Origin of the sequence: Streptomyces sp. NPDC005551, assembly GCF_042871785.1 — a bacterium.
Taxonomy (GTDB): domain Bacteria; phylum Actinomycetota; class Actinomycetes; order Streptomycetales; family Streptomycetaceae; genus Streptomyces.
On sequence record NZ_JBIAJE010000002.1, the window covers coordinates 113,641 to 169,623 of the forward strand.

The following is a 55,983-nucleotide window of genomic DNA, read 5'->3' on the forward strand; positions in this document are numbered from 1 at the left end:
GTGGTGGCGTACGCGGGGCTCGGCTGGGCGTACGCCGTGGACCTGCTGACGTTCGCCGTGTCGGTGGCGCTGGTCGCCGGGCTCGCGGCCTCTCCCGCCGCCCACGAGGCCGCGAGGCCGTCCCTGCGGTCGATCGCCGAGGGGGCCCGGTACGCCTGGAGCCGCAAGGAGCTGCTCGGCACCTACGCCGTCGACCTCGCCGCGATGTTCTTCGCGATGCCGCTCGCCCTGCTGCCGTTCCTGGCCGACGAGCTGGACGCCGAGTGGTCGCTCGGGCTGATGTACGCGGCGCTGCCGGCCGGCGCGCTGCTAGTGACCCTCACCAGCGGGTGGACCTCGCGCGTCCACCGGCACGGCCGGATGGTGGTACTCGCGGCGGCCTGCTGGGGGCTCGCCATGGCGGCGGCGGGCGCCGCGCACGACGTCTGGCCGGTGCTGGCGTTCCTCGTCCTCGGCGGCTGCTTCGACATGGTCAGCGGGATCTTCCGCGCGGCGATGTGGAACCAGACGATCCCGGACGAGCTGCGCGGCCGGCTGGCCGGGATCGAGCTGCTGTACTACTCCGCCGGGCCCCAGCTCGGGCAGGTCCGCGCGGGCGGCATGGCCGCGTGGACGAGTGTCCGGACGTCCATCTGGGCCGGCGGGGTCCTCTGTGCGGGCGCGGTGGGGCTCCTGGCGCTGTGCCTGCCGAAGCTGATGACGTACGACGTACGCACGAACGAGCACGCGCTGCGGCAGCGGGCCCTGCGGGAGGCGGGGGCGACGGCCTCCGCGCCGGACGCCGTGTGAGCCCCGAGAACGCGACGGGACCGCCCCCTCGCCGCGCTGACAGCCGGCCGGGACGAACCCCGGCCGGGACGGGTGCCGCAGCCGGGATCCGGCGCGAGGTCCGGCCCGGCCCTGCGGCCCACCCGCCATATGACAGCCGGCCGGAAACCTACGTCGCTGCCGTGACGGTCACCGCCGCCGTCATCCGGCGTCGCGGGCACGGCCGTTCCCGCGGCCGGGATCGGCTTCGCGGGCCGGGCAGCAGTCGTGGTGGTGGCCGGCCCCGGCCGTCAGGCCTCGTCCGGGCCCTTCGGGGTGGGGTCGTGCCACTTGGGGTCGTTCTCCCACTCGAGGTTCCGCTCCCGGGCGGTCTCCATCGCCTGCTCGGCTTCCTTACGGGAGGCGTAGGGACCGAACCGGTCCTTGGCGGGGCAATCGGGGCCCTCCTCGACCTTCTTGTGCTCCAGGCAGTAGTACCACTCACCGGGCTTGCCGGCGGTCCGCTTCTTGAACAGGGCCATGACCAGCTCCTTTCGCCAGGGACATGTTCCCCCATGGCCGCTGGTTAGACTCGCTTGCATGTCTGGCCAGTCGCTGCTCGTACCAGGGGAGCTCTCTCCCACCCGTTCCGTTCCCGGAAACATCAGGCGTCCCGAGTACGTGGGCAAGCCCGCGCCGAAGCCGTACACCGGCCCCGAGGTGCAGACCCCGGAGACCGTCGAGGCGATGCGCGCCGCCGGGCGCATCGCGGCGCGGGCGATGGCCGAGGCCGCGAAGCTGATCGCCCCCGGTGTCACGACGGACGAACTGGACCGGGTCGCACACGAGTACATGTGCGACCACGGTGCCTACCCGTCGACGCTCGGCTACCGCGGTTTCCCCAAGTCGCTGTGCACCTCCGTCAACGAGGTGATCTGCCACGGCATCCCGGACAGCACCGTCCTGCGGGACGGCGACATCGTCAACCTCGACGTGACGGCGTACATCGGCGGCGTGCACGGCGACAACAACGCCACCTACCTCGTCGGGGACGTCGACGAGGAGAGCAGGCTGCTCGTCGAGCGGACCCGCGAGTCCCTCGACCGCGCCATCAAGGCGGTCAGGCCCGGCCGCCAGATCAACGTCATCGGGCGGGTCATCGAGTCGTACGCCAAGCGGTTCGGGTACGGGGTGGTCCGTGACTTCACGGGCCACGGGATCAACTCGTCGTTCCACTCCGGGCTGATCGTCCCGCACTACGACAGCCCGCACGCGACCACCGTCATCCAGCCCGGGATGACCTTCACCATCGAGCCCATGCTCACGCTCGGGACCCACGAGTACGACATGTGGGACGACGGCTGGACGGTCGTCACGAAGGACCGCAGGCGGACGGCCCAGTTCGAGCACACGCTGGTCGTCACCGACAGCGGCGCCGAGATCCTCACCCTGCCGTAGCCGTCGCCGGGAGCGGCCGGTCCGTGGCCGGCCCCTTCGTCCGGCCGGCGCCACGGCCGATACGGCGGGGTCAGCCGCGCAGCAGCCGCACCCGGCCCCCCACTTCGACCCATCCCCGCGGCTGCGGCGCGGTGAGGATCTGGGAGCCCGCCCCCTGGACGATGTTCAGCGCCCGGCCGAGGCGGGCGGTGAGCAGCAGCGCCGCCGCTCCCGTGGCCTCGTCCTCCCGGATGCCGTCGTCGCGGCCGGGGAAGGCGCGGGCGCGGACCCGGCCGGCGGCTTCGTCCTCCCAGGCCCAGGCGTAGATCCACTCGCCGGGCGGCGGGACGGGGAGGGCGTCGACCTCGTGGGCGGAGGCGTACTGCCGCAGCGTGCGCGGCGGGGCCCACTCCGGGCGCGCCTCGATCCAGCTGAACTCGCCGTCGAGGCGGGTGCCCACCACCCCGGCGGGCGTGACCAGTTCGGGCACGTCGAGGAGCCAGGCCGCGCCGACGCAGGGGTGCCCGGCGAAGGGCAGCCGCAGGGTGGGGGTGTAGATGTCGATGACTCCGCGCTCGGGATCGTCGACGAACACGGTCTCGCTGTACCCGAGTTTCGCGGCGAAGTCCTGCCGCTCCCCACGGTCCGGCAGCACCGATCCCTCGCGGACGACGCCGAGTTCGTTGCCGTGGCCGCCGCCGGGTCCGCAGAAGACGCGCAGTACGTCGAAGTCAGTCACCCGCGCATTCAAACACCCCTCACGCGGTGGGTCGGGGCCGCGCGGATCCCGTACCGGCGGTCGCGCGCCCGTTCGCGCCTCCGTGCGCCCGCCGTGTCCCGGCAACGCTCTCCTGGGATCCGGGGTGCGGGCAACAGGCCTCTTTACCTCCGCTTGACCTGCCCTTGGGGGCGACTTTTGGCCATCGTGATCAGGCCGTGTCCATGAGCTTCCCGTGAGAGCTGAATCACCGGACGGGTGGGTACCAGTGAGGCAAGCCTCAGATAAGTTAGGCCAGCCTCACTCTCCCGCGCGGGTCGCCCCGCGCGGTTCGTCCGTCCTTTCACCTGGAGCCTTCATGCGAGCCGTCCGACTCTCAGTCGTCACCGCAGCCGCCACCGCGGCCGCTCTGACCGCCGTCACGGGCTGCACGGAGAAGAGCGACGCCAAGGGCGGCAGCGGCACGATCGAGGTGACCGCCGCGGACACCGAGTGCGACACCTCGTCGAAGTCGGTCCCGGCCGGCCAGGTCACCCTGAAGATCGAGAACAAGGGCTCCAAGGCCACCGAGGTCGAGATCGTCTTCCCCGACGACCGGATCGTCTCCGAGAAGGAGAACATCGGCCCGGGCACCAAGTACACGCTGACCGCCGAGGTCAAGGCCGGTTCGTACGAGATCGCCTGCCGTCCGGGCATGAAGGGCCACGGCGTCCGCCAGAAGCTCACGGTCACCGGCGGCAGCAAGGTCGCCAAGCGCGACCCCCGCCTCGACAAGGCCGTCGCCGCCTACCGCGAGTACGCGCAGGAGCAGGCCGACGAGACGCTGCCGAAGGCCAAGGCGTTCGCCGAGGCCGTCAAGGACGGCGACATCGCCGCCGCGAAGAAGGAGTACGCGCCCTCGCGTCTCGGCTGGGAGCGCACCGAGCCCGTCGCCGAGTCCTTCGGTGACATCGACCCGCTGGTCGACGTCCGCGAGGACGGCCTGGAGGAGGGCCAGGACCTGGAGAAGGACTGGACGGGCTGGCACCGCCTGGAGAAGTCCCTGTGGCAGGACAAGAAGATCGGCGCGACCGAGAAGAAGCTCGCCGACCGGCTGGTCGCGGACCTGACCGACTGGCAGAAGCGCGTCGGCAAGGCCGTGATCACCCCGACCTCCATGGCCAACGGTGCCAAGGAGCTGCTCGACGAGGTCGCCACCGGCAAGGTCACCGGCGAGGAGGAGCGCTACTCGCACACCGACCTCGTCGACTTCAAGGGCAACGTCGAGGGTGCCGAGAAGGCGTACGAGCTGCTGAAGCCGGTCGCCGGGGAGAACGACGCGGCGCTGACCAAGGAGCTGGACAAGCAGTTCACGGCGCTGAACACGCTGCTCGACAAGTACCGCACGGACAAGACCTCGTACGACTTCGTCTCGTACGACAAGCTCGGCAAGTCCGACGTCAAGGACCTCCAGGACGCCGTCAACGCACTCGCCGAGCCGCTGTCCAAGCTCGCCGCAGCCGTCGTGAAGTGAGCGAGGGGACCCCCATGACGGACACCACCGGGACCACGTCCGGCACTGCCTCCGCGGACGGCGCGCAGACGCCGTCCCGGCGTTCCCTGATCGGCTGGGGCGGGGCCGGGCTCGCGCTGGGCGCCGTCGCCGCGGGCGGCGCGGTGGCGATGAGCCGCGCCGGCGACGACGTGGAGCCGGCCGGCGCCGCGACGGGGGCCGCGGTCCCCTTCCACGGCGCGCACCAGGCCGGCATCGCGACCGCGGTCCAGGACAGGCTGCACTTCGCCGCGTTCGACGTGAAGACGGACGACCGCGACGCCTTCGTGCAGCTGCTGAAGGACTGGACGCAGGCCGCCGCGCGGATGACCGCGGGACACGCGGTCGGCGAGGGCGCGTACGGCGGTCTCGCCGAGGCGCCGCCGGACGACACCGGTGAGGCGCTGGGCCTCAAGCCGTCGCGGCTGACGCTGACGATCGGGTTCGGCCCCTCGTTCTTCGAGAAGTTCGGGCTGCGGGACCGGCGTCCCGAGGCCCTGGTGGACCTGCCGAGGTTCCCGGGCGACAACCTGGACAAGGCCCGCAGCGGCGGCGACCTGTGCATCCAGGCGTGCGCGGACGACCCGCAGGTCGCGGTGCACGCGATCCGCAACCTCGCCCGGATCGGTTTCGGCAAGGTCGCCGTCCGCTGGTCCCAGCTGGGCTTCGGCAAGACGTCGTCGACGACGCCGGACGCGCAGACCCCGCGCAACCTGATGGGCTTCAAGGACGGCACCCGCAACATCGCGGGCACCGAGACCGACCGGCTGAGGAAGTTCGTGTGGGTGGGCGGGGAGGGTCCCGGCTGGATGACCGGCGGCTCGTACCTGGTGGCCCGCCGCATCCGGATGAACATCGAGACGTGGGACCGCACCTCGCTCGTGGAGCAGGAGGACGTCTTCGGCCGCGACAAGGGCGAGGGCGCTCCCGTCGGCAAGGCGAAGGAGCGTGACGAGCCGTTCCTGAAGGCGATGAAGCCCGACGCGCACGTCCGGCTCGCCCACCCCGACTCCAACGACGGGGCGACGATCCTGCGCCGGGGCTACTCCTTCACCGACGGCACGGACGGCCTCGGCCGCCTGGACGCGGGGCTGTTCTTCCTCGCGTACCAGCGCGACGTCCGCAAGGGCTTCATCCCGGTGCAGCGGAACCTGTCGCGCACCGACGCGCTCAACGAGTACATCCAGCACGTGGGTTCGGCGATCTTCGCGGTTCCCCCCGGCGTCCGGGACAAGGACGACTGGTGGGGCCGGGCGCTGTTCTCCGAGGAGGCGTAGCCGTGTTCGGCAACTATCTGATCGGCCTGCGCGAGGGGCTGGAAGCCAGTCTCGTCGTCTGCATCCTGATCGCCTACCTGGTGAAGACCGGCCGCCGGGACGCCCTGCGGCCCATCTGGGCCGGCATCGGGGTCGCCGTGGTCCTGGCGCTGGGCTTCGGCTGCGCGCTGGAGTTCGGCTCGCAGGAGCTGACGTTCCAGGCACAGGAGGCGCTGGGCGGCTCGCTGTCGATCGTGGCGGTGTGCCTGGTGACGTGGATGGTCTTCTGGATGCGGCGCACCGCCCGGCACCTGAGGGCGGAGCTGCACGGCAGGCTGGACGCGGCGCTGGCGATGGGCACGGGCGCGCTGGTCGCCACCGCGTTCCTCGCGGTCGGCCGGGAGGGCCTGGAGACGGCGCTGTTCGTGTGGGCGTCGGTGCACGCCGCGAGCGACGGGACACCGCGTCCGCTGATCGGCGTCGCCCTGGGCCTCGCCACCGCGATCCTGCTCGGCTGGCTCTTCTACCGCGGCGCCCTGAGGATCAACCTCGCCAAGTTCTTCACCTGGACCGGCGGCATGCTGGTCGTGGTCGCCGCGGGCGTGCTCGCGTACGGCGTCCACGACCTCCAGGAGGCCGACTGGATCCCCGGTCTGACCAACCTGGCGTTCGACATCAGCGGCACCATCGAGCCGACCAGCTGGTACGGCACGCTGCTGAAGGGTGTCTTCAACTTCCAGCCCGACCCGACCGTCCTCCAGGTCACCGTGTGGGCGCTGTACCTGGTCCCGACGCTGCTCGTCTTCCTGTGGCCGCTGGGCTTCGGCACGGGGAGGACCGCGCCGGCCCCCGCGCAGCCGCAGCCCGCGTCCGACGGTGCGGTGGCCGACCGGAGCTGAACCGGCCGGGCGACCTCGCCGGGCCGGGCCGGTCCGGTGCCGGAGGTCACGACGGGGGCCCGATTGCGGCTCCCCGCGCCGGGGCCCGTTCGTTCCCCGGTAGGGTTCGGGCCCGGGACTGGGGAAGGCGAAGGGACCCGATGAGCAGGCTTGGAAGGCTGAGGCGGTCCGTGCCGGCGGTGGCGGCGGGGATCGCGCTGTCCGTCGCGGCGAGCGGATGCGTGGTGGTGCACGGGGAGCGCGAGGTGCTTCCCGGGGCGAAGAAGTCCGAAGCCGCCCGCGCTCTCCGGGACTTCCTGTCCGCCTACAACAAGGCCGACCGGGCGTACGACCCGGCCCTGGACGCGAACCGGGTCGCCGGGCCGCTCGCCGACATCGACGGCGCGAAGCTGCGGGCCGGCCACACCAACAACCCGTCGGGCAACCCGGCCCACCGGCCGCTGAAGCTGACCGACGCGAAGTTCGCCATCCCGAAGAAGGCGGGCTGGCCCCGCTGGTTCCTCGCCGACACCAAGGCCAACAAGGGTGCCGCCGACTCCCGTTGGCTGCTGGTCTTCACCCGGGGCGACGCCGACGACGTGTGGCAGGTCTCGTATCTGACCGTGGTGTCCGCCGACGACGTACCGGCCTTCGCGAAGGACAAGGACGGCTGGGCCGAGCCCGTCGCCGCCGATGACACGCGACTGGCCGTCAGCCCGGCGAAGTTGAGCCGGTCGTACGCGACGTACCTGAAGAGCGGCGGCGACGACTTCGCGCCGGGTGCCCACACGTCCGGCTGGCGGACGCTGCGCAGGAAGAACGCGAGCAAGCCCGGCCTCGCCCGGCAGTACGTGGACGAGGCGCTGTCGGCAGGCGACTACGCCCCGGCCGGGCTGCGCACCGCGGACGGCGGCGCGCTGGTGTTCTTCGGCACGCGCCACTTCGAGAAGCAGACCGCCGCGCAGGGCGTCGACCTCAACGTCACCGACCCGAACATCAAGGCCCTGATGAAGGGCGAGGTCAAGCAGTCCCTCACCCTGGAGTTCGTCTCCAACCAGGCGGTCCTGGACCCGGCGAGGACGGCCGCGGACCCGAAGGTGGAGTTCGTCAGCCGCGTCCAGGGGCTGACGGCGGCGCACGGCGAGTAGCCGGTGCGGCGGGGGGTCAGCCCCCGTGCGGCCAGGCGGCGAGCTGGTCCGACCCGTCACCCACGGAGCGTGCGGACTCGTCGGTCAGGATCTCGATGAGGCCGAGCGGTTCGGGCAGCGCGTGCTCGGGACCGCGCACCCAGTCGACCGACAGGCCGCCCGGCAGCTGCGCCGGGGGCACGAGGACGTACGAGCCGCGGCAGTGCCACCGCAGGCCGGGATGCTCGTCCATGGTCTCGGGGTGGCAGTCCAGCTCGCAGGGCCACCACTCGTCCTCGTCCTCGGGCGTACCGCGGGTGAGGGTGAAGAAGAGCATCCGTCCGTCGCCCGTCTCGGCGACGGGACCCACCTCGACGCCGGCGGCGAGCAGCCGCTGCAGCGCCGCGCGCCCGGCGTCGAGCGGCACGTCGAGGACGTCGTGCACCATGCCGGTCGCGGTGATGAAGTTGGCCTGCGGCTCGTGGCGGGCCCACTGCTCGATCTGGTCGCGGTCGGTCGTGGACTGCGTCTGCCAGGCGAAGGAGACGGGGTGCCGGGCCGGGGTGGGACAGCCGACGCGGTCGCAGGAGCACCGGTAGCCGGCGGGGTGAGCGGCCGGGGCGAGGGGCAGCCCGGCTCCGGCGGCGGCGAGCAGCAGGGTCTCACGGTCGCCCGCGTCGGCGGTCTCCTTAGGGCGACGGCCACGCAGCCACTGGGAGATCCTGCCCTGCCGGCCGGAACGGCCGCCGAACTCCGCGCTCATCTATCCCCTCGCCTTGCTGTGGTGCGGACAGCACTGCTTCATGGTCCCACCATCCTGCGCCCCGGGTGGCCGGAGCCGGTATCCGGGGTGCGGGGGGCGGTCGGCCTGAGGCCCGGATCGAGTGTCATTACATAGTTTAATGGGATTTACACCCCTACCCTCGTCGTCATGGTCACACGGACTGCGCTCACGGGTATCGCCGGTCTCACCTCGCTGGCCCTCGCCGTGCAGGGCGGCACCCTGGCCCCGCTGGAGTGGGGCGGCCACCCCCTGACCGTGGACGCGCTCCCCCGCGTCGTGCACGTCGCCCACCGCGGCGGCGCCCGGGAGGTCCCGGAGAACAGCATGTCGGGCCTGATGGCGGCGTACGAACGCGGGACGGCCCAGGTGCTCGACTTCGACACCCGGATGCTGCGCGACGGGCACATGGTCGTCATCCACGACCGGACCCTGAACCGCACGACCTACCTGGGCGGCCCGGTGCGGAACCTGGACCTCCGGGACTGGCAGGGCGTGCGGCTGCGGCCGAAGGACGTGCTGCCGGGCAGCTGGCGCTCGGAGCGGCCACCGACGGTCGCCGAGGTGCTGGACCGCTTCGGCGGGCGCATCGTGCTGATGCTGGAGGCCAAGGACCCGGAGAGCCTGCGCGCGCTGGCCGGGCTGCTGCGCGACCGCGGGCTGACCCGCTCGGTGTTCGTCAACTCCAACCGGCCCGAGGTGGCCCGGCGCGCCCATCGCATGGGCCTGGTCGCGCAGCTGTGGCGCTCGGCGGACCAGATGCGCCGCGACCGGCCCGAGCGCTGGGTACCGTTCGTGGATCTGCTCGACGTGGACCACCGGGCCCGGGACGGGGACCTCCTGCGGGCGGCGAGGTCGGGCATCCCCCGGGTGTGGGCGCACACCGTCGTGACCCCGGCCCAGCGCGACCGGGTCCTCGCGCTGGGCTGCAACGGGGTCATCACGGACGCGCCGGGGCGGCTGGCCCGCCGCCCGCCGGGACCCACGCCGGCGGCGAGGGCCGCGCGGACCCTGCGGGCACTCAGGGCGCGGCACGCCGTAAGGGCACTGCGGGCACTGCGGGCGGCTCAGCGCGGCGCGATGCCGTAGAGGGCGTAGTCGACGAGGGTGTCCGTGTACGCGTAGGTGATCGGGCCGGTGCGCTGGAGCCAGCGCTGGGCGAGCGGGGAGACGAACAGTTCGAGGGCGACGCGCGGGTCGACGTCGGCGCGCACGGCACCCTGGTCCTGCGCCGAGCGCAGTCGCCGCACGTAGAGCTGGAGCTGTGGTTCCAGGAGCCTGCTCACGAAGACGGCTCCGAGCTGCTCGTCGACGAGGCCCTCGGCGGCCAGCGCCCGGGAGGGGACCTCGAACCGGGGGTCGAGCAGCTCGTCCACGGTGGCCCGCAGGACGAGCTTGAGGTCGGCGGCGAGATCGCCGGTGTCCGGGATCGCGTACGGCTGCCGCGGGTCCTGGCCCGGTTGGGCCGCGGCCCGGGCGGCCTGCTCGCTCAGGTCGAGGAATGCCTCCAGCAGGACGTCGGCCTTCGAGGACCACCAGCGGTAGATCGTCTGCTTGCCAACTCCGGCGCGGGCGGCGATCCCCTCGATGGTCGTCCTCGGGTAGCCGATCTCTCCGACGAGGGCGAGGGCGGCGTCGTAGATCGCGCGGCGCGATCTCTCGCTGCGGCGGGTGGCGTCGGGAACGGGCTTCTGGACCATGGGTCGAATGTAACAGGTTGACAAGACGGTGCGTCTCGCTGGACAGTGATGCGAGACGGACGCGAGACGAAACGTCTCGTATTGATGAAGTGCGGTGAGAGGAGCCGGTGATGGCGCGAGGCGGAGACGGAAACATGCTGGGCGTGGGCGGGACGCGGCGGAAGCTCGGCCGGACGGCCCTGCGCGGTGGCGGCCGCGGCGGCCGGATCGGCGGCGGGCTGGACCCGCAGGCGCAGAAGCGGGAGTTGCTGCGCAAGCTGCGGGAGGGACGCGGGGAGGCCGCGCGGGACGGCCACGGGGAGCCGACGGGACAGGGACCGACGGGACAGGGACCGACGGGACAGGGGCGTACGGCGGAGGCGGAAGGGGGGCCGGGGGCGTCGTGAGCGGTGCCGGGTGGCCGCGGGTGGGGGGAGCGCCCGCGGGCTCATCCATTCCCCGGGGGGCGCAAGGCGCGGCTTCCCGTACGTGCCTCAGTGCCCATGCCGGAGGAGGCGCCGGTGAAGAAGGCGACCTGGCCGGTGAAGCCGTAGGTGGGGTTCATCGGGGAACTCACGTGGGATCTCGACGCCGCGGTGTGACGGTGACGCCGCTGGTTCAGGTGGTCTGGCCCCCGTCGACGACGAGGGCGGTGCCGGTGGCGAAGGCGGCGTCGTCGGAGCACAGCCAGAGCACGGCGGAGGCGATCTCCTCGGGCTTGCCGAGGCGGCCGACGGGTTCGTCGGCGATGAGCCCTTCACGTCCGCCGGGGCGGGCGTCGCCGAAGCGGCGAATCATCTCGGTGTCGATAATCCCGGGGCAGACGGCGTTGACGCGGATGCCCTGCGCGGCGTGATCCAGAGCGGCGGAGCGGGTGAAGCCGATGACCCCGTGCTTGGCGGCGGCGTAGGCGGCCTGGCCCTGGAAACCCTTGACCCCGGCCCCGGAGGAGACGTTGACAATGGCGCCGCCGCCGTCCTGCCGGAGCATCTGCCGGAGCTGGGCGCGGGTGCACAGGAACACTCCGGTGAGGCTGACTCCGAGGATGCGGTCCCAGTCGGCCTTGGCGGTGTCGGCGGCCGGCTGGACGGGTTGTTCGACGCCGGCGTTGTTGAAGGCCGCGTCCAGGCTTCCGAAGCGTTCGACGGTCCGGTCGACCGCGGCCTGGACGTCTTCCTCGCTGGTGACATCGCACGCGAGGGTGAGGACTTCGCCACCACCGCCGGCGGCGATCAGGCGGGCGGTCTCTCGCAGGCCGTCGGCGGACAGGTCGGCGAGCGCCACGCGTGCGCCCGCGCGGGCGAAGGCGAGGGCGGTGGCACGACCGATGCCGCTGGCGGCGCCGGTGACGAACGCGGTCTTGTCGTGGAAGTCGTAGGTGATGTTCACGCGGGTTCTCCCATCGAGAGGCGGGCCGGGGACGACGGATCAGGGGGCGGCTTCGACGGTGATGCGCTCGGCTCGGCCGAGCCGGGCGGCGCCGACATCGAGGTGGCCGAGGACGAGCAGGTCGGCGGAGGCGGCGAGCCCGTCCTGGTAGAAGAGGGCCAGATTGCCCCAGGGGGCGTAGTAGGCGACGTCGCCGATCTTGGCCGCGGCCGGCTTGGGGGCGCCGGAGGTGTCCAGCTCGCGCGGCAGGCCGGCCACCCGCTCCGTGCCGTGGAAGTCCTCCAGGTCAAGGGTGAGCGGGAGCAGCTCGGCGAAGTCGCGGGCGGCGGGGCTGTCGTTCAGGGCGGCGTCGACGGGGCGGCCGTCGAGGGTGACCCGGATGTCCATGGGAGTGCTCCTCTCGGAGGTGGGCGGCAGGGTGGAGGCCGGTGTCTCCCGCTGCCCCGGGGAGGCGGAAGACGCGGAGCCCGGCGTGGCTTCCGGCGCGTCGCCGGAGCAGGCGCTCACGGCCGGAAGCAGGGCGGCTGCCGCGGCGAAGTGGACCAGCGCGCGGCGGACGGCGGGGTGCATGAGGGAAAGTCCCGGGGGTGTCATGCGGGCAGTGGCACGGTGTAGTGCCGGAACCCGCCGCGCTCGGTCTTGACGGCGTGGCGCTCGTCTGTGGCCCGCTCGCCCTCGCCGGCCGGCTTCAGGAAAGGAGGGTGAGGTCGGGGCATGGCCCGGGTCCGAGGGTGAGGTCGGGGCATGGCCCGGGTCAGCCGGTGGCCGGGGCTGTGGCGTACTCCTCGTCGGTGACGGGGTTCAGCCAGTGCACGACGTCGTGGTTGTCGTCGCCCTCGTTGATGGCAAGGTGGACCATCAGCCGGTTCGGGGCAGCGCCGTGCCAGTGCTCCTCGTCGGCCTCGAACAGGACGCGGTCGCCGGGCCGGATGAATTCCACCGGCCCGCCGCGGCGCTGGCACAGACCGACTCCTTCGGTGACGAAGACTGTCTGGCCCAGCGGGTGACGGTGCCAGTGGGTGCGCGCGCCGGGCATGAAGTGCACCAGGTTCGCGGTGACCCGGGACGGGGCCGGGGCCGCGGCGACGGCGTCGATGTAGACGTCGCCGGTGAACCAGTCGGCCGGACCTCTGGCGGTGTCGATCGAGCTGCGGGTGATCTGCACGGGTGCTCCTTGGGGGGGGTCGGCGGGTCAGGGGGTGAGGAGGGCCTTGACGGCGCGGCGCTCGTCCATCGCCCGGTAGCCCTCGGCGGCCTGCTCCAGGGGCAGGGTGAGGTCGAAGACCTTGCCCGGGTCGATCCGGCCGGAAAGGACGCGGCTGATCAGGTCGGGGAGGTAGCGGCGTACGGGGGCGGGGCCGCCGCGCAGGCCGACGTGGGAGAAGAACAGCTCCTGCCCGTCGACCGCCATCTCGTGGGGGACACCGACAAAGCCGACGTTGCCGCCGGGCCGGGCAGAGTGCAGGGCCTGCTGCATGGCCTCGGCGGTGCCGACGCACTCCAGGACGCTGTCGGCGCCGATCCCCCCGGTCATCTCCTTGATCCGGGCCACGCCCTCCTCACCGCGCTCCGTGACGATGTCGGTGGCACCGAACTCGCGCGCGAGCTTCTGCCGGGGCTCGTGCCGCGACATGGCGATGATCCGCTCCGCGCCCATCTCCTTCGCCGCGATCACACCGCACAGGCCGACCGCGCCGTCGCCGACGACCACGGCCGTCGAACCGGGCTCGACCTCGGCGGCGTCGGCGGCCCACCAGCCGGTGCCCAGCACGTCGGACACGGCCAGCAGGCCGGGCCAGAACTTCTCGTCCGGCACCTCGTCGGTGGCGACCAGGGTGCCCTCGGCGTTGGGGATGCGCACGTACTCGGCCTGACAGGTGGACATGAACTCGCGGTTCAGGCAGTTCGACTGGAACCCGTTCTTGCAGTTCACGCAGGTGTTGTCCGAGGTGGCGAACGAACCGACGACGAACTGGCCCGGCCTGACAGAGGTGACCGCGCTGCCGACCTCCTCGACGAAGCCGACGTACTCGTGGCCCATCGGGTGCGGGTCGCCGATCGGCTCCGCGCCCCGGTAGGGCCAGAGGTCGGAGCCGCAGACGCAGGTGACGGCCGTACGGATGACCGCGTCGGTGGGCCGCAGGATCCTCGCGTCGTCCACCGTCTCGAAACGCACATCGCCGGGGGCGTAGATCATTGCTCCACGCATTAGGAGTTCCTTACGTGTGAGGGGGCCGGACCGCCTGGGACGGCCCGCGTTCGGCGTTCCCGGGAGCAGGAACGCCACGAGCCGTGGCGTCCCCTGCCTGCCGACGGGACGGCGGGAAAACGCCACGTCATCCAGGTAACCCCCGCTTCGCGGGTGCAGCGAGTCACTGACAAGGGGTGTACCAGCAGTACATCCCTCCCTTGCCCGGGCAGGTCGTACCGTCGAGGTGTGGACAACCGAGCAGAGGTCCGCGAGTTCCTCACCTCGCGGCGAGCCAGGATCACCCCCGAGAGGGCCGGGTTGCCCGCCGGTCCTCGGCGCCGCGTCCCGGGCCTGCGCAGGAGTGAGGTCGCGGCACTGGCCGACGTCAGCGTGGAGTACTACGCCAAGCTGGAGCGCGGCAACCTCGCCGGTGTCTCACCGGCCGTCCTCGAAGTCGTCGCCCGCGCCCTCCAGCTCGACGACGCCGAACGCGCCCACCTGATGAACCTGGCCCGAGCCGCCGACGGCTCCGATGCGCTCACCCGGCCCCGCCGACGACGCGCCAAGGACCAGTGGAAGGCGCACCGGAGTCTGCAGTGGACCCTGGATGCCGTCACCGCCGGCCCGGCCTTCGTGCGCAACGGCCGCATGGACCTGCTCGCCGCCAACCAGCTCGCCCGCGCCTTCTACGCCGAGGTCTACGCCAATCCGCAGAACCAGGCGAACCTGGCCCGCTTCAACTTCCTCGACCCCGCTTCCCGGCGTTTCTACCCCGACTGGGACCTCGCCGCCGACGTCGCAGTGGCCATCCTGCGCACCGAGGCCGGCCGCAACCCCCACGACAAGGACCTGCACGACCTCGTCGGCGAACTGTCCACCCGCAGCGAGGAATTCCGCATTCGCTGGGGCGCCCACAACGTCCGGCACCACGGCACCGGCACCAAACGCTTCCACCACCAGGCCGTCGGCGACCTCACCCTCGCCTACGAGGGCCTGGAGATGGCTGCCGAACGCGGGCTCACCCTCACCATCTACACCGCCGAACCCGGATCGGCGTCCGAAGAGAGCCTGCGCCTGCTCGCCTCCTGGGCCGCCATGCCCCGGAACCCCGCGCCCCAGCCCCGGGACTGACGATCCGCGCCGACCTCCCGAGATGTTCCGCCCGGTGCGCGGCACCGGGCACATCCTCGGCGTGCTCGACCGACCCGGGCGCGGATCAGTCGAATGACCGGCCCGACGGGTCCTGGCCGGCCGGCGGCCAGGCGTCTCCCCAGTCCGCGTCGCGGGCCGCGCGGTAGAGGGCGCCGTGGCGCTTGGTCACGGTCTCGCGGTGCAGGGACTCGTCCGGCCCGCACAGGTCGAGGAGTACCTGGCCCTTGCGGATCTGCGGCCTGCGCACGACGCGGGAGGGGGCCGGTTCCGCCGGCAGACGGGTGGCGGCGACGTAGCTGAACTTCTCGTCCTCGTAGGCCAGGGAGCCGCCCTTGACCTGGCGGTGCAGGGAGGACCGGCTGACCCGGGCGGAGAAGTGGCACCAGTCCTCGCCCGGGACGAGGGGGCAGGCGGCGCTGTGCGGGCAGGGTGCCGCGATCCTGAACCCGGCGCCGGTCAGACGGTCACGGGCCTCGATGACGCGGGCGTATCCGTCGGGCGTGCCCGGCTCGACGATCACGACGGTTCGGGCGGCGGTCGCGGCGGCGTCCACGACGGACGCGCGGTCGGCCTCGGTGAGTTCGCCGAGGACGTAGGAGACGGTGACGAGGTCGGTGGCCTCGAGGGTGAGCGCCGATCCGATGCGGGAGCGGTGCCACTCGGCGGACTTCAGCGCCGGGTTCGCGGCGGCGATGTCGCGGCCGAGGGCGAGCGCCGGTTCGGCCCAGTCGAGGACCGTCACCGGGCGGTCGCCCTCCCAGGTCGCGCTGACCGCCCAGGTCGCCGCGCCGGTGCCGCCGCCGACGTCCACGTGACTGGCCGGCGTCCACCCGGGCACGGCGTCCGCGAACGCGTCCAGTGCGGCGCGGACCGCCTCGAACGTCGCGGGCATCCGGTACGCGGCGTACGCCGTCACGTCCGCGCGGTCGCGCAGGACCGGGGTGTGGGTCGGGGTGCTGCCCCGGTAGTTCGCGATCAGTCGCTCGACCGACTGTGCGGCTGCCTTGGGGGGCAGGCCGTCGAGGAGCCCGGCGAGGGCGGTGCGCAGGGTCTCGGCGGGGGCGGCGGGGGCGTTCACCCGGCGATTCTACGGTCGCGTCCGACCGGCCGGGGGTCCGGCGGTGCCGCGGGGGGCGGTGGGCCGCGGTTCCCCTGCCCCTTGCGGGTCATCACGCGCGTTGCGGCTCACGCCGGGGGTCCGTGGGCGGGCCCGGCGTCGGCGGGGTGCCGTGAGGACAGTCCCCTCCCCCGGGCAGGCGCCCCGCGTTGCGGCTCACGCCGGGGCAGGACGGCGGGCCCGGCGTCGGCGGGGTGCCACGCTGTGCCCACCCGTGCCGCCCCGAGCGGCACGCATGCCCACAGCCACGCCGACCCGGACGGCACCCCGCGCCCCCGCGCCCCTCGCCCCGGGGCCGGGGAGACGTTACGGCGCCGTTCCTCCGCTGGGGCCTCTCACCGCGTGTGCGAGGCGGGTCGCCGCCGCTGCTCGCGGGGTGTTGTCCGGGGGGCGGCGGCGGGGGTGGACCGTGTTCGCCAGGAGGACGAGGAAGGTGTCCGTCGCCGGGTCGAGGACGAGCGACGTGCCCGTGAAGCCCGTGTGGCCGACCGCGCCGCGCCGCGCCAGCTCCCCCATGAAGGACGGCTGGCCGACGGCGAAACCGAGGCCGGGCGGGGTCAGCATCAGTTCCACGAAGTCGGGGCCGAGAATGCGGGCCGGGCCGTAGGAGCCGCCCGCGAGGAGGGCGCGGCAGAAGACGGCGAGGTCGCGTCCCGTCGAGAAGAGGCCCGCGTGGCCGGCCACCCCGCCGAGCGCCCACGCGTTCTCGTCGTGGACCACACCCCGCAGCATCCCCCGGTCCGCCTTCCCCCACGGCCGCCGCTGGTCCTCGGTGGCGGCGGCGCCGGGGCGGGGTCCGAAACCGGTGGCCGTCATGCCGAGGGGACGGGTGATGCCGTCGTGGATGAGGACGTCGAGCCCGCGCCCGGTGATGCGCTCCAGGACGTACTGGAGGAGCAGCGGGTTGAGGTCGGAGTAGCGGTACGCGGCGCCGGGCCGCGTCACCGGCGCCTCCGCCCGCAGCAGATCGAGGCGGGCCGCGTCGGACGGGCAGTCGTACAGCGGGAGTTCGGGCCGCAGACCGGAGGTGTGGGTGAGCAGCTGGCGCACGGTGATGCCGTGCTCCGCGACACCCCGGAAGTCGGGCAGGTACGCGGCGACCCGCGCGTCGATGCCCAGCGTGCCGCGCTCCAGCTGCTGGACGGCTGCGACCGCCGTGAACAGTTTGGTCAGCGACGCCAGGTCGAAGGCCGTGTCCACGGTCATCGGCACCCGCTCCCCGGGCGCCTGCTCGATCCCCACGTCCTTCTTCTCGTCGTACGACGCGTAGCGCACCGCCCACCCGGCCGCCTCCTCGACGGCGATCACGGGGCCGCGCCCGGCGACCACGACGGTGCCCGCCGCCCAGGGGCGCTCCCCCGTCGTGAGGGTGCGCACCTCCCGTACGAGGTGCCGCAGTTCGCCGGAGTCGAGCCCGGCCCGCTCCGGTGTGTCAACGCGCAGTCTCGGTGCGCTCAGTTCCCTGCCGCCTTTCCCAGTGCTGTCCGGCCGTCCCCGCGCTCGCGGTCTGCGGCGAGCGCCGGGGATCCCGGTTCCCAGGGACGGCACAGTGCCACGAAGCAGGCGATCGCCACCAGTGCCGCGGCGAGTTGGACGACGGCCATCGGTACGGCGGTGTGCTCGCCGGCGACTCCGACGAGGGGCGAGGCGATCGCGCCGACGAGGAAGGACGTGGTGCCGAGGAGGGCCGATGCCGAGCCGGCGGCGTGCCGGGTGCGCATCAGGGCGAGGGCCTGGGCGTTGGGGAGGGTGATGCCCATGGCGCTCATCAGGACGAAGAGCGCGGTCGCGACGGGCAGCAGGCCGACCTCGCCGAGCGCGCCGGCGGACATGAGGAGCAGGGCGGTCGCGGAGAGGGTGACGACGGCGAGACCGGTGGCGAGCGTCTTGTCGAGGCTGACCCGGCCGACCAGGAGCTTGCCGTTGATCTGGCCCGCGGCCACCAGGCCCACCGAGTTCACGCCGAACAGCAGACTGAAGGTCTGCGGGGAGGCGCCGTAGATCTCCTGGATCACGAAGGGCGAGGCGGCTATGTACGCGAAGAGCGCGGCGAAGGCGAAGCCGCCCGCGAGCATGTAACCGGCGAAGGCGCGGTCGGCGAGCAGTCCGCGCATCGAGCGCAGCGCCTCGCCGACGCCGCCGCTGTGCCGTTCCCCGGGGGCGAGGGTCTCGGGCAGCCGGAACCAGACGAGCGCCGTCAGCGCGATGCCGACGGCGGTGAGGACGACGAAGACGCCCCGCCAGTCGGTGACCCGCAGGATCTGCCCGCCGATGAGCGGGGCGACGACCGGGGCGACCCCCGAGACGAGCATCAGGGTGGAGAAGTACCGGGCCATGGCCACGCCGTCGTACAGGTCGCGGACGACGGCCCGCGCGATGACGATCCCGGCGGCGCCCGCGAGTCCCTGGGCGAGCCGGAGGACGACGAGGAGTTCGACGGTCGGGGCGACGGCGCACAGCGCGGTGGCCAGGATGTAGACGAGGAGGCCGGCCAGCAGGGGCCTGCGGCGGCCCAGCTTGTCGCTCAGCGGTCCGACGACCAGCTGCCCGAACGCCATGCCCGCGAGGCACGCGGTGAGCGTGAGCTGCACGGTCGCGGCGGGCGCGTCGAGGGACCTGGTGACCTCCGGCAGCGACGGGAGGTACATGTCCATGGCCAGCGGGGGCGTGGCGGTGAGGCCGCCGAGGACGAGGATCACGAGGAGTCCGGTCCCGCGGGGTGCCGCCGGGCCGGGCAGCGCCGGGGATGCCGCGGCCGGTGCCTGCTCGGTGACCGCCGCCCCCGTCACGTGCCCGTGGATGTCGTCCTCGCCGCTCGCCGTGCGGCCGGCCTCCGGCATGTGCCCCTCCCTCTCCGTTCGGTCCGCCACCTATGCTCTCAGCTCGTACGGAGTGTTCGGGGTCACAGGGCGAGAGGCCGGGAATGACGGGCGAGAGCGTGCGGTGGGGAATTCTGGCGACCGGAGGGATCGCGGCGGCGTTCGCGGCGGATCTGGTGGATCTGCCGGACGCGGAGGTCGTCGCGGTGGCGTCGCGCAGCCAGGAGTCGGCGAAGGCGTTCGCGGAGCGGTTCGCGATACCCCGGGCGTACGGCGACTGGGCGTCGCTCGCCGCGGACGAGGACGTCGACGTGGTGTACGTGGCCACTCCGCACTCGGCGCACCGGGTGGCCGCGGGCCTGTGCCTGGAGGCCGGGCGGAACGTGCTGTGCGAGAAGGCGTTCACGCTGAACGCGCGGGAGGCCGAGGAGCTGGTGGCGCTCGCCCGGGAGCGAGGCAGCTTCCTGATGGAGGCCATGTGGATGTACTGCAATCCGCTGATCCGGCGGCTCAAGGCGCTGGTGGACGACGGCGCGATCGGTGACGTGCGCACGTTGCAGGCCGACTTCGGGCTGGCCGGGCCCTTCCCGCCGTCGCACCGGCTGCGGGATCCCGCGCAGGGCGGCGGCGCGCTTCTCGACCTCGGCGTCTATCCGGTGTCGTTCGCGCAGCTGCTGCTCGGGGAGCCCTCGGACGTCACCGCGCGGGCCGTGCTCTCCGACGAGGGCGTCGATCTCCAGACGGGTGCGCTGCTGTCCTTCGAGAGCGGCGCCCTCGCCTCGGTGCACTGTTCCATCAGCGGCGGCACCCCGGTGTCCGCGTCGGTCACCGGCTCCGCGGGCCGTATCGACATCCCGGACGGGTTCTTCTTCCCGGAGCACTTCGTCCTGCACCGCGACGGCCGCGACCCGGAGAAGTTCATGGCCGACCCGGCGAGCGGCCCCCGCAGCAGCCTCAGGCACGAGGCCGCCGAGGTGATGCGGGCCCTGCGCGCCGGTGAGACCGAGTCGCCGCTGGTCCCGCTGGACGGCACCCTCGCGGTGATGCGGACGCTCGACGCGATACGGGACCGCATCGGCGTCCGCTACCCCGGGGAGGCCGGCTGACGCCCGTGCGCCGGCCCGGGCCGGGCCGGCGCACGGCTCGCCGTCGGCTCAGGCGGGCTCGAGGCCCTGGTCGCCCACCTCCGTCACGAAGGACGCGGCCGTGGTGATCGGCGCCCCCGGCGTCGTCACCGCCGGCACCGTCTTGAAGTCGGCCCGCGCCTCCTGGCGCCCCAGCTCGACGGTCACGTAGCCGCGCCGTCCGTTGTAGAACTTCAGGTGCGGGTTGGCCTTCGTGTACGTGGCCCAGTTGGCGGGCCGCTCGGCGCCGTCCTTGCCGCTGGCGATGGACGTCGCGACGATCTCCGTGCCGAGCGTCGCCGACGCCGGGTCGTCGAAGTCGTCCTTGATGTCGAAGGCGTACCCGACGTGGACGTCGCCGGTGAGCACCATCAGATTCTCGATCCCGGCGGACTTCGCCCCGGCGAGGACCCGTTGGCGCGAGGCGCGGTAGCCGTCCCAGGCGTCCATCGACACCTTGGCGACCGGGTTCAGGTCCAGTTTCCGCTGGGAGAAGGTGACCTGCTGCGGGACCACGTTCCACAGCGCCCGCGACTTGTGCCACCCGTCGAGCAGCCAGCGCTCCTGCGTCGCCCCGGTGATGGTGCGCGCCGGGTCGTCCGACTCGGGGCCGGGGACGTGCGAGCCGTCGCCGTACGCCTGGTTGGAGCGGTACTGGCGGGTGTCGAGGATGTCGAACTGGGCGAGGCGGCCCCACCGCAGCCGCCGGTAGAGGCGCGCGTCGGGCCCGTCCGGGAGCTGGGGCCGGCGCAGCGGCTGGTTCTCCCAGTAGGCGCGGTAGGCGGCGGCGCGGCGCAGCAGGAACTCCTCCGGCGGGTTGCCGTTCTCGTCGATGTCGCCCGCGTAGTTGTTCTCGGTCTCGTGGTCGTCCCAGGTGACGACGAAGGGGTGGGCGGCGTGGGCGGCCCGCAGGTCGGGGTCGGACTTGTAGAGGGCGTACCGCAGGCGGTAGTCCTCCAGGGTCACGGTCTCGTGGTTGAAGAGGTCGGGCAGGGTGCGGTCGGTGTACTTGCGGGCGCCGCCGACGGAGTTGACGGCGTACTCGTAGAGGTAGTCCCCGAGGTGGAAGACGACGTCGACGTCGTCCTCGGCGAGGTGTCCGTACGCGGTGAAGTAGCCGTCGTGGTACGCCTGGCAGGAGACCGCGGCGAGAGTGAGCGCGGAGGTGCGGCTGCGGGTGGCGGGCGCGGTGCGGGTGCGGCCCGTCTCGCTGACCCAACTGCCGGTGCGGAAGCGGTAGTAGAAGATCCGGTCGGCGTCGAGGTGACCGACCTCCACGTGCACGGTGTGGTGGAACTCGGGGTGCGCGACGGTGGTGCCGCGTCTGACGACGCGGCTGAAGCGCTCGTCGTGGGCCAGTTCCCAGTGCACGGTGACGCGTTTGCGGGGCAGTCCGCCGTCGGCCTGGTACGGCGCCGGCGCGAGCCGGGTCCACAGCAGGACGGAGTCGGGGAGCGGGTCGCCCGAGGCCACGCCGAGCGTGAAGGGGTCGTCGGTGATCCTCGCCGCGTCGAGTTCTGCGGCGCTCGCCACGCCCGCGGCGGGCAGGTCGACGGCGAAGGCGAGCGCGGCGGCGGCGCCCGTGACGGTGAGGAAGCGGCGGCGTCCGATGTGGCGGGCGGCGGCGCGCAGTTCGGCGCCGTGCTGCGAGCTGTGCGATGGCTGATGGGCTGCGGGTGTCATCTGGCCCTCCCCTGACGGTGGTGGTACGAGGCATTGGAGTGGCCAGGGTCGACGTTGGGCTGTCGCGTACACAACAGCAAGATGGCGGATGGATGAGTTCCGGACGGTGGACCCTCCCGTACGCTGCGGGGCCATGAATGCCATGCAAACGAAGACCGCGGTGGTGACCGGGGCGGGCTCCGGCATCGGCCGCGCGGTCGCCGCGGAACTGCTGCGCGCGGGCTGGTCGGTGGCGCTGGCGGGCCGCAGGACCGAGACCCTGGAGGAGACGGCCGCCCTGGTTCCCGGGGCCCCCTCCCTGGCCGTACGCACGGACGTCTCGGACCCCGACGACGTGGCCGCCCTCCTCACGGCCGTACGCGACCGCTTCGGACGCCTGGACCTGCTGTTCAACAACGCGGGCACGTTCGGTCCCGGGGGCGTCCCGGTCGAGGAACTGCCGTACGACGCCTGGCGGCACGTGGTGGACACCAACCTCAACGGCGCGTTCCTGTGCGCGCAGGCGGCGTACCGGCAGATGAAGGAGCAGGACCCGCAGGGCGGTCGGATCATCAACAACGGCTCGATCTCGGCGCACACGCCCCGCCCGCGGTCGGTCGCGTACACGGCGACCAAGCACGCGCTGACCGGGCTGACCAAGGCGCTCTCCCTGGACGGGCGGCCGTACCGGATCGCGGTGGGCCAGATCGACATCGGCAACGCGGCCACCGAGATGACCGAGGGGATGCGGACGGGAACGTTGCAGGCGAACGGCGAACTGGCCGTCGAACCCGTGATGGACGTGGCGGACGTGGCCCGCACCGTGCGGCACATGGCCGAACTGCCGCTGGAGGCGAACGTGCAGTTCGCGACGGTACTGGCGACGGCGATGCCGTACGTGGGCCGCGGCTGAGGCCGGGCGGGGCGGTCGGGGCGATCGACGGCGGACCGGGTCGTGCGGGCTTCCTTGTCAGCGAACTTGATCGCGATCCGGCCCGATGCCGTTGATCCTGGCCGGAGTTCCCTCCGGGTCGAACGAGTGGTGAAAGGTGAAGGCGTGCGGCGCGGAGCCGTGGTCGTGAAGGTGTTCCAGCCTGGAAACCCCGTCCTGCCAGGTGGGTGGCACGCCGTCGGAAACCCACCAGAACACGTAGTTCGGGTGTTCTGCCCTCTCGAACCAGTCGTAACGCCTGTTCAGCGCCTCCCGGTGCGAACCGGTGTAGAGGGCGTCGAAGGCGGGGCGCAGGCCGGTCCAGAGTGAGAGGGTCGCGGCCAGGGCGGTGGTCTCCGCCGTGCGGCTCTTGCCGTACCAGGGCGGTACGGCGAACTCTCCCCAGGCACCCCAGTCCGCCTCGAAGAGCGCGCCCCGCTCAGCGTCTGCCGCTTCGGCGTGAGCGAGGTACCCGGGGTGCTGACTGATCTGCCGGTAGACGGCCTCACCGATGTCGTAGAACTCGGACGTGAGAGGGGCGGGATCGGCGAGGGGTGTCTTCAGGACACCGAATGTGTACAGCGCAAGTCGGGGCATGCGTCTCTCCCTGGTTGAGGGGTGCAGGAGGGCGAGGCTTCGCGGGGCGTGACCGACTCAGCCCCCGTCGCGGGGTGGCTCAGGGTGAAGGAACTCCTGTGCGACCGTGAGCGATCGCCGAGGACCAGGTGAAGGTAGCTGCCTCCGCGGGCCCTGTCTAAGTTGCGTTTTCCCTGCCCAAGTGGCCTCCCGCATCGCTCATTTCGGGGCCCGGGGCGCTGACTAGCGGGACAGACACCGTGTGCCGCCGGCGTGGCCGGTGCGCCCCGGCGGGTCTGTCCGGGGCCTCCGGGGCGGGCGCAAGACCCGGGCGGGGTCGGGGGCGGGGCCCGGGAGGACCACTCCCGGCGTTCACCCCCGGTGGGTCTCTTCCGCCGCGGCCCCGCCGTCGCCGCCGCCCCGCCCGCTTCTGCGGCGGCGCCACGCGAACGCGCCGCCCGCCGCCAGCGCGAGCGCTCCGGCCGCCCCGGCGGCCGGTCCCCAGGGCGAGGTGCCCGCACCGGAGGAGGCGGGAGCGCCGGCGGCACCCCCGGCGGGCTTCCTGGTCGCCGTCGCCTTCGCCCCGCCCTCGCTGATCGGATCGACCAGGACACCCACCGGCTCGGCGCTCCCCGCGTGCGCGAAGCCCCAGTCGAGCAGGGCGGCCGTCTCCTCGTAGACGCCGTTCCCCGCGCGCTTGGGGTGCATCAGGGTGGCCAGGAGCGTACGGCCGCCGCGGGTGGCCGCCCCGGTGAAGGTGTTGCCCGCGTGGCTGGTGTAGCCGTTCTTCACCCCGATCAGGCCCTGGTACGTCTCCATGCCCCAGGCCCCCGTCAGCAGACGGTCGGTGTTCTGGATCTGGAAGGTCTTCTTGCCGCCGGCCGGGAAGTCCGCGGTCGGCGTCGCGCAGTAGGCGCGGAAGTCCGCGTTGTGCAGGCCGTGCCGGGCGAAGAGCGTGAGGTCGTACGCGGAGGAGAGCTGACCCCTGTGGTCGAAGCCGTCGGGGCTCACCACGTGCGTGTCCAGGGCCTGCAGGTCCGCGGCCTTGACCTGCATCTGGCCGACGGTCTCGTCGACCCCGCCGTTCAGGTGACTGAGCACGTGCACCGCGTCGTTGCCCGACCGCAGGAAGACGCCGAGCCACAACTGCTCGACGGTGTAGGTGATTCCGGGACGGATACCGACCAGGCTGGAGCCGGCCGGGATCCCGGCGAGGTCCGCGTCGGTCACCGTGTGCCGCTCGGTCCGCCCGAACTTGTGCAGCAGCGTGTCCGCGAACAGCATCTTCAGGGTGGACGCGGGCGCCAGGCGCCGGTGCGCGTCGTACGAGGCGAGCACCCGCCCGCTTTCGTGGTCGGCGATCAGCCAGGCCCGGGCGGTGAGCCGGGGCAGGCCCGAGGCGCCGCGCACCTGGACTCCCGCGCGCCCCAGCCGCTCACCGCCGATCGTGGTGGCGGCGGAGGCGGGGCCGGCGACGGTGGACGGAACGGCGGCGGCGGCGAGGCCGAGAGCGGCACGGCGGGTGAGCCGAGAGGAATCACGCATCCCGGGACCGTACAAAGCGGCCTCGCGGCGCCGTGCGGCGGGGTCATAAAGGGAGGGCATGCCGCTGCCAAAGGGACGGCAAAGGCACCGGGACGGGGCCCGGACAGGCCCCGGGCAGGCCCCGGACGGGTGACCGGGAATTGTGACGGAAAGGCTCACCTGCCCCCAGTCAACAGGGCTTTCCTGGCCGTACACCCTCTTCCGCACAGGAATCAGCTGTCTTACCGGATTCTGATTCCGAACGCTGCATTCTCAGCCCGCGCACACCCTTTACTCAGCCCGCCTCAAAACTTTCTCCATAGCTTGTGGCCGCGCCCACAGCGGGCGCCGAGAACCTTTGAGGAACGGGATGTTTGGCATCTATCTCAAGCGTGAGCTGAGCCGGCGCAAGAAGGCGGCCCTGGTGATCGCCATGGGTCTGGCGCTCGGTATCGCGCTGGTCATCACCGTCAACTCGGTGTCGGCCGGCATGCAGCAGGCGCAGGACAAGGTCCTGAAGTCGCTGTACGGGCTCGGCACCGACATGACGGTCACCAAGGCCGTGGCGGCGCCCTCCGCGAACGCGACGGGCAGACCGAAGTTCGACTTCGACGCCGAGTCGGACAGCGACACGACGCAGAGTTCGGACCGGGTGATGACCCAGGGCGGCCAGTCCCTGAAGTCCTCGCTCGTCGACGAGGTGGCCGCGCAGCAGGGCGTGGCGAGCGCGGTCGGCGCGCTGAGCCTGAACGTCACCAAGGTCGACGGCTCCTTCACCCAGGGCAAGGCGAAGTCCTCGACGACCGAGCAGCAGGGCGGCCCCGGCGCCGCACAGGGCGGCGGGAGCGGCCGGCCGCAGGTGCAGGGCGGCGGCGCCTCCTTCGATGTCAACTCGTACTCCGTCGCGGGGATCGACGTCACCGAGCAGGACCTCGGCCCGCTCGCCACGTCGAAGATCACCAAGGGGAGGACCTTCACGGCGTCCCAGTCCGCAGCGAAAGCCGCCGTGGTCAGCAAGTCGTACGCGAAGGAGAACTCGTACACGGTCGGCGAGAAGCTCAAGATCTCGGGCACGGCGTACGAGATCATCGGCATCGCGACACCGGACAGCAGTGAGACGACCACCGACGTCTACCTGCCGCTGAAGCAGGCGCAGACGCTCGGCGACGCGAAGAACAAGGTCACCACGATCTACGTCAAGGCGACCGACTCGAAGCAGATCGACACGGTCAAGGCGGCCATCCGGAAGAACATCCCGGGCACGACGGTCACGACCTCCGCCGACCTCGCCGACACCGTCTCCGGCTCCCTGTCGACGGCCTCGAACCTGGCGGCCAGTGTCGGCAAGTGGCTGTCCGTCGCGGTCCTGATCGCCGCCTTCCTGGTGGCCGCGCTGCTCACCTCGTCGGCGGTCAGCCGCCGGGTGCGCGAGTTCGGCACGCTGAAGGCGCTCGGCTGGCCCTCCCGCAAGGTCACCCGGCAGGTCGTCGGCGAGTCGATCGTGAACGGCCTGCTCGGCGGCGCGCTCGGCATCGCCCTCGGTCTCGGCGCGGCGTACACGGTGACCGCGATCAGCCCGAAGCTGACCGCGGAACTCGCCTCCGGCGGCGGCGCGGGCGGCGGCCCGGGCGGCGGCGGGCCGGGCCGGCAGGCGGCCTCGAAGACCGTGGAGATCGCGTTGTCCGCGCCGGTCTCGGTGACCACCATCGCGCTCGCGGCGGGCCTCGCCATCGCGGGCGGTCTGATCGCCGGTGCCATGGGGGGTTGGCGTGCCTCCCGCATGCGGCCCGCGGACGCCCTGCGCAGCGTCTCCTGACCCCCCTGCCCCCGACCGGGAGACGACCGTGCCCCGGGCGACCCTCATTCCCCTCGGAGAACCTCATGTACAAGCTCACCGGCGTCACCAAGCGCTACACGCGCGGCAAGGAGACGGTGGAGGCGCTGCGCGGTGTCGACCTCGTCATCGAGGACGGCGACCAGCTCGTCATCCAGGGCCCCACGGGCGGCGGCAAGTCCACGCTGCTCCAGATGATCGGCGGCCTGGACCGCCCCACCTCCGGCAGCGTCGAACTGGACGGCGTGGACCTCGCCTCCGTCAGCGAGGCCAAGCTGACCCGGCTGCGCGCCGAGAAGGTCGGGATCATCTTCCAGGCGTTCAACCTCATCCCGACGCTGACCGCGCAGGAGAACGTCGAGACGGCGCTCGTACCGCTCGGCGTGAAACCCGCGGAGCGGCGCGCGCGGGCCGCCGAGGCGCTGGCCTCGGTCGGGCTCGGCGACCGGCTGGCGCATGCGCCGGCGGAGCTGTCCGGCGGCCAGCAGCAGCGCGTCGCCATCGCCCGCGCCCTGGTCAAGCGGCCCAAGGTGCTGCTCGCCGACGAGCCGACCGGCAACCTCGACGAGGGCACCCGTGACGACATCATGGCCCTGCTCGAAGGGCTGTGGCACGAGTACGGGCTGACGTTCGTCATGGTCACCCACGACTCGTCGATCGCCCGCCGCGCACCGCGGCTCGCCACGATCAGGGCGGGCCGGATCACGCTGACCGAGCAGGACGTACCGCGCCGGGAGTCGCCCGAGGCGTACGCGGGGTAAGGGCGGGGCCGGGGGCGCCCCGCAGGCGTACGCGGGTAGGGCCGGGGGTCGCCACGCAGGCGTACGCGGGGGTAGGGCGCCGCCGCACCGGGGGGTCACCTCGGCCGTACGCGGGGTTGGGGCGCGCCGGGGACGGCGCCGCCCTGCCCGGTCCGTCCGTTCACCGTCCGAGCACGTCGTCGATCTCGGTCAACTGGCGGGCGGTGAGCGGCCCCTTGGCCATCGCGCCCGCGTTCTCCTCGGCCTGGGCGACCGAGCGGAAGCCCGGGATCGGGACGGTGCGCGGGCTGCGCGCCCACAGCCAGGCGAGGGCACCCTGTGCCGGGGTGCGGCCGTCGCTGGTGAGGATGTCCTTCAGGGAGTCGACCCGGGCGAGCCAGTGCGGGTCGGCGCCCTCGCCCTCGGAGAAGCCGGGCAGCCAGGCGGGCGGGGTGCTGCGGATGTCCCCGGCCGCGAGCGCGCGCCCCGCGCGGTGCTTGCCGGTGAGCAGCCCCATGGCGAGGGGGCTGCGGTTGATGCTGGCGAGGTCCGACTCCGCGCAGAGCGCGAGGAGTTCGGGGGCGTCCTGGAGCACGTTGAGACGGTGCTGCACGGCCGCGCAGTGCGGACCGGCCGCGAAGACGGCCGCGCGCTCAGGGTCGTCGGTACTCCACGCGTAGGCCCGGACGAGTCCCTCACGCACGAACTCCTCGCACGTGTCGCGCAGTTCGGCGGCACGCTCAGGGTCGGCGTCGGAGAGGTGGAGCTGGTAGAGGTCGACGTGGTCGGTGTCGAGCCGGCGCAGGGAGGCGGTCAGGGCCCGCCGGGCGTACGCCGGGGAGTCGTCGCTCCCTACGAGGAGCCGGCGGTCCTCGTCGATCACGTTGCCCCATTTGGTGGCGACGACCACGTCGGCCCGCCGCTTGCCCAGGGCCCGTCCGAGGACGCGCTCGCTGTGCCCGGCGCCGTACGCGTCCGCGGTGTCGAAGAAGGTGACACCGAGGTCGAGGGCGCGCCGCACGGCCCGTACGGACTCCTCGTCGTCGACCCTGCCCCAGCCCAGGGGCTGCCCGTCGGCGGACGACCACTCCCCGCCGATGGCCCAGCAGCCGAAGCCGAGCGCGCTCACCTCGATGCCGCTGCGTCCCAGTGTCCTGCGCGCGTGCCACGTGTTGTCGTTCATGCCGCAGGACGCTAGGAGTTGGAGCGCACACGAGGGCAAGGGCCGTCGCTGATACCGGTGTTCAGGCCTGGCCGGTCTCGAAGCGGGAGACCCTGCCGTCCTCGACGACGAAGGTCCACCGTGTCTTCATCTCGCCCCAGGTGTCGTTGCTGTAGCGGGCGAGGAGGGAACGGCCGCCGTTGGACTCGTTGTCGACCTCCAGGTGGCCGTGGGAGGAGAAGATCTCCCGGTCGGTCCAGTCGGCGAGGTCACGGTCGGAGCCGTCGTCGGACATGGTGGCGTCCGGGGTGAGCACGGCAAGGAAAGCCGCGTGGTCGTGGGCGTTCACGGCACTGACGAAGGCCCGCACGGCCGGGTCACTGAGCTTGGTCACCTGAATCGTCATGCCAGTCACACTCACACCGCTCCCCGGAGGGCGCCACCCGTACGGCGGGTCCGGGCCCGCCGCACCCGGCCGATCGGTGCGAGGGTGAACGCGGGAGGGGTCCATTCCGACGCTGTCCGCTGCTCTGCTCTGGGAGTCATGGTGACCTGTTACGACCGAAACGACCTGGGCCTGCTGCTGCTCCGGCTGGGCACGGGCGGGGTGCTGGCCGCGCACGGGGCGCAGAAACTGTTCGGCTGGTTCGGCGGCGGTGGCCTCTCCGGAACCGCCACGGCCATGGAGTCCATGGGGTACACGCCCGGCCGGGCCAGCGCGACGGCGGCGGGTCTGGCCGAGGCGGGCGGCGGCACGCTGCTCGCGCTGGGCCTCGCGACACCGGCGGCGGGCGCCGCGGCGGCGGGCGGGATGGCGGGCGCGGCGGCGGTGCACGCGCCCAACGGCTTCTTCGCGCAGAGCGGCGGCTACGAGCACGCCGCGTACCTGGGCCTGGCCGCGGCGGGCCTCGCCGTGACGGGACCGGGCCGGCTCTCCCTGGACCACCTGCTCGGCCACACGGTGAACCGCGGCTGGATGGTGCCGACGGCGCTCGCCGTGACGGCGGCGGCGACGCTGGTGGTGGTGGGCACCCGCAACCAGCGGGTCCGGAGGGCGGCCGAGGGCGAGCAGGACCCCTTGTTCGAGGAGTAGGCGTCACCTGTTCGAGGAGTAGGCCTCACCGTCGGCCTCGGGGGGGAGAGACTGCCCCCATGGCTGATCACACCGCTGCCGCCGAAGACCTCTGGGCCACGATCGACGACCTGCACACCTGGCTGGACGACCACCGCACGCACGACGGCCGGGAGGAACTCCTGCTGCGGATGCTGAAGCTCACGGAGGAGGTCGGCGAGGTCGCGCAGGCGGTGATCGGGGCGGCGGGCCACAACCCGCGCAAGGGCACGAGGCTGATGGCAGCGCCGCCCGACCGGAAGCGGTACCGGGTCGACTCGTGTGAGGCTCGGTGAATGCCTGCTCGACCCCAGAACTGACGTCACTACGCGACTCTTTCTCGGCGGGCGCCCAGGTACTCATCGTGGACGCACAACGAACCGCACAGAATCGGGGAGCACTCGCGCTGCCGACTCCAACTCGGCCAGCCGCTTCGCCGGCGTGGATTCGGCTAGCTTGGGCGGCAGTGCCTGCGCGAACTTCAGTCCCTTGCCCGCCCGCTCGTCGACCTCCGGCAAGCACAGATGGTCTGGGGCAGCAGCCGAAGCTTTGGTGCGATGCTGCTGGGCGGGAATGACGCCCGTCTGCAAGGGCGCCGGCTCGGAACAGCTCCGCCTCGGACAGCCCCGCAGCCTGTCCGACACCAATGACCCCACACGTCCACTTGCCGGACGCTGTCGTTACCGATGCAGCAGCTCTCCTATGCGCAGGTAGGCGTCACCCGGCTCTTTGGAGGACCGGCGAACCACGTGGGTGGTGAAGGTCCCCCACTCACGGGCTCTGCTTTATCCCAGCCGGGACCAGGCTAGCCAGCATGGCCTGAGTCTCCGGATCGGTTGAGTAGAGTACGGTACCGACCATCCCCCGCGTGAGTAGCACTTTGTAGGTATTTCGAATAAGGCGACCGAAGGCTTCTGGCTCCGCCTTTTTCACGGTGCGGTCCTTGCTCTCTCCACGAACAGCACGCCACCCGTCTCCGCGCCATACGAGGTCGGGACCGAAGATCATTCCGTTCCAGGCATACTCGAATCCTTGAGCCGTGTAAATGCACCCGATCTGCCCGAATCCTGACGGATCAGTGGCCCACAGCGAGGAGACGGGTGCCCCTCCTACAGATCGCTCACCTCTAAGGTTCCAGGGCCTGCACCATTCCCCAATAACCACGTCGTCGACGAGACTGCCGTCAATGCGTGGATCGCTCCACTGCCAGCAGAATCCTGCCGTCATGCGCGAGGTGTAGCCGGATTCCTGCCGGCCTCGTAGGTAGCTCTCCATCCTCTGGGGCGATTCGGCGACAAGCAGCTCGAAATCTTCCTCGGGCTGCCACTGAATCGGACCACCGGGCTCAAGGCCGAGGAGACGGAGGACCCAATGTTCGTAGGCACGGCTCCCGCCGCACCGGAACTGGCTGTTGAGGTCGACATGGCGAACAATGCACCTGCGCGCGCGAGCAGCCTCGTCGATGGTCTCGACACTTCCCATCTCCTCGGGCCTCACGACCTGATGCTCGTCGATCAGGAAGACGGGTACCCTGGCTGCGTCGATGAGTTCCTCCACTTGACTTCGACCGCTCCCCTGCCCGGCGTACGCGCCCTGCCTCGACGACCGCTGGCGAATGCGATGGGCTTCGTCACAGATCAAGACGTCCAGCCCGTTTCGTTCAGCACTTGTGAAGTCGAAGAAATAACGGAAAAGCTTTGGAATTCGGCTGTTCCTAGTGCCGACGACGTGTCGAAGAGTGGTAGTGAAGGATTTGGATCCGGTGGCGTGGACAACGCTTCGCCCGTTCCTCCCGAGGTGTCCCATCAGGTGCAGCGCAATAATGCTCTTACCCGAACCAGGACCTCCGGATATTACTATGACTTCCTTTTGGTCCGACTGGCGCGACAGGTCCGCCGCCCGCTTCACCAGACGAGCCGCCACCTCCTGCTCATCCATCAGGAGAAACTCACCGCCGTCGATTATTTCGGCAGCAGCGGCACGCATCAGGTGACGACCAGGAGCACAGGGGCTAGCCAGGAGATAATCAGCCTCTTCCGAACCATCCAGGGCAGAAAGACGGCTCTGCAGATACTGAATAAGTTCTCCGCGGGATGTATCCGTGAAGAGTTGAGCTCTCGCGTCGGGTAATCTTAGCAGTTCACTGACATCCCGATCGGCTGCGTAGTGCAGATAGGCCACGCCCGCGACGGCGTCCTTCTGATCACTCAGTACGTTGGTGAAGTCCTGCACGTAGTCGCAGTAGCGGCGCACCTGGGCCACGGGATGCAGAGCCGGTCGATTTCCCATTCTCGCCACTAGACATAAATTGTCAGTGCCAGGAACGAGGCGTGCTTCGCTCCACTGCTTGAGCTCGACGATGACGTAGGACGGACTGCCCGTCCTGGGGTGGGACCCGGCAAGGACAATATCTGCGCGCAGGCTGGTAAGGGGTAATCGCTGCTCGATCAGCACCTCGATGCCATCCAGCCCCGCGTCGCACAGAACCTCTGCCAGGGCCGGGAGACTGTTCTCCCACGAGCGGCGTTCACTGGACGAAGGGGGCTGAAAGAGCACCGAACGGTACTTCCGTTCGAGCCGCTCGAAGAGGGTTCCATCACTGCACTGATCGAACAGTGCACGTGCGGACATGCGAAGAAGAGGCACGGACCATCTCCATGAAGGGCTGTGGACTCGAAACCAAGGGGGCCAGCGGGGGCTTGCTCCCGGATCCCTGAAGGTGCATCTGGGCAGTCAGGCGAGCGGTAGGCGGTACTCGAAGCTCCGCGGCCTCAAATCCGCCTCAGCCGGCGCCCAGTCATGGAGGTGCAACACCCTGCCGCCGCTCGCTGTGTATGTGTCGGTCCGCAAGTCCACCTTGATGTCACTGACCACGAATAGGTCCACGGTGTTCTGCGGGTCTCGGGCATGCTCGACCTCGTTGATCGTCAGGTCGACGCTCGTGGCCGCTCCCGTTGTCCCCTTCACCTCTACGCGGCGCTCTTCCCTTTCACGGGTGCAGCGGAGGTCGTACGGCTTGCCAAGGCGTTCGACTATCCAGCCCTCCCCCTCGTAGTGAGCGGCTGCCATGTCCTCCGCATGCAGTTCGATGGCCTTGCGCTTCTTGGGGTCGAAAACGAAGCCCGCTCCACTGGAGGGCCGCTTTGGCTGCTTGGGCGGCTTCACCTGCTCCTCGGTGAAGCCGGGCGTGTGGTTCAGGGCCACCGTCTGCTCTTCGGACCAGTTGGCCGGGATCCCGGCCGCATCGAGCAACGACTGCGGATCCATGTCGACCAGCATGCCTATGCCTCGTTGAGTGCCCGAAACACGTATGGCGTCACTGGCGGCCAAGCCAAGCGGCCCGTCCTCATCGAGACTGACGTCGTGGAGTACAGCCAGTGGCTCGATGCCGAAGCGCACCGGGTACCTGATGGCGTTCTCGGCTTCCTCGTCCGGCCAGTGAGGAGCCTCTGCCCCGTAGAAGTTCTCACGTACCTCGAACAGGTACAGAGTGATCTTCCTTTTCCTCCATACGTCGAGTTGTACGCGCGGACCCACTCCCGTGGCCAGCACGGCGAAGCGCGGACGCGCGGACCGGTACTCGGGCTTCCACACAGGAAACCCCCACGACCGGGTTTCGATCCCGTACCGCAGGTTGCGCTGGGTTCCGGGCGATTGACCTACGTGGACCATCACGAACGAGGCTGTCCGCGAGGGATCGTGGAGGGGAGCGGGATCGTCATCCCTGCGGCTGTCCTCGTGCCTTGCCAAGTACCTTCCTCCGTGACCGCCGACCTCTGCGCCGATCCCAAACGATCGACTGAGCGCCATGACCATGACGCATGTCGATCATATTTTCATACAACTAAGGTCAGTGGTTGACGAGTTGGCAACACAAAGCAGAAACAGGGCGAGAGGACACCAGTGCTCCACCAGTGCCCGTTCAAGGCACGCTGCGCGACAGGATGGCGCCCCGCGTCCACATGCCCAAGAGGCTCGGACCACAAAGACGGACCACCCTCACCTGCTGCAGCGTGAGGGCTGTCCTGGCTGGCGATGTGTACTTTTTCGCCGACGACGATCTTGGCTGGCACGTCCTAGCCGTACTGGAACGCTCGACAGCGAAGGACTCGCCAAGGCCGTACCGCGAGACCGCGCGGTCACCGAATGACTCGCCCTGTTCGCAGGTAAGGCGAGATGTACCCAGACATGACAAAGGGCCCCGAACAGGCCATAAGGCCAGGTCGGAGCCCTAATGGCAGACGAGTCGGGCTGTACGCCGGGTTCTGTTCCGGTGGGTTCTTGCGAACCCGCCGGCGACGGCCATCCATCTAGGGCCGGCGTTGCCGCCGGCCTCGTGCGGTCTACCCGCGGACTCGGGCGAGCAGCCCTCGAACGTCCGCGCAGAGCGCGTTTTACCGCGCTCCTTTTGACCTTGCTCCGGGTGGGGTTTACCTAGCCGCCTGAGTCACCTCAGGCGCTGGTGGTCTCTTACACCACCATTTCACCCTTACCGGGGACCTGGATCCCCGGCGGTCTGTTTTCTGTGGCACTGTCCCGCGGGTCACCCCGGGTGGCCGTTAGCCACCACCCTGCCCTGTGGAGCCCGGACGTTCCTCGGGGAGGTCCACAAGAACCTCCACGCGGCCGCCCGCCCGGCTCGTCTGCCGTACCGGCCATGCTACCGGGCGTACGGGCGCCCGCCGTCCCTAGGGCCTGTCTGCCAATTCCCGTCGTCGCCCGGAGGGCGGCCTCGCGGCGTCAGGTGCGTGCTCTCGGCGTGCCGGGCGTAGAGCCTCGTACTGGACGTACTTGGGTCTATGCCCGGTGCGGCGAGAGTGCGTGCATGGCGTCGCGAGGCAGACGGGAATTGTCAGACAGGCCCTAGCCCGCTCACGCCGGAGCGAAGCTCACCTTCGCCGCGCCCGGGTCCGCCTGGGTGAGGCGGACGCGGAGGCGTTCTCCCAGGGGGAGCGGGGTCGTGGTGCTCTCGATGCGGGCGACGATCGCCGGGTCCTCCAGCTGGACGGTGCCCACGGTGGGTTCGTGTTCCTTCACGTCCACCACGCAGCCGTCGAAGACTTCGCCGACGCGGTCCTTGAGCAGGGCGGCCTCGACGGTGTCCACGCACGCGCGCTCCACGGAGCCGGCCCTGCGGGTGCCCTCGGCCATCTCCTTGGGGAGGTCGTCCAGGGTTGCCAGCACCCAGTCCGGGGTCGGCCGGCCGGCGACGGCGGCGAGGCAGATCTCCGCGGCGTACCGGTCGACGAGCCGGCGCAGCGGGGCGGTGCAGTGCGCGTAGGGCGCGGCGACGGCGGCGTGCGAGGTGAGGTCGGGGAGCACGCCGTCGCGGAAGACGGTGTAGCCCGCGCCGCGCAGCAGCGTCGTGCACTCCTGGAGGAAGGCCGCGTGCGGCGGGTGGTGCGGGTCGAGGGAACGGATCAGCTGCGCGTACGAGACGTGGTGCGGCCAGTCCACGCGCAGCGCCTCCGCGGTGCGGCGCAGGCGGCCCACGGCGCCGTCGGGGGCGGCCGGGAGCGTACGCAGGACGCCGGTGCCGTGCGCGAGCATGAGGTCGGCCGCCGCCATCCCGGTGAGCAGGGAGATCTGCGCGTTCCAGCCTTCGGCGGGGAGCGGGGCGCGGAAGGCGAGTTCGTACGTGTGGTCGTGTCCGACGATCTCCTGCTCGGGGACGTTGAGGGAGATGCCGCCCCGCTCCTCCTCCAGCCGCTCGCGCAGCAGGCCGATGTCCTTGAGGAGGGTGAGCGGTTCCTCCGCCGTCCCCTCGTCGAGCTGCCGCTGCACGTGCTCGTAGGCGAGTTTGGCGCGGCTGCGGACGAGGGCCCGGCGTACGTCGGCCGACTCCGTGCGGCCGTCCGCGTCGAGGTCGATCGTCCACAGCACGGCCGGGCGGACCTGGTCGGGCAGCAGGCTGGCCGCGCCCTCGGAGAGCCGCGGCGGGTGCAGCGGGACCCGCTCGTCCGGGAAGTAGAGGGTGGTGACCCTGCGGTGGGCCTCCGCGTCCAGGGCGCCGCCGGGTGTGACGAACGCGGCGACGTCCGCGATCGCGTAGTGGACGCGGTATCCGCCGGGCCTGCGTGACAGGTGCATCGCCTGGTCGAGGTCGGTGGAGGCGGGCGGGTCGACGGTGAACAGCGGCACGTCCGTCGCGTCGTACGACGGGAGGCGGGGCGTTCTCGCGGCCTGCTCGGCCTCGGCGAGGGCGCCGGCCGGGAAGGTCTCGGGCACGTCGAGTTCGGTGCGCAGGGCGCGCAGCGCTTCCCGCAGCGGGGCTTCGGCTGCGCCGGTGACGCGTATGTGACGACGAGGCATGCAGCGAGCGTAGGCAGAAAACGGCCCGGAGGCCGTACCGGGGGTGGTCTCGGTGGTCCCTGGCGGGGTTTTCGGGGCGTGGACCGGGTGCGCGGGCGGCCCGCCCGGACCCCGTACCCTGGCGCCGGGCCACCGCCACCATGAGGAGAAACAACCGTGCTCGTCCTGCTGCCGCCCTCCGAGGGAAAGGCCCCGTCCGGCCGGGGCGCCGCCCTGAAACTGGAGTCGCTGTCCCTTCCCGGGCTCACCGGGACGCGTCGGGCGGTCCTCGACGAGCTGGTCGAGCTCTGCTCCGGCGACGAGGAGAAGGCCCGCGAGGTGCTCGGCCTGAGCGAGGGCCTGCGCGGCGAGGTCGGCAAGAACGCGCAGCTGCCGTCCGCCGGGACGCGGCCGGCCGGGGAGATCTACACGGGGGTCCTGTACGACGCCCTGGACCTGGCCTCGCTGGACACGGCCGCCAAGCGGCGGGCGGGGCGTTCGCTGCTGGTGTTCTCCGGGCTGTGGGGGGCGGTCCGGGTGAGCGACCGGATCCCGTCCTACCGCTGTTCCATGGGGGTGCGGCTGCCGGGGCTCGGTGCGCTGGGCGCCTGCTGGCGGGCGGCGATGGCCGAGGTTCTCCCGGAGGCGGCGGGGTCCGGGCTGGTGCTCGACCTGCGCTCGTCCGCGTACGCGAGCGCCTGGAAGCCGACGGGCGAGGTGGCCGGGCGGACGGCGACGGTGCGGGTGCTGCACTCGCAGCTCGTCGACGGGGTGGAGAAGCGTTCGGTCGTGAGCCACTTCAACAAAGCGACGAAGGGCCGCATCGTGCGTGCCCTGCTGACCGCCGGTGCCGTGCCTGCGGACCCGGCGGAGCTGGTGGAGGCGCTCCGGGACCTGGGGTACCTGGTGGAGGCGCAGCCGCCCGTGAAGGCCGGCCGGGTCTGGAACCTGGACGTGGTGGTCACGGAAATCCACTGACCCACCCCCACACACGTGTTGCAACATGCGCAATGACCTTTGCGCATGTTGCACACCCCGGGCAGGATGAGGGCATGACCTCGTCGCTGCCCTCGTCGCCGTCCGCCGCCGAGCCCCCGGCGCCTGCCTCCGCGCCGGACTCCGTACTGGACTCCGCACCGGACCGCGGGCCCGGCTCCCCGCTCGGCTCCGCACCGGACCGCGCGCTCGGCTCCCCGCTCGACTCCGCACCGAGCTCCCTGCTGGATCTCGCGCCCGTCGTCCCCGTGGTCGTCGTCGAGGACGCCGCCGACGCCGTACCGCTCGCGCGTGCCCTCGTCGCGGGCGGGCTGCGGGCGATCGAGGTGACGCTGCGGACGCCCGCGGCGGTCGCCGCGATCCGAGCGATCGCCGCGGAGGTCCCCGACGCGGTGGTCGGCGCGGGTACGGTCCTCTCCCCCGCGCAGGTGACGGACGCCGTCGCCGCGGGCGCCCGCTTCCTGGTCAGCCCCGGCTGGACGGACGTACTCCTGGAGGCCATGCGGGCGTCCGGGGTGCCGTTCCTGCCGGGGGTGTCCACCACGTCGGAGGTGGTGGCGCTGCTGGAGCGCGGTGTGCGCGAGATGAAGTTCTTCCCGGCGCAGGCCGCGGGCGGCACCGACTATCTCAAGTCCCTCGCCGGGCCCCTTCCGCTGGCTCGGTTCTGCCCGACCGGCGGGATCGGGCTCGCCTCGGCTCCGGAGTACCTGGCGCTGCCCAACGTCGGCTGTGTGGGCGGCAGTTGGATGCTTCCGGCCGACGCGGTGGCGGCCCGGGACTGGGGCCGGGTGGAGGCGCTCGCGCGGGAGGCGGCGGCGCTGCGCCCCTGAACCGGGCGGCTCCTCAGCGCAGGTGGGAGGTGTCGTTGAGCAGCCGGAGGCTGGCGTTGCCGTCGGCGTAGTACGCCAGCGCCGACAGGGAGGCCGCCGACAGTTCCATGCGGAACAGGGCCTGTGGCGGGGCGCCCAGGGCGAGCCGTACGAGCGTCTTGACGGGCGTCACGTGCGAGACGAGCAGCACGGTGCGGCCGGCGTACGCGGCGACGAGCCCGTCCCGGGTCGCGGCGACCCGCCGCTCCACGGCCGCGAAGCTCTCACCGCCGCCGGTCGGTTCGGCCTCCGTCGAGTGCAGCCAGGCGTTCAGGTCCTCGGGGTGGCGCTCGCGCACCTCCCCGAAGGTCAGCCCCTCCCACGCCCCGAAGTCGGTCTCCCGCAGACCGTCCTCGACGACCACGTCCAGGCCCAGGCGGCCGGCGACGATCCCGGCGGTCTCCCGGCAGCGGGCCAGCGGCGACGACACGATCGCCTCGATCGTGCCCCGCGCGGCGAGCGCCGCGGCCACCCGCCGGGCCTGCTGCCGCCCGACCTCCGACAGGGCCGGATCACTCCCCCCGCTTCCGGAGAACCGCTTCTGCGGGGTCAGCGGCGTCTCCCCGTGCCGCAGGAGCACGAAGGTGGCGGGGGGCCCGAGGTCGGGGGGTGCGGTGGGGGCGACGGGGGCGATGGGGGCGCCCTGCACGGGGGGTGCGGGGGCCGTGGTGTCTTCGGCGGGCTCTGGGGACGCGACCGGGCCCGTACGGCCCAGAGCTGCGCCCGGTTCGGCGGACGGCGGGGAGGCGCTCGGTCCGGTGGACGCCGGGGAGGCGCTCGGTCCGGTGGACGCCGAGGCTGGGGAGGCCTTCGGTGTCGTGCATCCGTCAGGCGTGCCGGGTCCGGCGGGCGTCGGGGAAGTGCCCGGCGCCCGCGGCGCGGGGGACGTGCTCGGCGTCCTTGCCGCGTTTCGTGCGGCGCGGGCGTCGGCGGCGGCCCGCAGGCCGGGCACCGGGCGCGGGTCGGCGGTGTCGGCCGCGCCGCCTTCGCCCCGTGTCCCCGGGGTGTCCGGTGTCCCCTGGGTGTCCGGGGCGTCCCGGGTGTCCTGGGTGTCCGAGCCGGCGGGCGGAGGCGTGGAAGCGGCCACCACTGGTGACGAGGCGGGATGCCGGAACAGCGCCGCGGTGGTCCTCGTCGGGTCCGTCGCCGTCGCCGGAGGGCGCGCGAGGGCCGCGCGGGCCCTGGCCGCACCGGCGGCGGCGTCGCCGGGCGGGCCGGCGGGCTCGGGCGGCGCGGTCCTCGCCGCGCGGGCGGCGCGGTCGGCCGTCGAACGGGCCGCCGACCACTGCTCGCCCCGCCCGCCCGCGTCCATCGCCTCGTTGGCGAGCCGGTCGGCGTGCTTGTTCCGCTCGCGCGGGATCCACTCGTAGGTGACCTGGGCGGCCGGGAGGACCCGGGCGGCCTCGGCCGCGAGAGGCTTCATGTCGGGGTGCTTGATCCTCCAGCGGCCCGACATCTGCTCGACGACGAGCTTGGAGTCCATCCGGACGCGGACCGACGCGGCCGGGTCCAGCTCACGGGCGGCACGCAGGCCCGCGACCAGACCCCGGTACTCCGCCACGTTGTTCGTGGCGACGCCGAGGAACTCCGCGGCCTCCGCCAGGGTCTCCCCCGTCGCCGCGTCGATCACCACGGCGCCGTACCCCGCGGGTCCCGGGTTGCCCCGGGAACCGCCGTCGGCCTCGACGATGAACTGCCGCACCCGTGCGTCCCCTACAGGCCCGACTCGGACGTGCGCACCAGGATGCGGCGGCAGTTCTCGCAGCGCAGCACGGTGTCGGGAGAGGCCGCCTTGACCTCGTTGACCTCGGTGATGTTGAGCTCCAGGCGGCAGCCCTCGCAGCGGCGCTGGTACAGCCGGGCCGCACCGACACCGCCCTGCTGCTGGCGGAGCTTGTCGTAGAGCTTCAGCAGGTCGGCGGGGACGGAACCCGCGACGACCTCGCGCTCCTTCGTCACGGACGCGGCCTCACCGTCGATCTCCTCGCAGGCGGCGTCCCGGCGGCCCGTGGCGTCGTCGATCTTCGACTGGACGGAGGAGACCCGCTCGGTCAGCTCGGCGACCCGCTCCTGCGCGGACTCGCGGCGCTCCATGACCTCGAGGACGACGTCCTCCAGGTCGCCCTGCCGCTTGGCGAGGGAGACGATCTCGCGCTGGAGGTTCTCCAGGTCCTTGGAGGACGAAACGGCACCCGAGTCGAGGCGCTTCTGGTCGCGGGCGGCGCGCTGGCGCACCTGGTCGACGTCCTGCTCCGCCTTGGTCTGCTCGCGGGCGCAGTCGCTCTCCTCGGTCTGCGCGGCGACGAGCAGGTCGCGCAGCTGGATGAGGTCCTTGTTCAGCGACTCGATCTCGGCGTGCTCGGGCAGCGACCTGCGCCGGTGCGCCAGCTGCTGCAGGCGCGCGTCGAAGGACTGGACGTCGAGGAGTCGGATCTGGTCGGCGGGCGCGGCGTTCAGTTGGGGGCTCCTGTTGATGTGTTCGGTGAGGCCGCGTGGGCGGTCCAGGGGTCGGTGACCGTCCGGGAGACGTGGACGCGAAGTCCCCATCCGTGCCGGTCGGAGATCTCGTCGAGCTGGGCGGCGGCCAGCTCGCACCAGGGCCACTCGGTGGCCCAGTGCGCCGCGTCGAGCAGCGCGAGAGGACTGTCGGCGCGGGCCTCGGACGCCGGGTGGTGGCGCAGGTCCGCGGTGAGGAAGGCGTCGACGCCCGCGGCGCGCACCGCGTCGAAGAGGCTGTCGCCGGAGCCGCCGCTGACCGCGACGGTCCGGACGAGCGCGTCCGGGTCGCCGGCGACCCGGATGCCCTGCGCGGTGGCGGGCAGCCGCTCGGCGGCGCGGGCGGCGAACTCGCGGACGGTCAGCGGGTGGTCCAGTTCGCAGACGCGGCCGAGGCCCCGGCGGCCCTCCGCGTCGGTCTCGTCCGGGACGAGGGGCCGTACGACCCGCAGGTCCAGGGCGCCGGCGAGGGCGTCCGAGACGCCCGGGTCCGCGCGGTCGGCGTTGGTGTGCGCGACGTGCAGCGCGATGTCGTGCTTGATGAGCGTGTGGACGGCGCGGCCCTTGAAGTGCGTCGCCGCGACCGTGGTCGTACCGCGCAAATAAAGCGGGTGGTGGGTGACCAGCAGACCGGCGCCCAGCTCCACCGCCTCGTCGACGATCTCCTGGACGGGGTCGACGGCGAACAGCACCCGGGACACGTCCTGGTCGGGGTCGCCGCAGACGGTGCCGACCGCGTCCCAGCCCTCGGCCCTCTCGGGCGGCCAGAGGGCGTCGAGCGCGGCGATGACTTCAGACAGACGGGGCACGGGGAAAGGCTACCTGGCTCCCGTCCCCGCCCGACCGGTCACGGGTGACTCGAGCTGCCCGGCCCGACCGGAGCGGAGTCGCCGGCGGCGCCCGGCGGCCGGGCCGGCCCGGCCGCCGGGGGCGCGGCGGGCGCCCCCGGGGTACGTCGGCGGGTCCCGCGGCCCATCGGCCAGTGCCCCGGACGGGGGCGAGCGCCGGGGGTCGCGGGTGGCGACGGTCGCGGGTGGCGGCGGTCGCGGAGGCACTGGACCGTCGGCGACCTGCCGGGGACCCGGTGGACACGGGACCCGGTGGACACGGGGCCCGGTCAAGACGGGGCCCGGTGAAGACGGGGCCGTCGCGGCTGCCTGGACCGTCGCGGGGGCTGTCGCGGACGCGGGACCGGCGTCGGCGGCGGCGTCGTCGGGACCGTGTCGCGGGCGGTGTGGCCCGGGATGCCGGCGTCGGCGTCGGGACCGTGTCGCGGGCGGTGTGGCCCGGGATGCCGGCGTCGCCGTGCCGGGATCGCCCCGGTGACGTGCGGCCCGATCCGGTCGCCCGGCTCCCGGTTCAGCACACGCGTCCCCGTTTCCTCAGGCGAATCGCGACTTGGCCACCCTTATGTGTGAAGGGGCCGCTGGGCGGTCCCACGTCTGTGCGTACGAAAACTAACTTCGTCCCGGAGGTGACCGAACGATGACGGCCTGTGTCTCTCCCCAGCCCGCGGCTTCACCGCGGCAGGGGGGACCCCCATCGTCCGCGGCGGAGAACGGCGACGGCCGGGCCCCACGGCCCGGCTGCGTGATCACCGCTGACGGCAGCTACGGCGCACGCCTCGCCCGCGACGGCGAGTCCTGGTTCCCGGAGCGCTGGACCCTGGACGGCCCCGAGCCGTACGCCGTGCCGCTGCCCGGCAACCAGCCCGAGGAGCCCGGCACCGAGGTGCTGCCGATGACCGACGGACGCGTGCTGATCCACCGCGTGGCCGACGGCCGGCACGTGTTCTCGCTGCTCTACCCGACCGGTCCCGCGACCGGTGAGCTGCCGCTCGGCACGGTGGAGTGCCCCGACCGGGGCACCCGGCTGCGGCTGCTGCCACCCGCTCCGGGCGGCGAGCGCGCGTACGCCCTCGCCGTCGGCCCGCACTCGACGGCCGTGTGGCTGGTCGCGGGCGGCGCGTTCGGGCCGGAGCACCTCGCCGAGATCCCCGGGCGCTGCTCGGGAGGGGTGTGGCTGGACGGTACGGAGCGGCTGCTGGCCCTGGACCGGGAGGCGGCCGGGCGCACCAAGGCGGTGGTGGTCGACCTGGAGCGCGGCGGCGAGGTGTCCCCGCTGTTGCAGATCGCCGAGGAGAGCAACGACCGGCTGCTGCTCGCGGACCCCGACAGCGGGCTGCTGCTGATCCGTTCCGACGCGCCCTCGCCGGGGCACGACCGGCTGGGCTGGGGTGTGCTGGGGAGCACGCTGCCGGTCCGCTTCCCGGAGGCGCTGCGGCTGGCGGACTGCGCGGTGACGCCGTTCGCGATCCAGCCGGGGCAGGTGCTGACGCCGGAGAGTTGCGCGGTGGCGCTGCGTATCGACGGCGCGGGGGGCACCTGGGTGGGGGTCTGGCGGCCCGCCGACCGGCGGGTCCACCATCTCCCGGCGCCCGAGGGCTGGTTGGCGGGCGCCGGGCTGTGGACCCGGGAGGGGGTGCTGCACCTGCCGTACGCGACCGGGACGGTGGCCTGCGGGGTGGCCAGGGCGCCCGCGCCGGCGAGGACTCCTGGCCGCGCCGGTACGGCGGTCGCGGCGACGCCGGTACCGGCCCCGGATGCGACGTGGGGCTCCCCCTCCACCGGGCCGACGCCCGCCCCCGGATCCCACGAGCCTGCGGCCCCCCGCCCGGTGCCGCTGCAACAGGCGCCGCTGCACGGCCGCCCCCGCCCCGCGCGTCACCACCCGACGCCGACCCCGACGCCCGTGGAGCGGACCGGAACGGTCACCGGGGCGTCGACGACGGCTCCGCCCGCGGCGGCACAGCCGGTGACGGTCACGCCGACGGGCCAGGGGCCGGCAGGAGCGTCGTCACCGGCGTCGGCGGGCGGGCCGTCGGTGACCGCTCCGCGCCCGGCGGGACGGCCGGCGAAGTGGGTACCCGTGGAAGGGAGCCCGGAGAAGGCCACACCTGTCACGCGTGTCAGGCAGGTCACGCCCGTCCCGCAGACGGCACCGCCACCGGCCGCCCCCGTGAGCGAACAGGCACCCGCCCGCAACCCCGCGCCCCCGCCGACCGACGTACCCCTGACGGGAAGACCGGCCCCCGAGCCGTCCCCGGCCGTGCAGCCGCCGTCCTCGACGCCGGAGCCGGAACCGGTGGTGTGGATCCGCGTCGGAGGGCCGGTGGAAGCCGGGTCGGTGAGAGGCGTGTAACCGGTGGCGAGAGGGCGTCGGCGGTCGCGGAACAACGTCCTGGGGCCGCCGGTTAGACTCACCCGGCTGTAAAAGGATCTTGTTGACGGGGTGAACTCTTTCCGATGAGCAACGCACAGATGACGGAGATGGCGACCACCGACCCCCGGGGGTCCGTGACGCAGTCCGACCAGGGTCACGGCAGGCACCGGGGTCCCGTCTCCGCCCAGGACGACCAGGCGGCCCCCCGGGGCCGTCACCGCAGGCCGTCCGGGCAGCCGGACACGGCGTCCTGACGGTACGCCGGACCGCTCGACAGCCGGTGCCGGAGCCGGAGCCGGAGCCGGAGCGGACAGAACGCGGAACGGCCCCGCCGGTCACCACGACGGCGGGGCCGTTCCGTGCCTCACCCCCGGGTCGGGTGTCTCAACTCCCGAACAGCTCAATCCTTTTCGTGCTTGAGCCCGAGTAACTCCACCGCCGCGAACGTCTCCCCGTTCGGGCGGTCCGCGTAGTACGGGGTGAGCAGCGCGTCCAGTTCCTCGTACGTGAAGACGTCCTGCTCGGTGTCGAACTTGGCCGCGACCCGCGGGCGTTCGACGACCGCGACCATCCCCCCGTGCACGACGAGGAGCTGACCGTTGACGTGGGCCGCCGCCGGTGAGGCCAAGTACCCGACGAGCGGGGCGACATGCTCGGGCGCCAGGGGGTCGGGTCCCGCCCCGGGCGGGGTGAGCCCGGCGAAGACGTCCTCCGTCATCCGGGTGCGGGCGCGCGGACAGATCACGTTCGCCGTGACGCCGTACTTCGCCAGCGCGATCGCCGTGGACGTGGTCAGGCCGACGATCCCGCCTTTCGCGGCCGCGTAGTTGGGCTGGCCCGCGGAGCCCGCGAGGAACGCCTCGGACGAGGTGTTCACGATCCGCCCGTACACCGGGCCGCCGCCCGCCTTGGACCGTTCCCGCCAGTGGACCGAAGCGAAATGGGTGGTGTTGAAGTGGCCCTTCAGGTGGACCCGCACGACCGTGTCCCACTCCTCCTCCGTCATGGAGAAGATCATCCGGTCGCGCAGGATGCCCGCGTTGTTGACCAGGATGTCCAGCTTGCCGAACCGGTCGACGGCCAACTCCACCAGCTGCCGGGCCTGTTCATGGTCGGCGACGTCTCCGGTGTGGGCGGCGGCCCGCCCGCCCGCGGCACGGATCCCGGCGGCGACCTCCTCCGCGGGGGTGGCGGACGCCTCGCCGGACCCGTCCCGGCCGGGCTGCCCGTAGTCGTTGACGACGACGGCCGCTCCCAGGCGGGCCAGTTCGAGCGCCTCGGCCCGCCCCAGCCCGCGCCCGGCGCCGGTGACGATCGCGGTGAGCCCTTCGAGTGGCAGTGCCATCGCGCTCCTCAGGTCGGGTGACCGGTCATCAGATCTCGATGCAGGTGCGCAGGGCGGTACCCGTGCGCATCTGGTCCAGGGCCTCGTTGATGCCTGCCAGCGGCACCCGGTGGGTGATCAGGCCGTCCAGGTCGATGCGCCCCGCCCGCCACAGGGCGACGGTCCGCTCGTACGAACGCAGCACGTCGCCGCCTCCGTACATCGAGGGAAGGATCCGCTTCTCGTCGAAGAACAGCTCGAACATGTTGAGCTGGAGGAAGTCGTCCATGGCGCCCGCGCCGACTACGACCAGGGTGCCGCCGCGCCGGGTGTTCTCGTACGCCGTGCGGGCGGTGGCGGACCTGCCGACGACCTCGAAGACGTAGTCGAAGCCCTCGCCACCGGTCACCTGCTGCCTGGCGTCCGGCAGTTGGCCGGGCGGGACGGCCCTGGTGGCACCGAACCGGAGCGCGGCCTCGCGGCGCGAGTCCACCGGATCGACGGCGACGATCTCCGCCGCGCCCTTGAGCCGCGCGCCCTGGATCGCGGAGATGCCGACCCCGCCGCAGCCGATGACGGCGACCGACGAACCGGCCGCCACGTCCGCGGTGTTGAGGGCGGCGCCCAGGCCGGTCGTCACGCCGCAGCCGATGAGCGCCGCGATGTCGAAGGGCACGTCGTCCGGGATCGGCACGGCGCAGCCCGCGTCCACCACGACCTCCTCGGCGAAGGTGCCGGTGCCCGCGAAGCCGAAGAGGTCCCCGCCGGAGCGCCGGAAGTTCGGGGTGCCGGCGTTCATGAACCCGGCCAGGCACAGCTCGGTCTGACCGCGCCGGCAGGCGGGGCAGACGCCGCAGGCCGGCAGCCAGCAGACGACGACCCGGTCGCCCGCCTTGACGTTGCCGACGCCCTCGCCGACCTCGACCACCTCGCCGGCGCCCTCGTGACCGGGCACGAAGGGTGCGGGCTGCGGCAGGACGCCGCTCATCGCGGACAGGTCCGAGTGGCACAGCCCGGTGGCCCGTACCCGGATCCTCACCTTTCCGGGGCCGAAGCCCACCGCCTCGACGTCGTCGAGGACGTCGAGCTTGTCCTGACCGATCTCGTGCAGAACGGCTGCGCGCATGGTGCGGCTCCCCTCAGGAGGAACGTCACGGAGGTTCGGAGGTCGGGAGGTACGGAGGTACGGGAGGTACGGGAGGTACGGGAGGTACGGAGGTACGGGAGGTACGGAGGTACGGAGGTACTGGAGCGTGGCTGCGGTGCGCGGCGGGGTCAGGTAGGGCGTACGGCGGTCAGGCGTGCCCGTCGGCCGGATCACGGCCGGTGCCGGCCCCGGTGCCGGTCCCGGTGTCGGTCCCGGTGCCTGGGCTGCCGTACGGCCCGGCCGGGGTGTCGTACGCGACGACGGTGTCGGCGAGGACGGGCGCGTCGTCCCGCTCGACCGAGGTCACCGACACCCGGACGCCGCCCTGCTGCCGCCACACGCGGATGCGCAGGGTCTCGCCGGGTAGGACGACCCCCGCGAAACGCGCGCGGTAGGAGCGGACGCGGGCGACGGCACCGCCGAGTTCGGTGTCGACGACGGCCTTGAGCGTCATCCCGTAGGTGCACAGGCCGTGCAGGATGGGGCGGTCGAACCCGGCGAGCTTCGCGAACCCGGGGTCGGCGTGCAGCGGGTTCCAGTCGCCGGAGAGCCGGTAGAGGAGGGCCTGGTCCTCGCGGACGGGGCGCTCGACGACCGTGTCCGGGGGCCCTTCGGGCGCTTCCAGGCGCGTGGAAGGGCCCCGGTCGCCGCCGAACCCGCCCTCTCCCCGTACGAAGATCTGCGCGTCGTTCGTCCACAGCGGTCCCTCGGCGTCGCGGGCCTCGGTGCGCAGGACGAGGACCGCGGCCTTGCCCTTGTCGTACACGGCGGCGATCCGCGAGGTGGCGAGCGCGCTGCCCTCGGCCGGGATGGGGCGGTGCAGCGCGACGCTCTGGCCGCCGTGCAGGACCTGCGCGAGGTCGACGTCGACACCCGGCATGGAGAGGCCGCCGATCACGCCCGGTGAGCCCGCGCCGGCGACGGTGGCGAAACTGGGCAGGACGTGCAGCCGGGACTCCAGGGTGTAGCGCAGTTCGCCGGGGTCCGTCGCCGGGACGCCCGCCCCGATGCCGAGGTGGTAGAGCTGGACGTCCTTGTGGCCCCAGGCGATCTCGGCGGTCCGGGGTTCGGCGGCGACGGCCTTGGCGGCGTCAATGGGCATGGGGCTCCTGATCGCTAGCGCGTAAGACCTCGGCGCGGCCGTCCGCACCGTCGGCCGCACCGAGGTCGACACGGGGCCGTGGAACCCGTCCGTTCTAGAACGCGTTCCAGTCCGGCGTCCCCCTGTATAGCCGAGCGTCCAGTGGTTGGGAAGGCTCCTGACCGCGCGTCAGCCACGCGTCGCCGTGCACCGGTGACATTTGTCCCGCCGGACTCCGTACAAGCGCATCTGCCGCCCCGCGTCCCGGCTGCGTACGGTCGGGGGAACGACACCGACACGGGGGGGGCTGGACATGGTCCGGATGCGAGGCGCCGTCTGCGGGCCGGGCGCGGAGGGGGCGGCCGGAGCGGAGCGGGCCGGAACCGGCCGGCGGAGCGGGCGCGGGAGCGTCGAACTGCCCGAAACCGGGCCGCCCGCCAGCGGGTTCACCCTGCTGCCCTGGCTGCTGATGGGCCTGGGCGCCTTCTCGCACCTCTTCCAGGACGACACCCCCAATCCGTGGATCGGCGGAGCGGGCCTGCTGACGTTCAACTCCCTCTACATCTTCGTGGTGTTCCGCGCCTTCGTGAAGGAGAAGCGGGAGGCGCGCTCCACCCGGCTCGTGCTGGTGCTGCTGGGCGTGCTCACCTGCGCGCTCGCCCTCGGGTACGGCGGCAGCTGGCTGCTGTTCTTCCCGCTGCTCGGGCTGGCCGCGGGGGCGACCGTGCGAGGCCGCGGGCTCGGGGTGACGGGCCTCGGCCTCACCGCGGTCGCGGGGACGGTCGCCTGGTCGCGGGACGGCTGGAGCGCGGTGAACGTCGCGTACGGCACGTTCCTGTCGACGATGGTGACGGCGGCGATCCTCTCGCTGGCCGAGACGGTCCGCGAACTGCGGTCCGCGAGGGAGGAGCTGGCCCGCCGCGCGGTCGAACAGGAACGGCTCCGCTTCTCCCGTGACCTGCACGACCTGCTGGGTCACACGCTCTCGGTGATCGTGGTGAAGTCGGAGGCGGCCCGGCGGCTGGCCCCGCGTGATCTGGCCGCGGCCCTCTCCCAGGTCACCGACATCGAGTCGGTCGGCAGGCAGGCCCTCACGGAGATCCGTGAGGCGGTCACCGGTTACCGGGAGGGGAGCCTCGCCACGGAGCTGGACCGGGCCCGCTCGGCCCTGTCCGCGGCGGGCGTGGAGCCGGTGGTCCGCCTGTCGGGGCCCCCGCTCGTGCCCCGGACGGAGGCCCTGCTCGGCTGGGTCGTCCGCGAGGCGGTCACCAACGTCCTGCGGCACAGCGACGCGACCCGCTGCGAGATCACCGTCGAGGGCACCTCCGAGCGGATACGCCTGCGGGTCACCGACGACGGGACCGGCACCGGCACCGGCGCCGACGCCGGCCGGGCGCCCTCGGTCCAGGGCGCCGACGGCACGAGCGCCTGCGTGACGGCCCCGCGCGGAGGCGTCGGTGGCACGGGTCTGAAGGGGCTCACCGAACGCCTCGCGACGGCGGGCGGCTTCCTGGAGGCGGGACCGGGCCCGCGGGACGGCTTCCTGCTGACGGCGGAAGTCCCCGCCGGGACGGCCGGGACCTCTACCCTGACCGCGTGAACGAGATGCCCCGGGACCACCGTCCCGCGAAGTCCGTCAGAGTGCTGCTCGCCGAGGACCAGGGCATGATGCGGGGCGCTCTCGCGCTGCTCCTCGGAATGGAGGCGGACCTCGACGTCGTGGCCCAGGTGGGAACCGGGGACGTGATCGTCGACGCCGTCCTGACGCACCGGCCCGACGTGGCGCTGCTGGACATCGAGCTGCCGGGGATGAGCGGGCTGGACGCCGCGGCCGAGCTGCGGACGCAGGCGCCCGACTGCCGGGTGCTGATCCTGACCACGTTCGGCAGGCCCGGGTATCTGCGGCGGGCCATGGAGGCGGGCGCCGCCGGTTTCCTCGTCAAGGACGGGCCCGTCGAGGAACTCGCCGCCGCGATCCGCCGGGTGCTGACCGGGGAGACGGTGATCGATCCGGCGCTCGCCGCCGCCGCGCTGAGCGCCGGGCCCAGTCCGCTCACCGGCCGCGAGCGCGACGTCCTCAACGCCGCGGTGGACGGCGCCACCGTCGCTGACATCGCCGGGCGCCTCCACCTCTCCGAGTCGACGGTCCGCAACTACCTCTCCTCCGCCATCGGCAAGACGGGCACCCGCAACCGGACGGAGGCCCTGCGGGAGGCCCGCCACCAGGGCTGGCTCTGAAGCCGGCGGCCCGGCGCCGACCCGCCCCGGCCGGCGAGGACCGCGACCCGCCCCGGCCGGTGAAGACCGCGGGAACCGTCAGTTCGGTGACGGCCGTCGCGGCAGCCACAGCAGCATCACGACCGCGCCGGCGAGCAGGACGGCGGCACCCGTGCGGAACACCAGGGCGTAGCCGGCGGTCAGTGCCTGCGCCGAGCCGTCGCCCGCCGTACGGGCCGCGGCTATCGTCGACATGACGGCGAGGCCGAGCGAACCGCCCATCGTCCGCGAGGTGTTGACCAGGCCCGACACGAGACCGGCGTCCCCCGGCGCCGCGCCCGAGGTCGCGAGGGCGGCCAGCGGAGTCGCGGACAGGCCCGCGCCCGCCATCATCAGGATCCCGGGAAACAGGACGGCGGTGAGGTAGGGCCCGTCCGCCGTCATCCCCGACTGCCATCCGAAGCCCGCCGCGGCCACCAGGACGCCGAGGACCGCCACGTTGCGTGCCCCGGTCACGCGCATGAGGCGGGGGGCGAGCTTCGAGCCGAGGACCACCGCGAGGGAGCTGGGCACCAGCGCGAGTCCGGCGTCCAGCGGCGAGTAGCCGAGCACGTTCTGCAGGTACAGCGTCATGAAGAACCACATGCAGAACATGGCGGAGCCGCACAGGAACAGCGCCGCGTTCGCCGAGGACACCGCCCGCACGCGGAACAGCTTCAGCGGCATCAGCGGTTCCCTCGTCCGTGCCTCGACGGCCAGGAACAGACCGGTCAGCGCGAGCCCGGCGCACAGCGGTACGAGCGTGGCGGCGGACGTCCAGCCTCGCGCCTCGGTCTGCACGATCCCGTACGCGAGCGTCGCGAGGCCCGCCGTCACCAGCAGCGCGCCCGGCAGGTCGAGCCGGCGCCGGTCACCGGTCCGGCTCTCGGCGAGCCAGCGGCCGGCCCCGGCGAGGACCACGGCCCCGACCGGCACGTTGATCAGCAGTACCCAGCGCCACGACAGGCCGTCCACCAGGAGCCCGCCGACGAGTCCGCCCGCCGCGCCGCCCCCGGCGCCGACCGCGGTCCAGGTCGCTATGGCACGCGCGCGTGCCGCTCCCTCCGGGACGGCCGAGGTGACGATGGTCAGCGTCGAGGGGGCCAGTACGGCGGCCCCGAGTCCCTGCACCGCCCGTGCGGCCAGCAGTTGCCAGTCCTCGTGCGCGAGCCCGCCGGCCAGCGAGGCGAGCGTGAAGAGGGCGAGCCCGACGAGGAACATCCGCTTGCGCCCGTACAGGTCGCCGGCCCGGCCGCCGAGCAGCATGAAGCCGGCGAAGGCGATCGCGTAGGCGTTGATCACCCACTGCAGTCCCGGTGCGCTCAGGCCGAGGTCGGCCCGCATGGAGGGCAGCGCCACGTTGACGACGGACACGTCGAGGACGACGAGGAACTGCCCGGCACACGCGAGCGCGACCACCGCCCACAGCGGCGGAGCGGAAGAGGGGACGGTACGCGTGTCTGCGGCGGTTCGGAGCATGGGGGTCATGCTCTCAACCGGGTTACGCCCCTTGCATCGGGATTTCGCTGCACGCCCGGCTCGGTCCTGGGACCTAGGTCCGGCGGCGGGCCCCGCGGGCCCTTTTTCGGGCCGGCCAGGACCGTGCCGCCGCCCGTCCAGCCCGCCGCCCGTCCAGCCCGCCGCCCGTTCAGCCCGCCGCCCGTTCAGCCCGCCGCCCGTTCAGCCCGCCGCCCGCAGCAGTGTGACCACCGCGGCCCCGCCGAGTCCGATGTTGTGGGCGAGCCCGACCCGCGCGCCGGGCACCTGCCGGGCGCCCGCCCGTCCCCGCAGCTGCCAGGTCAGTTCCGTCACCTGGGCGATGCCGGTCGCGCCGAGCGGATGCCCCTTGGAGATCAGTCCTCCGGACGGATTCACCACCCAGCGCCCGCCGTACGTCGTCGCCCCGGACTCCACGAGCGGGCCGGACTCCCCCGGTCCGCACATGCCGAGCGCCTCGTAGGTCAGGAGTTCGTTGACGGAGAAGCAGTCGTGCAGTTCCACGACGTCCACGTCCTCGATGCCGAGCCCGGAGCGCTCGTAGACCCGGCGGGCCGCTGCCCGCGACATAGGCTGCCCGACGACGTCGATGCACGAGCCGGAGGCGAAGGACTCCTCCGTGTCCGTGGTCATCGCCTGTGCGACGATCTCGACGGCCTGCCCGCCGAGCCCGTGCCGCTCGGCGAAGCGTTCGGAGACGACGACCGCCGCCGCCGCGCCGTCCGAGGTCGGCGAGGACTGGAGCCTGGTGAGCGGCCGGTGGACGGTCCGCGCGGCGAGCACCTCGTCGACCGTGTACACGTCCTGGAACTGGGCGTACGGGTTGTCCGCCGAGTGCCGGTGGTTCTTGGCACCGACGGCCGCGAGCTGCGCCTCGGTGGTGCCGTACTTCTCCATGTGCTCGCGGGCCGCGTCGCCGAAGATCTGCGCGGTGGGCGGGCTCGCCTCGAAACCGTGCCGGGCGGCCATGATCCCGTAGTGGCGGGCGACCGGCGAGGTGGCGAAGTCGCCGCCGTCCGAGCCGCCGCCGAGTGCTCCCCGGCGCATCTTCTCGAAGCCGAGCGCGAGGACGCAGTCCGCGCTGCCGCCCTCGACGAACTGCCGGGCCAGCATCAGCGCGGTCGAGCCGGTCGCGCAGTTGTTGTTCACGTTGTAGACGGGCACACCGGTCAGGCCCAGCTCGTAGGCGGCACGCTGGCCGGCCGTCGAGGCCTGGAAGCAGTACCCGACGGCGACCTGCCGCACGTCCTCGTACGCGATCCCGGCGTCGGCGAGGGCGGCCTCACCGGCCTCCCGCGCCATGTCCCAGTACTGCCACTCCCGGGTCTCGGGCTTCTCGAACCTCGTCATCCCGACCCCGACGACGTACGCCTTCATGTGGCCCCTCTCCGTCACTGGGAAGGCCCGGGGCCGGTGACGCACGGCTCCGGCGGCCCGGGACCGCGCCAGACTAGAACAGGTTCCATTCTGACGACAGGTCAGATCCCCATGGGAAAGTCAAGAATTCGTTAGTACGCCGAAGCATCGGAATAGTTGCCCCGGCGCACGGGGTTCACCCTGCACGTATCCCGCGCGGATCACTGGCTCCCCTTTTCTTCCTTCCGGCCTGGAGGCCCCACGCAATGACCCACACGACGACCGAAGAGCCCACCCGGAGGCCGAGCGGCGCGATCGTGCCGGTGCTGGCCTTCGCGGGCATCGTTGTCGCGGTGATGCAGACCCTGCTCGTCCCGGTCATCAAGGACCTGCCCGAGCTGCTCGGCACCGCACCCAGCAACGCCACCTGGGTGCTGACGTCGACCCTGCTCGCGGGAGCGGTGGCCACCCCGATCATGGGCCGCCTCGGTGACCTGTTCGGCAAGCGGCGCATGCTCCTCACCAGCCTCGCCGTGATGGTGGTCGGCTCGCTGGTCTGCGGTTTCACCAGCGACCTGCTGGTGATGATCGCGGGCCGCGCCCTCCAGGGCTTCGCGATGGGCGCGATCCCGCTCGGCATCGGCCTGATGCGCGACGAGCTGCCCCGCGAGAAGCTCGGCTCCGCGATGGCCCTGATGAGCTCCTCGATCGGCGTCGGCGGCGGACTCGCGCTGCCGCTCGCGGCCCTGGTCGCCCAGCACGCCGACTGGCACGCCCTCTTCTTCCTCTCCGCCGGCCTCGGCGTCGCCTCGATCGTCCTGACCCTCGCCGTCGTGCCGGAGTCCCCGATGCGCGCCCCGGGCACCTTCGACGTGCTCGGTGCCCTCGGCCTCTCCGCCGGCCTGGTCCTCTTCCTGCTGCCGATCACCAAGGGCAGCGACTGGGGCTGGACCTCCGGCACCACGCTCGGCCTGTTCGGCGCGGCGGCCGTCGTCCTCGTCCTGTGGGGCGTGATGGAGCTGCGCGTCAAGGCTCCGCTGGTGGACCTGCGCACCACCGCCCGCCGCTCGGTGCTCTTCACCAACCTGGCCTCGATCATGGTCGGGGTCGCCTTCTACGCCGTCTCGCTGGTCCTGCCGCAGCTCCTCCAGCTGCCGAAGTCCACCGGCTACGGCCTCGGCCAGTCGATGGTCGTCGCGGGTCTGTGCGTGGCGCCGCTCGGCCTGACGATGATGTTCACCGCCCCCGTCTACGCCCGCCTCTCGGCGAAGTACGGCCCCAAGGTCACGCTGATCATCGGCATGCTGATCATCGCGATCGGGTACGGCGCCGGCCTCGGCCTGATGAGCGCCGCCTGGCAGACGATCGTCGTCTCGGTGGTCCTGGGCGCCGGCATCGGCCTCGCGTACTCCTCGCTCCCCGCGCTGATCATCGGCTCCGTGCCCGCCTCGGAGACCGGCGCGGCCAACGGTCTCAACACCCTGATGCGGTCCATCGGCACGTCCGTGTCGAGCGCCGTCATCGGCATGGTGCTCGCCAACACGGCGAACCACGTCGGAGGCGTCGCGGTCCCGACCCTGCACGGCTTCCGGGTGTCGTTCCTGATCGCGACGGGAGCCGTGGCCGTCGGTCTGCTGATGGCGCTCTTCCTGCCCGGGCAGCGCCGGGCGGCCAAGCCGCAGCTGCGCGCCAGCAGCGAGGAGGACGCGGCTCTGGCACGAACCCACGAGGTTCTCGGGGGCTTCCGCGGCCGGGTCCTGGACACCGCCGGGATGCCGGTGAGCCGGGCCAGGGTGACCCTGATCGACCGCCGCGGGCGGCAGGCGGGCGCGACGCTCACCGCCGGGGACGGCAGCTACGCGCTGGCCGTGCCGGCCGAGGGCGCGTACGTCCTGGCCGCGAGGGCCGCGGGCCACGGTCCGCTCGCCTCCTCCGCGACGCACGCCGGCGACGACCGTCCGGTCGAGGTCGACCTCGCCCTGCCGGGCGAGAACGCGGGCGTCCCGGCCTGACCGGCCGGTCCGTGCGCCCTCACCCCCGTCGTGCGAGCGGCGGGGGTGAGGTGCGTCCGGGGACGGGCGCGCGCGTACCCGTCCCCGGACGGAGCCCACGACGGGGGTCCGCGTGCCCGTGCCCGTGCCCGGGCGGAGTTCACGACGGGGCGCCTACAGGCAGGCAGCGGGCGTGGGGCACCATGGGGCGCTCAGGTTCGTACACGACGGAGGACCCCCATGCCCGCGGCACCCAAGCCGGAGATCCTTGCCGCTTTCGAGGCCGCCAAGGGGTTCATGCCCGCCGGCGAGGGGCTCGCGCTCCACGCGGCGGCCGTCGAGGCCGGCCGGCTGGGGCTGCCGCTCCTGGAGGTCGGCACCTACTGCGGCCGCTCCACGATCCTGCTCGCGGACGCGGCCCGCGGGGTCGGGGTCACCGCGGTCACCGTCGACCACCACCGGGGCAGCGAGGAGCAGCAGCCGGGCTGGGAGTACCACGATCCGGAGACGGTCGACCCCGAGACCGGCCGGATGGACACCCTGCCGACGTTCCGGCGCACGCTCCACCGGGCCGGTCTCGAGGACCACGTCGTGGCGGTGGTCGGCCGCTCGCCGCAGATCGCCGCGTTCTGGCGGACACCCCTCGGTCTCGTCTTCGTCGACGGCGGCCACACCGACGAGCACGCGAACGGCGACTACGAGGGCTGGGCGCCCCACGTGGCCGACGGCGGCCTGCTGGTCATCCACGACGTGTTCCCGGACCCCGCCGACGAGTTCACCGGTCAGGCCCCGTACCGCGTCTACCTGAGGGCGCTGGAGTCCGGCGCCTTCACCGAGGTCTCGGCGACCGGCTCACTGCGCGTCCTGCGGCGAACGGGCACAGGGATCTGAGGCCGCGGTTAGAGTCGCTGACGTGTCGTACGCAGGTCCTGACTTCGAGCCCTCCCGGCCGCGCCGTTTCCGGCGCGGCCCCCTGACCGTCGCCGTCGCCGCGCTGGTGCCCGGCGCGCTGGCCGGCTGGCTGGTGTGGCAGGCGGTGGGTGACACGGGGGACGGTGACGGATCCGGCGGGGCGGGCCCCGCGACCACCTCGGCCGCGCCCTCCACGTCCGCGGCGCCCGGACCCACCGCGTCCGGGAAGGACGACGGGAAACAGCACGGGGACGACGCGTCGGGCACACCGTCCACGCCGTCCGGCTCCGCGTCGCGGCCCGCCGCGTCCGGTCCCCTCAAGGGCAAGACCGTCGTCATCGACCCGGGCCACAACTCCGGCAACTTCCGGCACCCGGCCGAGATCAACCGCCAGGTGGACATCGGCACGAACCGCAAGGAGTGCGACACGACCGGCACGTCGACCAACGCGGGTTACACGGAAGCCGAGTTCACGCTCGACGTGGCGCGCCGGATGCGCACGCTGCTCCAAAAGCAGGGCGCCACGGTCGAGTTGACCCAGGACGGCGACCGGCCGTGGGGGCCCTGCGTCGACGAGCGGGCCCGGATCGGCAACAAGGCGCACGCCGACGCGGTGGTGTCCGTCCACGCGGACGGCTCGGCGACCGGCAACCGCGGCTTCCATGTGATCCTCCCCGCGACGGTGCACGCGGGTGCCGCCGACACCCGTCCGATCGTCGCCTCCTCGCGTGATCTGGGCGAGCGCATCGCGGGCAACTTCGTACGCGTCACCGGCAGCGCGCCCTCCAACTACGTCGGCGGCGGCACCGGACTCGTCACGCGCGAGGATCTCGGCGGTCTCAATCTGTCAACAGTTCCCAAGGTGTTCATCGAGTGCGGCAACATGCGCGATAGCAAGGACGCGGCACTGCTGACCAGTGGGACCTGGCGACAGAAGGCGGCACGGGGGATCTCTGAGGGAATCGTGAGTTTCCTGCACGGGTAGGGATCGGCACAGCGGTCCCGGCGGACACCCTGATCGGACGGGCGATAGTGTCGTCCTACGATGAGGGGCCACCC

Annotated in this window: 49 protein-coding genes, 1 other RNA gene and 2 pseudogenes (1 of these 52 only partly in view); 24 read left to right on the forward strand and 28 right to left on the reverse strand. The window is 72.5% G+C overall.

Going from position 1 to position 55,983, the window contains the following annotated elements; all coding sequences use genetic code 11:
- A protein-coding gene (locus ACFYP4_RS04725; RefSeq protein ID WP_388782847.1) for an MFS transporter crosses the window boundary here: on the forward strand, window positions 1-789 show its 3' portion. Its footprint begins 543 nt before the window's first position; the window shows 789 of its 1,332 coding nt (coding positions 544-1,332); its start codon lies beyond the left edge, outside the window; it ends in the stop codon at window positions 787-789.
- A gap of 269 nt (window positions 790-1,058) precedes the next feature.
- Here ACFYP4_RS04725 and ACFYP4_RS04730 read toward each other — a convergent pair whose 3' ends face one another.
- Window positions 1,059-1,289 carry a hypothetical protein gene (locus ACFYP4_RS04730; protein ID WP_358851604.1) on the reverse strand — a complete coding sequence of 77 codons (231 nt, stop codon included), beginning with the start codon at window positions 1,287-1,289 and terminating at the stop codon, window positions 1,059-1,061.
- A gap of 58 nt (window positions 1,290-1,347) precedes the next feature.
- Between ACFYP4_RS04730 and map the strand changes: the two genes are divergently transcribed.
- Window positions 1,348-2,205 (forward strand): type I methionyl aminopeptidase, encoded by an 858-nt coding sequence (map, locus tag ACFYP4_RS04735; protein WP_358851603.1) that lies wholly within the window; start codon window positions 1,348-1,350, stop codon window positions 2,203-2,205.
- 70 nt (window positions 2,206-2,275) lie between these two features.
- Here the strand turns inward: map and ACFYP4_RS04740 are convergent, their stop codons facing one another.
- Window positions 2,276-2,923, reverse strand: a complete 648-nt coding sequence (locus ACFYP4_RS04740) for a PhzF family phenazine biosynthesis protein (RefSeq protein ID WP_358851602.1) — start codon at window positions 2,921-2,923, stop codon at window positions 2,276-2,278.
- 337 nt (window positions 2,924-3,260) lie between these two features.
- Here ACFYP4_RS04740 and efeO point away from each other — a divergent pair, with 337 nt between their 5' ends.
- The 4 genes from efeO to ACFYP4_RS04760 all read left to right on the forward strand — a co-directional run bounded on the left by efeO (window position 3,261) and on the right by ACFYP4_RS04760 (window position 7,715).
- Window positions 3,261-4,415: an iron uptake system protein EfeO gene (efeO, locus tag ACFYP4_RS04745; RefSeq protein WP_388782850.1), complete on the forward strand. Its 1,155-nt coding sequence runs from the start codon at window positions 3,261-3,263 to the stop codon at window positions 4,413-4,415.
- Window positions 4,416-4,429: 14 nt separating this feature from the next.
- Window positions 4,430-5,710 carry an iron uptake transporter deferrochelatase/peroxidase subunit gene (gene efeB / locus ACFYP4_RS04750; RefSeq protein ID WP_358851600.1) on the forward strand — a complete coding sequence of 427 codons (1,281 nt, stop codon included), beginning with the start codon at window positions 4,430-4,432 and terminating at the stop codon, window positions 5,708-5,710.
- Window positions 5,711-5,712: 2 nt separating this feature from the next.
- A complete protein-coding gene (efeU, locus tag ACFYP4_RS04755; protein WP_358851599.1) occupies window positions 5,713-6,588 on the forward strand; it encodes an iron uptake transporter permease EfeU in 876 nt (291 codons plus the stop codon).
- A 140-nt stretch (window positions 6,589-6,728) separates the two neighbouring features.
- Window positions 6,729-7,715 carry a hypothetical protein gene (locus tag ACFYP4_RS04760; protein ID WP_388782854.1) on the forward strand — a complete coding sequence of 329 codons (987 nt, stop codon included), beginning with the start codon at window positions 6,729-6,731 and terminating at the stop codon, window positions 7,713-7,715.
- A 16-nt stretch (window positions 7,716-7,731) separates the two neighbouring features.
- On the opposite strand, the gene ACFYP4_RS04765 is transcribed toward ACFYP4_RS04760, so the two are convergent.
- Window positions 7,732-8,457, reverse strand: a complete 726-nt coding sequence (locus tag ACFYP4_RS04765) for a bifunctional DNA primase/polymerase (RefSeq protein WP_358851597.1) — start codon at window positions 8,455-8,457, stop codon at window positions 7,732-7,734.
- Window positions 8,458-8,625: 168 nt separating this feature from the next.
- Between ACFYP4_RS04765 and ACFYP4_RS04770 the strand changes: the two genes are divergently transcribed.
- Complete coding sequence (locus ACFYP4_RS04770; protein WP_388782856.1) at window positions 8,626-9,564, forward strand: glycerophosphodiester phosphodiesterase; 939 nt, start codon at window positions 8,626-8,628, stop codon at window positions 9,562-9,564.
- On the opposite strand, the gene ACFYP4_RS04775 is transcribed toward ACFYP4_RS04770, so the two are convergent.
- The gene (locus tag ACFYP4_RS04775; RefSeq protein WP_358851595.1) at window positions 9,543-10,175 is read right to left on the reverse strand and encodes a TetR/AcrR family transcriptional regulator; all 633 of its coding nucleotides are present in this window, start codon (window positions 10,173-10,175) and stop codon (window positions 9,543-9,545) included. The two genes, ACFYP4_RS04770 and ACFYP4_RS04775, sit on opposite strands and share 22 nt — an antisense overlap.
- A gap of 110 nt (window positions 10,176-10,285) precedes the next feature.
- Here ACFYP4_RS04775 and ACFYP4_RS04780 point away from each other — a divergent pair, with 110 nt between their 5' ends.
- Window positions 10,286-10,561: a DUF6243 family protein gene (locus ACFYP4_RS04780; RefSeq protein WP_388782859.1), complete on the forward strand. Its 276-nt coding sequence runs from the start codon at window positions 10,286-10,288 to the stop codon at window positions 10,559-10,561.
- A 211-nt stretch (window positions 10,562-10,772) separates the two neighbouring features.
- Here ACFYP4_RS04780 and ACFYP4_RS04785 read toward each other — a convergent pair whose 3' ends face one another.
- The 4 genes from ACFYP4_RS04785 to ACFYP4_RS04800 form a co-directional block, all read right to left on the reverse strand.
- Window positions 10,773-11,543, reverse strand: coding sequence for an SDR family oxidoreductase (locus ACFYP4_RS04785; protein WP_388782861.1), 771 nt, complete (start codon window positions 11,541-11,543; stop codon window positions 10,773-10,775).
- 39 nt (window positions 11,544-11,582) lie between these two features.
- Window positions 11,583-12,137: a cyclophilin-like fold protein gene (locus ACFYP4_RS04790; RefSeq protein ID WP_388782864.1), complete on the reverse strand. Its 555-nt coding sequence runs from the start codon at window positions 12,135-12,137 to the stop codon at window positions 11,583-11,585.
- 160 nt (window positions 12,138-12,297) lie between these two features.
- Window positions 12,298-12,708 (reverse strand): cupin domain-containing protein, encoded by a 411-nt coding sequence (locus ACFYP4_RS04795; protein WP_358851592.1) that lies wholly within the window; start codon window positions 12,706-12,708, stop codon window positions 12,298-12,300.
- A 27-nt stretch (window positions 12,709-12,735) separates the two neighbouring features.
- A complete protein-coding gene (locus tag ACFYP4_RS04800; RefSeq protein ID WP_358851591.1) occupies window positions 12,736-13,752 on the reverse strand; it encodes a zinc-dependent alcohol dehydrogenase family protein in 1,017 nt (338 codons plus the stop codon).
- Window positions 13,753-13,980: 228 nt separating this feature from the next.
- Between ACFYP4_RS04800 and ACFYP4_RS04805 the strand changes: the two genes are divergently transcribed.
- Window positions 13,981-14,865 (forward strand): helix-turn-helix transcriptional regulator, encoded by an 885-nt coding sequence (locus ACFYP4_RS04805; protein WP_358851590.1) that lies wholly within the window; start codon window positions 13,981-13,983, stop codon window positions 14,863-14,865.
- Between the two features lie 85 nt (window positions 14,866-14,950).
- Here the strand turns inward: ACFYP4_RS04805 and ACFYP4_RS04810 are convergent, their stop codons facing one another.
- The 3 genes from ACFYP4_RS04810 to ACFYP4_RS04820 all read right to left on the reverse strand — a co-directional run bounded on the left by ACFYP4_RS04810 (window position 14,951) and on the right by ACFYP4_RS04820 (window position 18,843).
- Window positions 14,951-15,964, reverse strand: a complete 1,014-nt coding sequence (locus ACFYP4_RS04810; RefSeq protein ID WP_358851589.1) for a small ribosomal subunit Rsm22 family protein — start codon at window positions 15,962-15,964, stop codon at window positions 14,951-14,953.
- Between the two features lie 345 nt (window positions 15,965-16,309).
- On the reverse strand, window positions 16,310-17,461 hold the full coding sequence (locus tag ACFYP4_RS04815; protein WP_358851670.1) for a serine hydrolase domain-containing protein: 1,152 nt from the start codon (window positions 17,459-17,461) through the stop codon (window positions 16,310-16,312).
- Complete coding sequence (locus ACFYP4_RS04820) at window positions 17,458-18,843, reverse strand: multidrug effflux MFS transporter (RefSeq protein WP_358851588.1); 1,386 nt, start codon at window positions 18,841-18,843, stop codon at window positions 17,458-17,460. Before ACFYP4_RS04820 ends, ACFYP4_RS04815 begins: the two co-directional genes overlap by 4 nt.
- An 83-nt stretch (window positions 18,844-18,926) precedes the next feature.
- On the opposite strand from ACFYP4_RS04820, the gene ACFYP4_RS04825 reads away from it, so the two are divergent.
- Window positions 18,927-19,928, forward strand: a complete 1,002-nt coding sequence (locus ACFYP4_RS04825) for a Gfo/Idh/MocA family oxidoreductase (protein WP_358851587.1) — start codon at window positions 18,927-18,929, stop codon at window positions 19,926-19,928.
- Between the two features lie 48 nt (window positions 19,929-19,976).
- Here ACFYP4_RS04825 and ACFYP4_RS04830 read toward each other — a convergent pair whose 3' ends face one another.
- Complete coding sequence (locus tag ACFYP4_RS04830) at window positions 19,977-21,629, reverse strand: alkaline phosphatase D family protein (RefSeq protein WP_358855452.1); 1,653 nt, start codon at window positions 21,627-21,629, stop codon at window positions 19,977-19,979.
- Between the two features lie 133 nt (window positions 21,630-21,762).
- On the opposite strand from ACFYP4_RS04830, the gene ACFYP4_RS04835 reads away from it, so the two are divergent.
- Window positions 21,763-22,521 (forward strand): SDR family oxidoreductase, encoded by a 759-nt coding sequence (locus ACFYP4_RS04835; protein ID WP_358855451.1) that lies wholly within the window; start codon window positions 21,763-21,765, stop codon window positions 22,519-22,521.
- 57 nt (window positions 22,522-22,578) lie between these two features.
- On the opposite strand, the gene ACFYP4_RS04840 is transcribed toward ACFYP4_RS04835, so the two are convergent.
- Window positions 22,579-23,136: a DUF3291 domain-containing protein gene (locus tag ACFYP4_RS04840; RefSeq protein ID WP_358855450.1), complete on the reverse strand. Its 558-nt coding sequence runs from the start codon at window positions 23,134-23,136 to the stop codon at window positions 22,579-22,581.
- A gap of 351 nt (window positions 23,137-23,487) precedes the next feature.
- Complete coding sequence (locus tag ACFYP4_RS04845; protein WP_358855449.1) at window positions 23,488-24,660, reverse strand: D-alanyl-D-alanine carboxypeptidase; 1,173 nt, start codon at window positions 24,658-24,660, stop codon at window positions 23,488-23,490.
- A gap of 349 nt (window positions 24,661-25,009) precedes the next feature.
- Here ACFYP4_RS04845 and ACFYP4_RS04850 point away from each other — a divergent pair, with 349 nt between their 5' ends.
- Entirely contained in the window at window positions 25,010-26,455 is a 1,446-nt protein-coding gene (locus ACFYP4_RS04850) for an ABC transporter permease (RefSeq protein WP_358855448.1), read from the forward strand.
- A 65-nt stretch (window positions 26,456-26,520) separates the two neighbouring features.
- Window positions 26,521-27,234 (forward strand): ABC transporter ATP-binding protein, encoded by a 714-nt coding sequence (locus tag ACFYP4_RS04855; RefSeq protein ID WP_358855447.1) that lies wholly within the window; start codon window positions 26,521-26,523, stop codon window positions 27,232-27,234.
- A 160-nt stretch (window positions 27,235-27,394) separates the two neighbouring features.
- On the opposite strand, the gene ACFYP4_RS04860 is transcribed toward ACFYP4_RS04855, so the two are convergent.
- Window positions 27,395-28,396, reverse strand: coding sequence for an aldo/keto reductase (locus ACFYP4_RS04860; protein ID WP_358855446.1), 1,002 nt, complete (start codon window positions 28,394-28,396; stop codon window positions 27,395-27,397).
- 61 nt (window positions 28,397-28,457) lie between these two features.
- Entirely contained in the window at window positions 28,458-28,781 is a 324-nt protein-coding gene (locus ACFYP4_RS04865; protein WP_358855445.1) for a nuclear transport factor 2 family protein, read from the reverse strand.
- Between the two features lie 141 nt (window positions 28,782-28,922).
- Here ACFYP4_RS04865 and ACFYP4_RS04870 point away from each other — a divergent pair, with 141 nt between their 5' ends.
- Window positions 28,923-29,468 carry a DoxX family membrane protein gene (locus ACFYP4_RS04870; protein WP_358855453.1) on the forward strand — a complete coding sequence of 182 codons (546 nt, stop codon included), beginning with the start codon at window positions 28,923-28,925 and terminating at the stop codon, window positions 29,466-29,468.
- Window positions 29,469-29,527: 59 nt separating this feature from the next.
- Window positions 29,528-29,719, forward strand: a pseudogene (locus ACFYP4_RS04875) (MazG-like family protein); the annotation flags it as partial.
- Between the two features lie 538 nt (window positions 29,720-30,257).
- On the opposite strand, the gene ACFYP4_RS04880 reads toward ACFYP4_RS04875, so the two are convergent.
- The 4 genes from ACFYP4_RS04880 to ACFYP4_RS04895 form a co-directional block, all read right to left on the reverse strand.
- On the reverse strand, window positions 30,258-32,117 hold the full coding sequence (locus ACFYP4_RS04880) for a DNA/RNA helicase domain-containing protein (RefSeq protein ID WP_388783813.1): 1,860 nt from the start codon (window positions 32,115-32,117) through the stop codon (window positions 30,258-30,260).
- Window positions 32,118-32,219: 102 nt separating this feature from the next.
- A complete protein-coding gene (locus ACFYP4_RS04885; RefSeq protein WP_388782873.1) occupies window positions 32,220-33,302 on the reverse strand; it encodes a protein NO VEIN domain-containing protein in 1,083 nt (360 codons plus the stop codon).
- A gap of 422 nt (window positions 33,303-33,724) precedes the next feature.
- Window positions 33,725-34,128: RNase P RNA component class A (rnpB, locus tag ACFYP4_RS04890), an RNA gene on the reverse strand.
- Window positions 34,129-34,358: 230 nt separating this feature from the next.
- Window positions 34,359-35,798: an RNB domain-containing ribonuclease gene (locus tag ACFYP4_RS04895; RefSeq protein WP_388782876.1), complete on the reverse strand. Its 1,440-nt coding sequence runs from the start codon at window positions 35,796-35,798 to the stop codon at window positions 34,359-34,361.
- A 156-nt stretch (window positions 35,799-35,954) separates the two neighbouring features.
- On the opposite strand from ACFYP4_RS04895, the gene yaaA reads away from it, so the two are divergent.
- Complete coding sequence (gene yaaA, locus ACFYP4_RS04900; protein ID WP_358855766.1) at window positions 35,955-36,755, forward strand: peroxide stress protein YaaA; 801 nt, start codon at window positions 35,955-35,957, stop codon at window positions 36,753-36,755.
- 74 nt (window positions 36,756-36,829) lie between these two features.
- Window positions 36,830-37,603, forward strand: coding sequence for a bifunctional 4-hydroxy-2-oxoglutarate aldolase/2-dehydro-3-deoxy-phosphogluconate aldolase (gene eda / locus ACFYP4_RS04905; RefSeq protein ID WP_358855767.1), 774 nt, complete (start codon window positions 36,830-36,832; stop codon window positions 37,601-37,603).
- 13 nt (window positions 37,604-37,616) lie between these two features.
- Here the strand turns inward: eda and ACFYP4_RS04910 are convergent, their stop codons facing one another.
- The 3 genes from ACFYP4_RS04910 to ACFYP4_RS04920 are packed head-to-tail and all read right to left on the reverse strand — an operon-like array spanning window position 37,617 to window position 40,947.
- Complete coding sequence (locus ACFYP4_RS04910; protein WP_388782882.1) at window positions 37,617-39,344, reverse strand: histidine phosphatase family protein; 1,728 nt, start codon at window positions 39,342-39,344, stop codon at window positions 37,617-37,619.
- An 11-nt stretch (window positions 39,345-39,355) separates the two neighbouring features.
- Window positions 39,356-40,099, reverse strand: coding sequence for a C4-type zinc ribbon domain-containing protein (locus ACFYP4_RS04915; protein WP_358855770.1), 744 nt, complete (start codon window positions 40,097-40,099; stop codon window positions 39,356-39,358).
- Window positions 40,096-40,947 (reverse strand): Nif3-like dinuclear metal center hexameric protein, encoded by an 852-nt coding sequence (locus ACFYP4_RS04920; RefSeq protein WP_358855769.1) that lies wholly within the window; start codon window positions 40,945-40,947, stop codon window positions 40,096-40,098. Before ACFYP4_RS04920 ends, ACFYP4_RS04915 begins: the two co-directional genes overlap by 4 nt.
- A gap of 676 nt (window positions 40,948-41,623) precedes the next feature.
- Here ACFYP4_RS04920 and ACFYP4_RS04925 point away from each other — a divergent pair.
- Window positions 41,624-42,844 (forward strand): annotated as a pseudogene (locus ACFYP4_RS04925) (hypothetical protein); the annotation flags it as partial.
- A 599-nt stretch (window positions 42,845-43,443) separates the two neighbouring features.
- Window positions 43,444-43,614, forward strand: coding sequence for a hypothetical protein (locus tag ACFYP4_RS04930; RefSeq protein WP_358855837.1), 171 nt, complete (start codon window positions 43,444-43,446; stop codon window positions 43,612-43,614).
- Between the two features lie 146 nt (window positions 43,615-43,760).
- Here ACFYP4_RS04930 and ACFYP4_RS04935 read toward each other — a convergent pair whose 3' ends face one another.
- The 3 genes from ACFYP4_RS04935 to ACFYP4_RS04945 form a co-directional block, all read right to left on the reverse strand.
- On the reverse strand, window positions 43,761-44,705 hold the full coding sequence (locus ACFYP4_RS04935; RefSeq protein WP_358855836.1) for a 3-oxoacyl-ACP reductase: 945 nt from the start codon (window positions 44,703-44,705) through the stop codon (window positions 43,761-43,763).
- 28 nt (window positions 44,706-44,733) lie between these two features.
- The gene (locus ACFYP4_RS04940; RefSeq protein ID WP_388782887.1) at window positions 44,734-45,810 is read right to left on the reverse strand and encodes a Zn-dependent alcohol dehydrogenase; all 1,077 of its coding nucleotides are present in this window, start codon (window positions 45,808-45,810) and stop codon (window positions 44,734-44,736) included.
- 169 nt (window positions 45,811-45,979) lie between these two features.
- Window positions 45,980-46,933, reverse strand: a complete 954-nt coding sequence (locus ACFYP4_RS04945; RefSeq protein WP_388782889.1) for a MaoC/PaaZ C-terminal domain-containing protein — start codon at window positions 46,931-46,933, stop codon at window positions 45,980-45,982.
- A gap of 292 nt (window positions 46,934-47,225) precedes the next feature.
- On the opposite strand from ACFYP4_RS04945, the gene ACFYP4_RS04950 reads away from it, so the two are divergent.
- Window positions 47,226-48,512 (forward strand): histidine kinase, encoded by a 1,287-nt coding sequence (locus ACFYP4_RS04950; protein ID WP_358855833.1) that lies wholly within the window; start codon window positions 47,226-47,228, stop codon window positions 48,510-48,512.
- 5 nt (window positions 48,513-48,517) lie between these two features.
- On the forward strand, window positions 48,518-49,150 hold the full coding sequence (locus ACFYP4_RS04955) for a response regulator transcription factor (RefSeq protein ID WP_358855838.1): 633 nt from the start codon (window positions 48,518-48,520) through the stop codon (window positions 49,148-49,150).
- A gap of 78 nt (window positions 49,151-49,228) precedes the next feature.
- Here ACFYP4_RS04955 and ACFYP4_RS04960 read toward each other — a convergent pair whose 3' ends face one another.
- Together ACFYP4_RS04960 and ACFYP4_RS04965 are read right to left on the reverse strand one after the other, a co-directional pair.
- A complete protein-coding gene (locus ACFYP4_RS04960; RefSeq protein ID WP_388782892.1) occupies window positions 49,229-50,656 on the reverse strand; it encodes an MFS transporter in 1,428 nt (475 codons plus the stop codon).
- Between the two features lie 192 nt (window positions 50,657-50,848).
- Window positions 50,849-52,042, reverse strand: coding sequence for a lipid-transfer protein (locus ACFYP4_RS04965; RefSeq protein WP_358855831.1), 1,194 nt, complete (start codon window positions 52,040-52,042; stop codon window positions 50,849-50,851).
- Window positions 52,043-52,287: 245 nt separating this feature from the next.
- Here ACFYP4_RS04965 and ACFYP4_RS04970 point away from each other — a divergent pair, with 245 nt between their 5' ends.
- The 3 genes from ACFYP4_RS04970 (at window position 52,288) to ACFYP4_RS04980 (ending at window position 55,909) form a co-directional block, all read left to right on the forward strand.
- Window positions 52,288-54,033: an MFS transporter gene (locus tag ACFYP4_RS04970; RefSeq protein ID WP_388782895.1), complete on the forward strand. Its 1,746-nt coding sequence runs from the start codon at window positions 52,288-52,290 to the stop codon at window positions 54,031-54,033.
- Window positions 54,034-54,252: 219 nt separating this feature from the next.
- On the forward strand, window positions 54,253-54,903 hold the full coding sequence (locus ACFYP4_RS04975) for a class I SAM-dependent methyltransferase (RefSeq protein ID WP_388782898.1): 651 nt from the start codon (window positions 54,253-54,255) through the stop codon (window positions 54,901-54,903).
- 22 nt (window positions 54,904-54,925) lie between these two features.
- A complete protein-coding gene (locus ACFYP4_RS04980; protein WP_358855876.1) occupies window positions 54,926-55,909 on the forward strand; it encodes an N-acetylmuramoyl-L-alanine amidase in 984 nt (327 codons plus the stop codon).
- Window positions 55,910-55,983: the final 74 nt, after the last annotated feature.

Coding starts and splice junctions, on each gene's coding strand:
- ACFYP4_RS04730 (WP_358851604.1), bottom strand. CDS start 1,289: ATGGCCCTGTTCAAGAAGCGGACCGCCGGCAAGCCCGGTGAGTGGTAC.
- map (WP_358851603.1), top strand. CDS start 1,348: ATGTCTGGCCAGTCGCTGCTCGTACCAGGGGAGCTCTCTCCCACCCGT.
- efeO (WP_388782850.1), top strand. CDS start 3,261: ATGCGAGCCGTCCGACTCTCAGTCGTCACCGCAGCCGCCACCGCGGCC.
- efeB (WP_358851600.1), top strand. CDS start 4,430: ATGACGGACACCACCGGGACCACGTCCGGCACTGCCTCCGCGGACGGC.
- ACFYP4_RS04760 (WP_388782854.1), top strand. CDS start 6,729: ATGAGCAGGCTTGGAAGGCTGAGGCGGTCCGTGCCGGCGGTGGCGGCG.
- ACFYP4_RS04765 (WP_358851597.1), bottom strand. CDS start 8,457: ATGAGCGCGGAGTTCGGCGGCCGTTCCGGCCGGCAGGGCAGGATCTCC.
- ACFYP4_RS04770 (WP_388782856.1), top strand. CDS start 8,626: ATGGTCACACGGACTGCGCTCACGGGTATCGCCGGTCTCACCTCGCTG.
- ACFYP4_RS04775 (WP_358851595.1), bottom strand. CDS start 10,175: ATGGTCCAGAAGCCCGTTCCCGACGCCACCCGCCGCAGCGAGAGATCG.
- ACFYP4_RS04780 (WP_388782859.1), top strand. CDS start 10,286: ATGGCGCGAGGCGGAGACGGAAACATGCTGGGCGTGGGCGGGACGCGG.
- ACFYP4_RS04790 (WP_388782864.1), bottom strand. CDS start 12,137: ATGACACCCCCGGGACTTTCCCTCATGCACCCCGCCGTCCGCCGCGCG.
- ACFYP4_RS04800 (WP_358851591.1), bottom strand. CDS start 13,752: ATGCGTGGAGCAATGATCTACGCCCCCGGCGATGTGCGTTTCGAGACG.
- ACFYP4_RS04820 (WP_358851588.1), bottom strand. CDS start 18,843: ATGCCGGAGGCCGGCCGCACGGCGAGCGGCGAGGACGACATCCACGGG.
- ACFYP4_RS04825 (WP_358851587.1), top strand. CDS start 18,927: ATGACGGGCGAGAGCGTGCGGTGGGGAATTCTGGCGACCGGAGGGATC.
- ACFYP4_RS04830 (WP_358855452.1), bottom strand. CDS start 21,629: ATGACACCCGCAGCCCATCAGCCATCGCACAGCTCGCAGCACGGCGCC.
- ACFYP4_RS04835 (WP_358855451.1), top strand. CDS start 21,763: ATGAATGCCATGCAAACGAAGACCGCGGTGGTGACCGGGGCGGGCTCC.
- ACFYP4_RS04840 (WP_358855450.1), bottom strand. CDS start 23,136: ATGCCCCGACTTGCGCTGTACACATTCGGTGTCCTGAAGACACCCCTC.
- ACFYP4_RS04845 (WP_358855449.1), bottom strand. CDS start 24,660: ATGCGTGATTCCTCTCGGCTCACCCGCCGTGCCGCTCTCGGCCTCGCC.
- ACFYP4_RS04850 (WP_358855448.1), top strand. CDS start 25,010: ATGTTTGGCATCTATCTCAAGCGTGAGCTGAGCCGGCGCAAGAAGGCG.
- ACFYP4_RS04855 (WP_358855447.1), top strand. CDS start 26,521: ATGTACAAGCTCACCGGCGTCACCAAGCGCTACACGCGCGGCAAGGAG.
- ACFYP4_RS04860 (WP_358855446.1), bottom strand. CDS start 28,396: ATGAACGACAACACGTGGCACGCGCGCAGGACACTGGGACGCAGCGGC.
- ACFYP4_RS04865 (WP_358855445.1), bottom strand. CDS start 28,781: ATGACGATTCAGGTGACCAAGCTCAGTGACCCGGCCGTGCGGGCCTTC.
- ACFYP4_RS04880 (WP_388783813.1), bottom strand. CDS start 32,117: ATGTCCGCACGTGCACTGTTCGATCAGTGCAGTGATGGAACCCTCTTC.
- ACFYP4_RS04885 (WP_388782873.1), bottom strand. CDS start 33,302: ATGGTCATGGCGCTCAGTCGATCGTTTGGGATCGGCGCAGAGGTCGGC.
- ACFYP4_RS04895 (WP_388782876.1), bottom strand. CDS start 35,798: ATGCCTCGTCGTCACATACGCGTCACCGGCGCAGCCGAAGCCCCGCTG.
- eda (WP_358855767.1), top strand. CDS start 36,830: ATGACCTCGTCGCTGCCCTCGTCGCCGTCCGCCGCCGAGCCCCCGGCG.
- ACFYP4_RS04930 (WP_358855837.1), top strand. CDS start 43,444: ATGAGCAACGCACAGATGACGGAGATGGCGACCACCGACCCCCGGGGG.
- ACFYP4_RS04935 (WP_358855836.1), bottom strand. CDS start 44,705: ATGGCACTGCCACTCGAAGGGCTCACCGCGATCGTCACCGGCGCCGGG.
- ACFYP4_RS04940 (WP_388782887.1), bottom strand. CDS start 45,810: ATGCGCGCAGCCGTTCTGCACGAGATCGGTCAGGACAAGCTCGACGTC.
- ACFYP4_RS04945 (WP_388782889.1), bottom strand. CDS start 46,933: ATGCCCATTGACGCCGCCAAGGCCGTCGCCGCCGAACCCCGGACCGCC.
- ACFYP4_RS04950 (WP_358855833.1), top strand. CDS start 47,226: ATGGTCCGGATGCGAGGCGCCGTCTGCGGGCCGGGCGCGGAGGGGGCG.
- ACFYP4_RS04955 (WP_358855838.1), top strand. CDS start 48,518: ATGCCCCGGGACCACCGTCCCGCGAAGTCCGTCAGAGTGCTGCTCGCC.
- ACFYP4_RS04960 (WP_388782892.1), bottom strand. CDS start 50,656: ATGACCCCCATGCTCCGAACCGCCGCAGACACGCGTACCGTCCCCTCT.
- ACFYP4_RS04965 (WP_358855831.1), bottom strand. CDS start 52,042: ATGAAGGCGTACGTCGTCGGGGTCGGGATGACGAGGTTCGAGAAGCCC.
- ACFYP4_RS04970 (WP_388782895.1), top strand. CDS start 52,288: ATGACCCACACGACGACCGAAGAGCCCACCCGGAGGCCGAGCGGCGCG.
- ACFYP4_RS04975 (WP_388782898.1), top strand. CDS start 54,253: ATGCCCGCGGCACCCAAGCCGGAGATCCTTGCCGCTTTCGAGGCCGCC.